This window comes from Methanococcus aeolicus Nankai-3, assembly GCF_000017185.1.
In the GTDB taxonomy this organism is placed as follows: domain Archaea; phylum AGJL01; class Methanococci; order Methanococcales; family Methanococcaceae; genus Methanofervidicoccus; species Methanofervidicoccus aeolicus.
Map to the genome: position 1 here is coordinate 1,038,088 of NC_009635.1, position 57,671 is coordinate 1,095,758.

At 30.2% G+C, this 57,671-nt stretch carries 48 protein-coding genes and 1 tRNA gene (2 of these 49 only partly in view); 32 read left to right on the forward strand and 17 right to left on the reverse strand.

Annotation, left to right across the window (positions count from 1 at the left end; genetic code table 11):
- On the reverse strand, window positions 1-1,082 hold the 5' portion of the coding sequence (ftsZ, locus tag MAEO_RS05100) for a cell division protein FtsZ (protein ID WP_011973722.1). 10 nt of this gene lie to the left of the window's left edge; 1,082 of the gene's 1,092 nt are visible here — the first part of the coding sequence; it begins with the start codon at window positions 1,080-1,082; its stop codon lies beyond the left edge, outside the window.
- 343 nt (window positions 1,083-1,425) lie between these two features.
- Here ftsZ and MAEO_RS05105 point away from each other — a divergent pair, with 343 nt between their 5' ends.
- The 7 genes from MAEO_RS05105 to MAEO_RS05135 all read left to right on the forward strand — a co-directional run bounded on the left by MAEO_RS05105 (window position 1,426) and on the right by MAEO_RS05135 (window position 8,580).
- A complete protein-coding gene (locus MAEO_RS05105; RefSeq protein ID WP_011973723.1) occupies window positions 1,426-2,517 on the forward strand; it encodes a DNA topoisomerase IV subunit A in 1,092 nt (363 codons plus the stop codon).
- A gap of 57 nt (window positions 2,518-2,574) precedes the next feature.
- Window positions 2,575-3,099, forward strand: coding sequence for a tRNA-intron lyase (gene endA / locus MAEO_RS05110; RefSeq protein ID WP_011973724.1), 525 nt, complete (start codon window positions 2,575-2,577; stop codon window positions 3,097-3,099).
- 232 nt (window positions 3,100-3,331) lie between these two features.
- Window positions 3,332-4,369: an L-sulfolactate dehydrogenase gene (gene comC / locus MAEO_RS05115; RefSeq protein ID WP_011973725.1), complete on the forward strand. Its 1,038-nt coding sequence runs from the start codon at window positions 3,332-3,334 to the stop codon at window positions 4,367-4,369.
- Between the two features lie 357 nt (window positions 4,370-4,726).
- On the forward strand, window positions 4,727-5,569 hold the full coding sequence (locus MAEO_RS05120) for a protein translocase subunit SecF (RefSeq protein ID WP_011973726.1): 843 nt from the start codon (window positions 4,727-4,729) through the stop codon (window positions 5,567-5,569).
- 131 nt (window positions 5,570-5,700) lie between these two features.
- Window positions 5,701-6,876: a preprotein translocase subunit SecD gene (locus MAEO_RS05125; RefSeq protein WP_011973727.1), complete on the forward strand. Its 1,176-nt coding sequence runs from the start codon at window positions 5,701-5,703 to the stop codon at window positions 6,874-6,876.
- Window positions 6,877-7,139: 263 nt separating this feature from the next.
- Complete coding sequence (locus MAEO_RS05130; protein ID WP_011973728.1) at window positions 7,140-8,156, forward strand: flippase-like domain-containing protein; 1,017 nt, start codon at window positions 7,140-7,142, stop codon at window positions 8,154-8,156.
- 4 nt (window positions 8,157-8,160) lie between these two features.
- Entirely contained in the window at window positions 8,161-8,580 is a 420-nt protein-coding gene (locus MAEO_RS05135) for a DUF2120 domain-containing protein (RefSeq protein ID WP_011973729.1), read from the forward strand.
- Between the two features lie 25 nt (window positions 8,581-8,605).
- On the opposite strand, the gene hypB is transcribed toward MAEO_RS05135, so the two are convergent.
- Window positions 8,606-9,268 (reverse strand): hydrogenase nickel incorporation protein HypB, encoded by a 663-nt coding sequence (hypB, locus tag MAEO_RS05140; protein WP_011973730.1) that lies wholly within the window; start codon window positions 9,266-9,268, stop codon window positions 8,606-8,608.
- 336 nt (window positions 9,269-9,604) lie between these two features.
- Here hypB and MAEO_RS05145 point away from each other — a divergent pair, with 336 nt between their 5' ends.
- From MAEO_RS05145 to thsA, 3 genes are all read left to right on the forward strand, one after another.
- The gene (locus MAEO_RS05145; RefSeq protein WP_011973731.1) at window positions 9,605-10,195 is read left to right on the forward strand and encodes a site-2 protease family protein; all 591 of its coding nucleotides are present in this window, start codon (window positions 9,605-9,607) and stop codon (window positions 10,193-10,195) included.
- 9 nt (window positions 10,196-10,204) lie between these two features.
- Window positions 10,205-10,960, forward strand: coding sequence for a segregation/condensation protein A (locus MAEO_RS05150; RefSeq protein WP_011973732.1), 756 nt, complete (start codon window positions 10,205-10,207; stop codon window positions 10,958-10,960).
- 490 nt (window positions 10,961-11,450) lie between these two features.
- Complete coding sequence (gene thsA, locus MAEO_RS05155; protein ID WP_011973733.1) at window positions 11,451-13,082, forward strand: thermosome subunit alpha; 1,632 nt, start codon at window positions 11,451-11,453, stop codon at window positions 13,080-13,082.
- A gap of 193 nt (window positions 13,083-13,275) precedes the next feature.
- Here the strand turns inward: thsA and MAEO_RS05160 are convergent, their stop codons facing one another.
- On the reverse strand, window positions 13,276-14,619 hold the full coding sequence (locus MAEO_RS05160) for a prephenate dehydrogenase (protein ID WP_011973734.1): 1,344 nt from the start codon (window positions 14,617-14,619) through the stop codon (window positions 13,276-13,278).
- Between the two features lie 396 nt (window positions 14,620-15,015).
- Between MAEO_RS05160 and MAEO_RS05165 the strand changes: the two genes are divergently transcribed.
- The 5 genes from MAEO_RS05165 (at window position 15,016) to hmdC (ending at window position 19,658) form a co-directional block, all read left to right on the forward strand.
- A tRNA-Cys gene (locus MAEO_RS05165) sits at window positions 15,016-15,089 on the forward strand.
- 209 nt (window positions 15,090-15,298) lie between these two features.
- Window positions 15,299-16,327, forward strand: a complete 1,029-nt coding sequence (gene hmd, locus MAEO_RS05170) for a 5,10-methenyltetrahydromethanopterin hydrogenase (protein WP_011973735.1) — start codon at window positions 15,299-15,301, stop codon at window positions 16,325-16,327.
- Between the two features lie 139 nt (window positions 16,328-16,466).
- A complete protein-coding gene (gene hmdB, locus MAEO_RS05175; RefSeq protein ID WP_011973736.1) occupies window positions 16,467-17,501 on the forward strand; it encodes a 5,10-methenyltetrahydromethanopterin hydrogenase cofactor biosynthesis protein HmdB in 1,035 nt (344 codons plus the stop codon).
- Window positions 17,502-17,512: 11 nt separating this feature from the next.
- Window positions 17,513-18,094 (forward strand): hypothetical protein, encoded by a 582-nt coding sequence (locus MAEO_RS05180; RefSeq protein WP_011973737.1) that lies wholly within the window; start codon window positions 17,513-17,515, stop codon window positions 18,092-18,094.
- Window positions 18,095-18,125: 31 nt separating this feature from the next.
- A complete protein-coding gene (gene hmdC / locus MAEO_RS05185; protein ID WP_011973738.1) occupies window positions 18,126-19,658 on the forward strand; it encodes a 5,10-methenyltetrahydromethanopterin hydrogenase cofactor biosynthesis protein HmdC in 1,533 nt (510 codons plus the stop codon).
- Between the two features lie 16 nt (window positions 19,659-19,674).
- Here the strand turns inward: hmdC and MAEO_RS05190 are convergent, their stop codons facing one another.
- The gene (locus MAEO_RS05190) at window positions 19,675-20,484 is read right to left on the reverse strand and encodes a biotin--[acetyl-CoA-carboxylase] ligase (protein WP_011973739.1); all 810 of its coding nucleotides are present in this window, start codon (window positions 20,482-20,484) and stop codon (window positions 19,675-19,677) included.
- 34 nt (window positions 20,485-20,518) lie between these two features.
- Complete coding sequence (locus MAEO_RS05195; protein WP_011973740.1) at window positions 20,519-21,916, reverse strand: lactaldehyde dehydrogenase; 1,398 nt, start codon at window positions 21,914-21,916, stop codon at window positions 20,519-20,521.
- 220 nt (window positions 21,917-22,136) lie between these two features.
- Here MAEO_RS05195 and MAEO_RS05200 point away from each other — a divergent pair, with 220 nt between their 5' ends.
- Window positions 22,137-22,922, forward strand: coding sequence for an isopentenyl phosphate kinase (locus tag MAEO_RS05200; protein WP_011973741.1), 786 nt, complete (start codon window positions 22,137-22,139; stop codon window positions 22,920-22,922).
- Between the two features lie 39 nt (window positions 22,923-22,961).
- Here MAEO_RS05200 and MAEO_RS05205 read toward each other — a convergent pair whose 3' ends face one another.
- Window positions 22,962-23,450 (reverse strand): multiprotein bridging factor aMBF1, encoded by a 489-nt coding sequence (locus tag MAEO_RS05205; protein WP_011973742.1) that lies wholly within the window; start codon window positions 23,448-23,450, stop codon window positions 22,962-22,964.
- 435 nt (window positions 23,451-23,885) lie between these two features.
- Between MAEO_RS05205 and MAEO_RS05210 the strand changes: the two genes are divergently transcribed.
- The 3 genes from MAEO_RS05210 to MAEO_RS05220 all read left to right on the forward strand — a co-directional run bounded on the left by MAEO_RS05210 (window position 23,886) and on the right by MAEO_RS05220 (window position 28,065).
- Window positions 23,886-25,112 (forward strand): proteasome-activating nucleotidase, encoded by a 1,227-nt coding sequence (locus MAEO_RS05210; protein ID WP_011973743.1) that lies wholly within the window; start codon window positions 23,886-23,888, stop codon window positions 25,110-25,112.
- A gap of 240 nt (window positions 25,113-25,352) precedes the next feature.
- Entirely contained in the window at window positions 25,353-26,567 is a 1,215-nt protein-coding gene (locus tag MAEO_RS05215) for an NAD(P)-binding protein (protein ID WP_011973744.1), read from the forward strand.
- A 250-nt stretch (window positions 26,568-26,817) separates the two neighbouring features.
- Window positions 26,818-28,065: an aconitase X catalytic domain-containing protein gene (locus tag MAEO_RS05220; RefSeq protein ID WP_011973746.1), complete on the forward strand. Its 1,248-nt coding sequence runs from the start codon at window positions 26,818-26,820 to the stop codon at window positions 28,063-28,065.
- A 2-nt stretch (window positions 28,066-28,067) separates the two neighbouring features.
- On the opposite strand, the gene MAEO_RS05225 is transcribed toward MAEO_RS05220, so the two are convergent.
- Window positions 28,068-28,505 carry a UPF0179 family protein gene (locus tag MAEO_RS05225; RefSeq protein ID WP_011973747.1) on the reverse strand — a complete coding sequence of 146 codons (438 nt, stop codon included), beginning with the start codon at window positions 28,503-28,505 and terminating at the stop codon, window positions 28,068-28,070.
- 741 nt (window positions 28,506-29,246) lie between these two features.
- Between MAEO_RS05225 and glmS the strand changes: the two genes are divergently transcribed.
- Window positions 29,247-31,106 carry a glutamine--fructose-6-phosphate transaminase (isomerizing) gene (gene glmS / locus MAEO_RS05230; RefSeq protein ID WP_011973748.1) on the forward strand — a complete coding sequence of 620 codons (1,860 nt, stop codon included), beginning with the start codon at window positions 29,247-29,249 and terminating at the stop codon, window positions 31,104-31,106.
- 20 nt (window positions 31,107-31,126) lie between these two features.
- On the opposite strand, the gene MAEO_RS05235 is transcribed toward glmS, so the two are convergent.
- Window positions 31,127-31,957: a TIM barrel protein gene (locus MAEO_RS05235; protein ID WP_011973749.1), complete on the reverse strand. Its 831-nt coding sequence runs from the start codon at window positions 31,955-31,957 to the stop codon at window positions 31,127-31,129.
- 106 nt (window positions 31,958-32,063) lie between these two features.
- On the opposite strand from MAEO_RS05235, the gene MAEO_RS05240 reads away from it, so the two are divergent.
- Window positions 32,064-32,903, forward strand: coding sequence for a UbiA family prenyltransferase (locus tag MAEO_RS05240; RefSeq protein WP_011973750.1), 840 nt, complete (start codon window positions 32,064-32,066; stop codon window positions 32,901-32,903).
- Between the two features lie 39 nt (window positions 32,904-32,942).
- On the opposite strand, the gene nrdD is transcribed toward MAEO_RS05240, so the two are convergent.
- The 8 genes from nrdD to MAEO_RS05285 form a co-directional block, all read right to left on the reverse strand.
- The gene (gene nrdD / locus MAEO_RS07810) at window positions 32,943-36,620 is read right to left on the reverse strand and encodes an anaerobic ribonucleoside-triphosphate reductase (RefSeq protein WP_011973751.1); all 3,678 of its coding nucleotides are present in this window, start codon (window positions 36,618-36,620) and stop codon (window positions 32,943-32,945) included.
- Between the two features lie 325 nt (window positions 36,621-36,945).
- Window positions 36,946-37,794: a coenzyme F420 hydrogenase subunit beta gene (frhB, locus tag MAEO_RS05255; RefSeq protein WP_011973752.1), complete on the reverse strand. Its 849-nt coding sequence runs from the start codon at window positions 37,792-37,794 to the stop codon at window positions 36,946-36,948.
- Between the two features lie 38 nt (window positions 37,795-37,832).
- A complete protein-coding gene (frhG, locus tag MAEO_RS05260; RefSeq protein ID WP_011973753.1) occupies window positions 37,833-38,516 on the reverse strand; it encodes a coenzyme F420 hydrogenase subunit gamma in 684 nt (227 codons plus the stop codon).
- Between the two features lie 105 nt (window positions 38,517-38,621).
- Window positions 38,622-39,170, reverse strand: a complete 549-nt coding sequence (frhD, locus tag MAEO_RS05265; RefSeq protein WP_011973754.1) for a coenzyme F420-reducing hydrogenase, FrhD protein — start codon at window positions 39,168-39,170, stop codon at window positions 38,622-38,624.
- Between the two features lie 133 nt (window positions 39,171-39,303).
- Window positions 39,304-40,533, reverse strand: coding sequence for a coenzyme F420 hydrogenase subunit alpha (gene frhA / locus MAEO_RS05270; RefSeq protein ID WP_232202515.1), 1,230 nt, complete (start codon window positions 40,531-40,533; stop codon window positions 39,304-39,306).
- A gap of 248 nt (window positions 40,534-40,781) precedes the next feature.
- The gene (gene glyA / locus MAEO_RS05275) at window positions 40,782-42,071 is read right to left on the reverse strand and encodes a bifunctional serine hydroxymethyltransferase/L-allo-threonine aldolase (protein WP_011973756.1); all 1,290 of its coding nucleotides are present in this window, start codon (window positions 42,069-42,071) and stop codon (window positions 40,782-40,784) included.
- A 93-nt stretch (window positions 42,072-42,164) separates the two neighbouring features.
- On the reverse strand, window positions 42,165-43,445 hold the full coding sequence (locus MAEO_RS05280; RefSeq protein WP_011973757.1) for an MBL fold metallo-hydrolase: 1,281 nt from the start codon (window positions 43,443-43,445) through the stop codon (window positions 42,165-42,167).
- A gap of 9 nt (window positions 43,446-43,454) precedes the next feature.
- Window positions 43,455-44,633, reverse strand: coding sequence for an amidohydrolase family protein (locus MAEO_RS05285; protein WP_011973758.1), 1,179 nt, complete (start codon window positions 44,631-44,633; stop codon window positions 43,455-43,457).
- A gap of 197 nt (window positions 44,634-44,830) precedes the next feature.
- Between MAEO_RS05285 and MAEO_RS05290 the strand changes: the two genes are divergently transcribed.
- Window positions 44,831-45,499, forward strand: coding sequence for a thymidylate synthase (locus tag MAEO_RS05290; protein ID WP_011973759.1), 669 nt, complete (start codon window positions 44,831-44,833; stop codon window positions 45,497-45,499).
- A 91-nt stretch (window positions 45,500-45,590) separates the two neighbouring features.
- Complete coding sequence (locus MAEO_RS05295; protein ID WP_011973760.1) at window positions 45,591-47,585, forward strand: pentapeptide repeat-containing protein; 1,995 nt, start codon at window positions 45,591-45,593, stop codon at window positions 47,583-47,585.
- 84 nt (window positions 47,586-47,669) lie between these two features.
- Here the strand turns inward: MAEO_RS05295 and MAEO_RS05300 are convergent, their stop codons facing one another.
- Entirely contained in the window at window positions 47,670-49,247 is a 1,578-nt protein-coding gene (locus MAEO_RS05300; RefSeq protein ID WP_011973761.1) for a carbamoyltransferase C-terminal domain-containing protein, read from the reverse strand.
- A gap of 140 nt (window positions 49,248-49,387) precedes the next feature.
- Between MAEO_RS05300 and serB the strand changes: the two genes are divergently transcribed.
- The 9 genes from serB to sepS form a co-directional block, all read left to right on the forward strand.
- Entirely contained in the window at window positions 49,388-50,020 is a 633-nt protein-coding gene (gene serB / locus MAEO_RS05305; RefSeq protein ID WP_011973762.1) for a phosphoserine phosphatase SerB, read from the forward strand.
- Window positions 50,021-50,093: 73 nt separating this feature from the next.
- The gene (locus MAEO_RS05310) at window positions 50,094-50,723 is read left to right on the forward strand and encodes a coiled-coil domain-containing protein (protein ID WP_011973763.1); all 630 of its coding nucleotides are present in this window, start codon (window positions 50,094-50,096) and stop codon (window positions 50,721-50,723) included.
- A 217-nt stretch (window positions 50,724-50,940) separates the two neighbouring features.
- The gene (locus MAEO_RS05315) at window positions 50,941-51,447 is read left to right on the forward strand and encodes a chorismate--pyruvate lyase family protein (RefSeq protein WP_011973764.1); all 507 of its coding nucleotides are present in this window, start codon (window positions 50,941-50,943) and stop codon (window positions 51,445-51,447) included.
- 222 nt (window positions 51,448-51,669) lie between these two features.
- Window positions 51,670-52,677, forward strand: coding sequence for an AmmeMemoRadiSam system radical SAM enzyme (gene amrS / locus MAEO_RS05320; RefSeq protein WP_011973765.1), 1,008 nt, complete (start codon window positions 51,670-51,672; stop codon window positions 52,675-52,677).
- Window positions 52,678-52,741: 64 nt separating this feature from the next.
- On the forward strand, window positions 52,742-53,932 hold the full coding sequence (locus tag MAEO_RS05325; RefSeq protein ID WP_011973766.1) for an MFS transporter: 1,191 nt from the start codon (window positions 52,742-52,744) through the stop codon (window positions 53,930-53,932).
- Between the two features lie 49 nt (window positions 53,933-53,981).
- The gene (gene taw3 / locus MAEO_RS05330) at window positions 53,982-54,560 is read left to right on the forward strand and encodes a tRNA(Phe) 7-((3-amino-3-carboxypropyl)-4-demethylwyosine(37)-N(4))-methyltransferase Taw3 (RefSeq protein ID WP_011973767.1); all 579 of its coding nucleotides are present in this window, start codon (window positions 53,982-53,984) and stop codon (window positions 54,558-54,560) included.
- A gap of 70 nt (window positions 54,561-54,630) precedes the next feature.
- Entirely contained in the window at window positions 54,631-55,281 is a 651-nt protein-coding gene (gene pssA / locus MAEO_RS05335) for a CDP-diacylglycerol--serine O-phosphatidyltransferase (RefSeq protein ID WP_011973768.1), read from the forward strand.
- Window positions 55,282-55,494: 213 nt separating this feature from the next.
- Window positions 55,495-56,874 (forward strand): P-loop domain-containing protein, encoded by a 1,380-nt coding sequence (locus MAEO_RS05340; RefSeq protein ID WP_011973769.1) that lies wholly within the window; start codon window positions 55,495-55,497, stop codon window positions 56,872-56,874.
- 53 nt (window positions 56,875-56,927) lie between these two features.
- Window positions 56,928-57,671, forward strand: partial view of an O-phosphoserine--tRNA ligase gene (gene sepS / locus MAEO_RS05345; protein ID WP_011973770.1) — the 5' portion only. Its footprint extends 879 nt past the window's final position; only the first 744 of its 1,623 coding nucleotides appear in the window; it begins with the start codon at window positions 56,928-56,930; the stop codon falls past the right edge of the window.

A 57,671-nucleotide genomic window follows, 5' to 3' on the forward strand; every position in this document is an offset into this window, starting at 1 on the left:
GGAATATCAATGTAAAATTTCTTAGCATTTATTGAACTAGTAGGTGCCATACCTGTTGATTTTGTTCCTGTGATTATCAACAATACCCTCAGTGAATTTTCCAAATTTTCATCAATTGTAGTTCCCCATATTATCTTTGCATTTTCATCCAATCTATCTGAAACTGTTGAAACTACTTCTTTTGCTTCTTCAAGACTCATATCCTCAGAACCTGTAATGTGTATTAATGCTCCTGTGGCACCCTCGATATCAACACACAGTAAAGGACTATTTAATGCCATATTAATTGCTTCTCTTGCTCTTTTCTCCGAATCGCTTTCACCGATTCCCATCATTGCTATGCCTCCATTACACATTACAGCCCTTACATCTGCAAAATCGACATGTATATCCCCAACATTTTGAACAAGATCTATCATTCCCTTAACTGAATTTATTAAAATTTCGTCTGCAACCTTAAATGCTGTTCTTAGAGGCATATTTGGAACTATATCTAATAATTTATCATTTGGAATAATTACAATAGTATCTGCTGCGTCTTTTAAAGCATTTAAACCACTTAAAGCATTGTCCATTCTAATTTTTCCTTCCATACCAAATGGCATTGTAACTACTGCAACTGTGAGAGCTCCCATTTTTTTAGAAATTTCTGCAACAACCGGAGCCGAACCTGTTCCCGTTCCCCCTCCAAGTCCGCATGTGATGAATACCATGTCAGAATCTTGAAGTGCCTTCTTAACATCCTCTGCATTTTCTTTTGCAGATTCTTCCCCTTTTAATGGGTCTCCACCAGCGCCCAATCCCCTTGTGAGATTTTTACCTATAAGAACTTTATTGTCTGCTTTGGTTTTTATCAGTTGTTGAGCATCCGTATTAATTGCAACAGTTTTTGCATCCTCATGAACTCCTTCAACAGTTAGTCGGTTTATAGCATTATTTCCAGCTCCACCACAACCTACAACTGTGATTTTAACTTTTGAATCTTTTATTAATTCAAGGAGCTCCTTATCTACATCAGATAAATTTGCATAATCTTCATCAAAAGCTGGTTCTTCTGATACGATATTTTTTAGAAATTTCAAATTATTACCTCCGCAAGATTGATATTAATCAATATTAATTGTAATTTATAGTTGGTGTTATTTTAGTATATAATATTATATATAATTTTACAATGTATCCTGTTCTACTATATATTAATATTTAATATATAAAAAGAACTTTTGTACCCCTATTCTGATTTATATATAATTATATGATATATTTAATAATTACTTTTTTAAACGCACTATAATTATTATATATTATAAGAGATTATACATATAATATTTATTATATTTATTGTGGTATATTTGCTATTTATTTTATATGGCCCCATATTAATATTAATACTATCATAACACATAATTAATCAATGGTGAGAATGTGATTTCTAAAAGAGAATTGGCAAAAGAAAAAATTATAGATGTCTCCAATGCCATGTATAATGATATCCTCGAAGGCAGAAGGCCAAAACTTAAATTTCCAGTTCGAAGTTTGGCTAATGCCAGATTTGATAAAGAAAAGGGAACTTTTGTATTAATTGGAAAAGAAAAGGAAAGGGCTCTAACAGTTAATCAGGCAAAAATATTTGCTCAAACTGTAAAAATGATGGAGTTTTCAAAAGAATTACTTATTACAAACGATTTCTCAACTCTAAGGGAGGCGTATTATGTTTCAAAAAATTGGGGGGAGGCGAGATTTGATGACCAGCAACCTTCAAACAGCGTAATAGAAGATATAGAAGCGTCTTTGAATTTTTTAAGAGAAGAACTTGGATTTATACCCGAGGAAGATGGTGCCTCTGTGGTAGGACCTTTAAAAATAGTGGATAAATCAGAAAAAAACGAAGAATTAAAAATAGATTGTGCGAGATTAGGTAGTGGAGCATACAATATTCCAAATGACATTACTAAATTAGAATTTGAGACAGATGCCGAGTTTATACTTGCAATAGAAACAGCTGGTATGTTTGCGAGACTAAATGCAGAAAAATTCTGGAAAAAACATAATTGTATATTAATATCATTAAAAGGAGTGCCTGCGAGAGCGACAAGACAATTTACAAAAAGATTAAATGAAGAACATAATCTACCTGTTTTAGTATTCACAGATGGGGATCCATATGGATATCTTAACATTTACCGAACACTAAAAGTAGGCAGTGGTAAATCTGTACATTTGGCAGATAAACTTTCAATACCTTCGGCGAGGTTAATAGGAGTAACTCCTCAGGACATTAATGATTATGACCTTCCAACACACCCATTAAAAGACCACGATATTAAAAGATTAAAAGATGGTTTAAAAAATGATGATTTTGTAAAAAGTCACCCAGAATGGCAAAAAGCTATTAATCATATGATAGAATCAAAAGAAAGGGCCGAGCAACAGTCTTTGGCAAAATATGGTTTAAAATATGTTGTTGAAGAATATCTTCCCGCGAAAATAGAAGATAAAAGCACTTGGCTACCTTAATTTATAATTATTTATAGTTAATTAAAAAAACAATAAAATAATTAATATAGTGAAAAAATGGCTAAAAAACCTATAATAGCAAAACTTTCAGAAGATAGGGCACTGATATTTAATAAAGACGGAATTTCCCGATTAAATGCAAAAGGATACGGAGAATTAAATGATAATTTTTTATCAATATCTATTGTTGAAACGATGTATCTCCTATCTAAAAACTGGATAAAAGTTAAATCGACGACAGGGCAATTGTTGTCATTTGAAGAGCTGTATGATTATGCCCATAACATTGACGAAAAAATATGTATTAAATACTTGGTTTATAGGGATTTAAGAAATAGAGGATACACAGTAAAAACAGGATTAAAATATGGTTCTGATTTCAGATTGTATAGTAGAGAAAATATAAATGCTATTCATTCGGAATTCGTAGTTAAAGTTTTTTCAGAGGATAAACCTTGTGCAATATCTGAGCTCACTGGATTTGTTAGGGTGGCTCATTCCGTTAGAAAAAAACTCATAATATCAATAGTGGATGATGATGGAGATATTGTTTATTATAATATGGGATATTTACGATTATAATATTATATTATTACTAACTATTATATTATGAATTAGGGGACAGGAAAGATAAAATACTATAAAATAATATAAAAAAATATATTTTATTATTACTGTAATATTATGTGTTAAGAATTACAATTTTATATTATAATCCTCCGTTATATGATTGGCACCTATAATCTAGTCAATCTTCGGACTTTTGTCATAAATATATTGGTAAAATAAATTTAATACAGTGAGAGGTGAATCAATGAAAATTACAATAGATAATAAAAAGAAATTAATTAAGGACATATTAATGAAGTATGGCATAAATGAAAAAGATGCAGAAACTACGGCGAAGATATATGTTGAAGCTGATTTGAAAGGGTTTTCATCCCATGGTACGGGTAGATTCCCGCAAACTGTCGTAGGTCTTGAAAATGGAAATATAAATCCAAATCCAAATATTTCATTAATAAAAGAAAGTCCAGCAACAGCAACAGTTGATGGGGATATGGGTCTTGGGTATGTAATAGGAGAATATGCTATGAATTTAGCAATTGAAAAGGCAAAAAATATTGGAATAGGTGCAGTAGCTACTGTTAATGCAAATCATTTTGGAATTACCGGATATTATTCAGAAATGGCACTAAACCATGATTTAATAGGGATAGTGATAACCAATACAGAACCAGCCATGGCCCCATTTGGAGGGACTGAAAAAATATTGGGAACAAACCCAATAGCAATAGCAATTAAAGGAAAGAAATATTCGTATTCTCTTGATATGGCTACTGCATCACTTGCAAGAGGAAAACTGCTTGAAGCCGTGAGACTTGGAAAAGAAATTCCAGAGGGGTGCGTAGTAGATAAAGAAGGAAATATAACCACAGACCCTGCTAAGGGATTAGAAGGATGTATATTGCCATTTGGGGGTCCAAAAGGTTATGGACTTGCACTTGCCATTGAAATTCTTTCGGCATTGGGCGGTGCTGAAATGGGAACCAATGTTAAAGGAACTGCCAATCCATTAGATAAATGCACAAAAGGAGACTTTTTCGTAGCCATAAATCCAGAATTTTTTGGAGATAAGGAAGTATTTATGGAAAAAGTAGATGCCCTAATAGAAGAATTGAAAAACTCAAAACCGGCGGAAGGATTTTCCATATTAATCCCCGGAGAAATTGAAAAAATGAACTCTGAAAAAAATAAATCAGGTTTTGAAATTGATACGGTTTTATATAACAAATTAAAAGATATTTGTGATAAAAAAGAGATAGATTTAAATGAATATATGATTAAGTAATATATCTATGTAATTATACCCTGTAATTATACCATATCATGTTTTATATTGTGGTGTGTTCAAAACTATTATTGTAATAAAATACCACAACTAATTACGCATGGCAAATTGGCAGGCATTTTTACATTATCAGAGCGGATCGGAGCTCCCTAAAAATCACAAAGTGATTTTTATTTAAATCCCAAATACTAAACTATTTTGGGCATTGTGATTAAAAAATCTAAGGTTGTTTGAACATAAAATACATTCAATGTCAATTCACCCAAAGAAAAATTTTTTGGATATGCCATAAATTGTATCTCGTAGTATATATTACCATATCATATATTCAGATATATTCGATATTTGTGTGATAAAATGAAGCTAAATTATAAACTAATAGCACTGATACCCATCATATTAACCATAATAGCGGGTGTTTTCACATATACTAATGGATTAAAAGAAAGTATAGATGTTAGTGGCGGAACTGAAATTACAATAATGGCAGACAATATTCAACTTGATGAGTTAAAGGCCACCCTTCCAAAAGATGTTGAAATAAGAACTGCCAAATCCTCTTCGGGGACATTTGTGATAATAACAGCAGGCAAAAATGCCGATATTGGCGAAATAGATAAAAATCTGAGAAATTTTTTCAATGTCAATAATTTAAATGAGCTCCAATATTCCCAAAAACAAATTGGTGCATCATTAAGTTCCCAATTTTGGAGGGATGGTCTAACAGCAGTTGGATTTGCCTTCGCATTTATGGCCATTGTGGTATGGATGACATTTAGAACGCCAATTCCAAGCGCTGCGGTTGTCCTTGCAGCAGTTTCAGACATAATATTGGCAGTAGCAGGAATGAGTTTATTCAATATACCAATATCAACGGCTACTGTGGCGGCTTTATTAATGTTACTTGGTTATAGTGTTGATACAGACATTATGTTAACAACAAAAATATTGAAAAGAAGAAAAGGAACGCTGGACGAAAGAATAAAAGAGTCAATGAGAACGGGAATAACAATGTCTATGACTACCATAATTGCAATGTTTGTACTCTATATGGTTGTAGTATATATTGTCCCAGCCGCAGACATATTGAAAAATATTTCAGCAGTTATATTATTTGGATTAATTGCGGATTTAATGACAACATGGATGACAAATGTTGGAATATTAAGATATTATGTTGAACGAAAAAAGAAAAATTAACTAATTAATTAACTAATTAATTAACTAATTAAATATAATCATATCTGATAATTCGGAGCTCCATAATTGGGTTGTAGGGAGCTCCCACAATAATCAAAAAGCATCGTCGTATCACATTATAAAGGGATATCATGAACCTATTAAAAGATACCAAAACATTAATACTAATAGGATTTATTATCGCATCTGTGCTATTAATCGCATTTAAAGGAGTATCTTATGGTGTTGATTTAAGCGGGGGTTCGATAATAGTTCTAAAAACAGAAAAAGTATTGTCTGAAAGCGAAATGGCTACTACGACAGAAATATTGTCAAGTAGGTTAAATGCCAATGGTTTGAGCGATATATCTGTATATCCTCGTGGAACCAGTGAAATAGTTGTCGAGATTCCAAAAGGCGTAGATTTAGAAAGAATAAAGCAAATATTAACTCAACAGGGAGTATTTTATGCCAAAATAGATGGAAAAATTGCATACACTGGGCAGGATGTAGCTTATGTCCAGGAACCTGGAATGACCGGAAATGGATATGGGGTTAATTTTAAACTTACAAATGATGGGGCCAAAAAATTCGCCGAAGTTGCATATGGAATGGGGGGAACTCCTGTTGAATTATATATGGATGATAAATTAATAAGTAGTCCAGTATTATCCCAGGGTCTTGCAGATGGAAACCTTCACCCCGACCAGGTGATAACGGTGGCAGGAAGTAGCCCTACAAAAGATGACGAAAATGAAGCATGGATGATATATACATCGCTAAAATCTGGTTCGCTCCCCGTTAAAGTTAATATAGAATATATAAGTTCGGTATCTCCAACATTAGGAGAAGAATTTATAAAAGGTTCCATAATAGCAGGATTATTTGCATTCCTTGCAGTTGGTGTAGTTATTGCAGTTAGGTATAAAACGCCCACAATAGTTATTCCAATATTAATCACCTGTATATCTGAGGTATTAATTATTTTAGGATTTGCATCACTTATCGGGTGGAAATTAGACCTTGCGTCTATTGCAGGAATTGTTGCATCAGTTGGGACTGGTGTAGATGACCAAATTGTAATTACTGATGAAACCATTTCAGGAGAAAGCAATAGAATTAAAAGAAGTATGAACAGGGCATTCTTTATTATATTCGCAGCAGCAGGAACCACAATAGCTGCAATGTTACCATTATTCTTTATGAGTATAGGTATGTTAAGAGGTTTTGCCATAACTACAATAGTTGGTGTTTTAATTGGTATATTTATCACAAGACCTGCATTTGCAAGTATGATAAAATATGTAATGAAAAAATATAATTATTAATTAATTATTTCTATTTTTTATTTTTTTTATAATATATTTATTTATATTGATGCCCCATAATAGGGAGCTCCATAAAATAAATTTATATAGTATGTTTAGAAACTATTGAATAAAAGGTTTAAATACTATTTTGGGTTTTATTATTTGCTACAATACATTAATTGATATTTTAAGATACAGTAGGTCAGTAAAGAACCTTCTTTCCGAACATACCATAATTGGAATTTTTAAAAAATACCATAAATTTACTAAATCGGGGAACTATGAGAACAAAGATAAAAAAAATATTAAAAAATATATTGTTGTGGGGGTTAGGTTTTAGCATAATATTTTTAATTATTAATTATATTGGTATTTCGGATGTAATTTCTATATTTTTATCGATTAATATAGCAATATATTTATTTGCTATTATTTTATATTTTATAATGGTATTTACAATCGTAATTCGGTGGAAATATTTACTCAATATGAATAATTATAATGCTTCGCTAAAAAATTTATTTTTATTATCTATGATGGGACAATTTATTAATAATATTACCCCCTCTATGAAGGGGGGCAGTGAGCCATTTAGAGCACATTATTTATCTAAATTAGAAAATATTCCAAAACATATATCCTATTCAAGTGTAGCCATTGAAAGGTTATTGGATACAATTGTATTTCTAATATTATCATTATTTTTAATTGTTTATTTTGTAAGTAATGGAATACAATATGCAAATTTTCTCATATTAATGTGGGGAATTGTTATGGGCATATCATTGCTATTGATATATTTGGCAATGCACAAATCACTGCTTTATAAATGTATCTTAAAAATATTAAAAATAGGCTCAATATTTTCAATATCTTACCATATCGACGAAGAGGGGATAAAAAAATCCATAAAATTATTTCAAGATAACATTAGATTATTTAATAAAAATAAATCAAAAATGGCAATTCCTTTTATATTATCTTTTATGTGGTGGATATTAGATATTATTAGAGTATATATATTATTTATTGCAATAAAAAGTAATATTTCATATATTGGAGTAATTTCAACATATTTGGTATCATTACTTGCTGGAATGGTGCCGACACTACCTGGTGGTTTGGGGGCTTCTGATGCCGTAATGATTGGAATGTATTCTTTATTCGAGATTCCTCAGTCGGAAGCTGCCGCAGGAGCTATATTGGATAGAAGTATATCTTATGGACTTGCCACTATTGTTGGAGCACTATCATTCAAAATAATAAAAGACAAAGCAAAAAAACTAAAAAATAAGTGATAATATGATGATAAATGTAACAACTGGAAGAATAATAAAATCTCTTGAAGCATTTAAAGGTTCAAAACCCATTTATGAAAAAAATGGACTATTAATAGTTAGAAGTGTATGTAGAGATAAAAAATTTGAAGAATTTGATTCAATTAAAGAATATCTTAAAAGTAAGTTGGTAGAAAATAAGTTGGAGCTCCCAGATGATGAAGATATTAACATATTTATTGAAAAAATTGATGAAAAAATTGGAGAAGGTAGCGACATATATCCTGATGCCTTTGGATTTGAAATGTTAAAAAAATCTTTTGAAAATATGGGTTGTGAATGTGATTATATTATTGGAAAAAAAGGAGAATTATTTGTTGGAATATGTTTATGGTATGATAAAGTAGTAAAAAAACCCATATTTGTAGAAGTTATATGTTGCTAAATAGGGATTAATATACATTAATATATTAATATTTCGTTTTAGTTTTCTCTATAAATTCTATTACTTTATCTATTCCTTCATTATTTTTTATAGATGTTAATAATACTCCCATTTCTTTATTTAACTTTTTTGCATCTTCTCGCATCTTTATTGGGTCAGCTCCTACGGCGTCTGCAATATCTATTTTATTTATAATGGTTAAATCTGCTGTTTTAAATATTTCCGGATGTTTTTCTACTGTATCGTCTCCTTCGGTTACGCTAATAACCACTATTCTTTTATGAGTTCCTAAATCAAAATCAGCAGGACATATGAGATTTCCTACATTTTCTATAAATAATATATCGATATTCTCTAAATCTAAATCATTAAAAGCATGTTTAACTAAATGGGCATCTAAATGACATTCTTTTCCTGTATTTAATGGTATCACTTGCACTCCATGTCGTTTTAATCTATCTGCATCATATTTTGCTATTACATCTCCTGCAATACAGGCCACATTATATTTATCCTTTAAATTATCTATTAATTTTTCTATTAAAAGGGTTTTTCCACTACCTGTTGCCCCCATAAAGTCAAATGCAATTATATTATTTTCATTTAATAATTTTCTAATTTTATCTGCTCGTTTTTTATTTACTTTTAATAAATCTTTTCCGATATCTGCCACACTGACAAAATGCATATTATCACCACATTTATATAATAATGAAAAATAATGTATAATCAATGTAAAGTATATAATATGTTCAAAATATATGTTCTCTAATGTCCTAATTATCATACTGATTTGTTATAACGGGATAGAGAATTTGGGGAACAATATGTTATTATGTATAAAGTATATTATAATTATGATATATTGTAAATTATAAATATAGGTATAATGTATTATCAAAATAAAATAATATATTTATTGTATATAAATTATAATTATTAGATAAATTAATAAGGAGTATCGAACTTAATTATAATATTACGAATAATAATTCTTTTAAAAATAATACATTATGGTGTAAATATGATGGATTTATTTAAATTTAATTCTATTGAAATTAGAGATTTGGCAGTTTCAACTTTTGCAATTGCTTTAATATTTGCCTGGAATGGCGGGAGCATAATTCCCATAATAAATATGAATTTTATAATTACATTTATAGTAATACTTATCGCCGTTGGAACTGGTTTTGTATTGCATGAATTGGCACATAGAACAGTAGCCAGACATTTTGGAGCAATAAGCGAATTTAGAGCTTGGTATAATGGATTAGCTATTGCATTGGTATTAAAAATACTTATTGGAACAACATTTATAGCCCCTGGTGCTGTTTATATTTGGAAAGATTATTTAACATCTCGTGAAAATGGATTAATCTCTATTGCTGGACCACTTACAAATGTAGCTTTGGCTATTGTATTTTATATGTTTTATTTAATGCATATTCCGATAATATCGGACATAGGATACCATGGATACTACATAAACATATTTCTTGCTGGATTCAACATGATACCGATACCACCATTTGATGGAAGTAAAATTTTAAGTTGGAATCCAAAAATTTATTTATTAACTACAATTCCATTGGCATATTTGATATTTTTCCATTAAGGGGGTATTATGGAATATAATAACAATACAAATAACAATACAGAACAAAACAATGATAATAACGAAATTTACAAAGATGGGGGTTTTGAGCTCTGGATTAGGATTATTAAGGAAAGTATTGATAAAAAAAATATAGAGCCGTGGAATATCAATATATCCGAAATAGCTGATGAATATATAAAAACTATCAGGGAGCTCCGTCAATTTGATATAAGATTGTCCGCCGATGTGGTGCTTGTTGGTAGTGTGCTATTAAGAATGAAATCACAAATATTATATGGGGAATGTGAAAACACATTCAATGATGACAAAGAAGACCTAGAAATAGAATCCGAAGGTGAAGAATTTGGAGAATATTACGAAGATGACAACAATATCGAAATAAACGAAAATTTAGAAGACAAAAATGATAAAAAGGGGAAAAAAGGGAAAAAGGAAAAAACAATTACATTTAATGATTTAATTAATACATTAAAATCCGAACTTGATAAAGCCAAAAAACCTAAAAAATTCAAAAATAAAACAAAAGGAACTGCTGCTGTGTTTGAACTTATGGAGGACCTTGAAGAGGAAGAAGATATTTCTGATATAATGGAATATCTTTTAAAGGAGCTCCACTGCGGAGAGATTATATTTCAAAAAAAATTCCAAAATCCAAAAGATATTGTAAAGAATTTTTTACCCTCCCTTTATCTTGCAAACGATGGAACCATTGAAATTTATCAGAAAGAATTATTTAAAGAGATTATTTTAAAATGTAAATAACAATATATAGTCAATCTTCGGCCTTTTTCATAAATATGCTATGATGAAAAGCTAAAATCTTATATCATAATAAATTAGGAAATTCATTTACAAAAGCTATGCTTTTGTATAAAATCCTAAAAGGATTTTATTTAATAATTCTCAAAATCGCAAAGCGATTTTTACGACATGCAATAATCAGAGATTATTGAATCCCGGGGGGACCTCAAAATTCCAGAGGAATTTTTACGATATGACGGATAAGGGATGGTTATTGAACTTACTATAATAGAAGTTATGCATCAGAACAGAGCATAAAACTCCATAAAATAATTGTGCAGTTAAATTGCACAACATAATAATATTTATATAGAAGTTCATAAACATATACATACCGTTAGAGTAGAATATATATGAAATCTACTAAAATCCTACTACCTATCCTAATAACATAGATAACTATTTTATAAAAATAAAAAAAATCAACATACAGAAAAAAGGTGATTTAATTATGTCAGGACCTACAAATGTAATGCCAGAACATGTAAAAAGATACATGGGAAGAGATGCTCAAAGAATGAACATATTAGCAGGAAGAATTATTGCGGAAACAGTTAGATCAACATTAGGGCCAAAAGGAATGGACAAAATGTTAGTTGATGATTTAGGGGACATAGTTATCACAAACGACGGTGTAACAATCTTAAAAGAAATGAGTGTTGAACACCCAGCTGCAAAAATGTTAATTGAAGTAGCTAAAACACAGGAGAAGGAAGTAGGTGACGGAACCACATCCGCAGTTATCGTAGCAGGAGAATTATTAAGAAAAGCAGAAGAATTATTAGACCAAAATGTTCATCCAACAATGATAATCAAAGGATACCAGTTAGCACTTGGAAAAGTTCAGAGCATATTAAAAGATATGGCTACAACAGTTGATGTAGAAGATAAAGAATTATTAAAGAAAATTGCCATGACTGCAATTACAGGAAAAGGAGCTGAAAAGGCAAAAGGACATATAGCAGAAATCATTGTAGATGCTGTAACCTCAGTTGTTGATGGAGATGGTAAAATCGACACAGACCTCATAAAAATAGAGAAAAAAGAAGGAATTGCTGTTGAGGAAACATCACTAATTAAAGGAATCTTAATCGACAAAGAAAGAGTAAATCCACAAATGCCTAAAAAAGTTGAAGATGCAAAAATCGCATTATTAAACTGCCCAATTGAAATAAAAAGCACAGAAACAGATGCAAAAATCAGCATAACCGACCCTACGAAAATGATGGAATTCATTGAACAAGAAGAAAAAATGTTAAAAGACATGGTTGAAGAAATAAAAGCATCTGGTGCTAATGTATTAGTATGTCAAAAAGGAATTGATGACTTAGCTCAGCACTACCTAGCAAAAGCTGGAATATTAGCAATTAGAAGAGTTAAAAAATCAGACATTGAAAAATTAACAAAAGCGACAGGAGCTAACATTATTTCAAACATTAAAGATTTAACAGCTGATGATTTAGGGGAAGCTGGCGTTGTAGTAGAAGAAAAAGTTGCCGGAGACAATATGATATTTGTAAAAGAATGCAAACACCCAAAAGCTGTTACAATCTTAGTTAGAGGAACAACAGAGCATGTAGTTGATGAAGTAGCAAGAGCTATTGATGATGCTATTGGAGTTGTTTCATGCACAATCGAAGATGGAAAAATAGTAGCAGGTGGTGGAGCTGTTGAAGTTGAAACTGCTATGAGATTAAGAGAATTCGCTGACTCCGTAAGCGGAAGAGAGCAATTAGCAGTTAAAGGATTTGCTGACGCTTTGGAAGTAATACCAAGAACACTAGCAGAAAATGCTGGATTAGATGCTATTGAAATGTTAGTTAATTTAAGAGCTAAACATGCAACAGAAGGAAGCACAACATTTGGATTAAATGTATTAACCGGAGAAGTTGAAGATATGGCTGCAAATGGAGTAGTTGAACCATTAAGAGTTAAAACACAAGCTATACAATCTGCAACAGAATCCGCTGAAATGTTATTAAGAATTGACGATGTAATTGCTGCTGAAAAATTAGGCGGTGGAGATATGCCTGCTGATATGGGCGGAATGGGAGGAATGGGCGGTATGCCAGGAATGATGTAAATTTGATTTCCTCAATTCTTCCTTTTTTTATTTTTTTAAAATAATATATTTATAAATTTAAATACTATATTATAATAAGTAATGGATAGTGAATAATATATAAATAAGCAATAGATAAATAAATAAAAATAATAGAATAAGTAAAAATAATAGATAATAAATAATAGACATTATCTGTTGTTATCAAAATATATTAATTTAAAATATCTGTATTGTATCGTTTAATTCCTCCAATATTTTCCACAGTTCTTATAAGGGAGCTCCTCAAATTTTCTAAATCTTGTTTTTTAAATGAATATATTCTAAATGTGATACTTTTATATCCTTCCTGTATGGGAGCTCCTTTATAAACATCAATTATTTCAATATTATATTTACTTTTTAATAATTCTAGTATTATATCAATGTCTATATTATCTTTAAATAAAAATGAAATATCATTATAATATTTTTTTAAATTTGCCTCCTTCCATTGTTTTAATTCTTCTTTTGTCATTAAATTGGTATTTGCAATGCTTAATTTTAAATCCTTGCCTTGTTTATCCAATATTATAAAATCATCAACTACATCTTTCACAATTCCAAAATGAACTTTATTGGAGTAGGCATGTTTTAAACCAGCCTCTTTACCAATTGATTTTTTTAGCTTATCTACTTCCCGAGTTATTGCCCCTACGGCTTTATCAGAATAATTCATTCCTTTTATAGTTTCATTTCCAAAGTGTTTTGAGGATTCTTTCATTAGTTTTGCAAATGCTTCTCTGTCGTTGTTTTCAACTATTTCCTTTATTTTTTCGCACTCATTTATAAATGTTTGATGAATATCATTTATTTGTGGATTGTGCATCTGTATATCGGCATACAAATAAGGATTTTGCCCAATAATTCTTGCTATAATATTTATCATTAATTCATATATTGGGGAGGCGTATTTTCGCGATTCTTTTATATCTATATTCAACTCCCTTAATGTCGAACCAAGAACTATATATGAATAATGAGTTAGTCCCTGAACAACGCCCATAATTTTATCATGTTTTTCTGGTGGAATTATAATTACCCGGGCCCCCTCTTCTTCAAAAAAGTTTTTTATTTTAATAAACCAGGGGTTATTTTCATGTTCCTTGGTAGGTGGTGTTAATATAACAACCTGCCTTCTTAAAGATGGCGTAGAAGGTCCAAACATTGGATGGGTGGGCATTATAAATGTATCTTTTTTTGCATATTTTAACATGGCCTTTGTTGGAATTTCTTTTATAGAGGTAATATCCATTAAAACACAATTTTCCCTTACATGGGGTGCCAACTCTTTAATCATCCATTCAGTAATATTTATAGGAACTGCCAAAATTACAATATCTCCTTTTTTTGTGGCTTCAATATTGTCCTGCGTATATATTACCCCCAATTCTTTTTCAACTGCTTCTCCTTTTTCTTTATCTCTACCACTAACTATTACAGAATATCCTTTACTGCTTAAATATTTTGCAAACCATTTCCCTAATCCATCTGTTCCGCCTATTATTGATATTATCATAATATTCCTTTTTTTATTATTTTTTATTATATTGTATAAATAATGATATGATATATTAGATAATTTATTATATATATAGTGAATCGACAGATAAATTAGGCTAATCAAAGATTGGCTAAACCCCGTGTGGGCTTTATTTTCAAAAAACCGTCGGTTTTTTTTCATCCGTCGATGTTCGTAGTATCCGAACATATTGCTAGTATTTTTCTTATATGCTATCCTTGAGGTATGGCGTCCGTCGATTTACTATGGTATGTTTGGGTAGATATGTTCGGAGCTCTTGTAATAATAAAATTCATAAATTCACCAATATTTTATGACACATTACATACTTACCCACCACAAAGTATATATAGTAGAATTACATTGTTAATATGTAATTGTGTAATAGAATATGCCAAGGTAGTCTAGTCCGGCGAGGCAGCGGACTGCAGATCCGCTTCAGAAGGGTTCAAATCCCTTCCTTGGCTTTTTCAAATAATAAAATTGTATAAATCCAAAGGATTTTGAGATATTATTTTTTTATTATAGGTATATATCCGTTAATTTAAATTAATAATATTATTTTATATAATATTGGTATTAATAATTTTTATAGGTATTGCATTAAATGAAATTAAATCGTTAAGTTTTTATATAATATTTATACAAATTAGTATTATAAAAATGAGGTGATATTTTGAAAGTAGCAATATTAGGAGCAGGATGTTATAGGTCCCATGCAGCATGTGGTATTACAAACTTTTCAAGAGCAGCAGAAGTTGCAAATAAAGTAGGAATTCCGGAAATAACAATGACTCATTCAACTATCACGATGGGGGCAGAATTATTACATTTAGTAGATGAAATTGATGAAGTTGTTGTTTCAGACCCATGCTTTGCAGAAGAACCGGGTTTAATTATAATTGACGAATTTGACTGTAAAGAAGTAATGGAAGCTCATTTAGCAGGAAAAGCAGAGGATGTAATGCCAGCTATTAGGGATGCTGTTAAAGCTAAGGCAAAAGATTCGCCAAAACCACCAAAAGGATGTATCCACTTTGTTAATCCAGAAAAAGTTGGATTAAAAGTTACATCAGACGACAGAGAAGCTATTGAAGGAGCCGATATAGTAATTACATGGTTACCAAAAGGAGGAAGCCAGCCAGCAATTATTGAAAAATTCGTAGATGCAATAAAAGAAGGAGCTATTGTAACACATGCATGCACCATTCCAACACCAAAATTCGCAAAAATCTTTAAAGATTTAGGAAGAGAAGATTTAAACATTGTATCATTCCATCCAGGATGTGTTCCTGAAATGAAAGGACAAGTATATTTATCAGAAGGATATGCTAGTGAAGAAGCTGTTGAGAAATTATACAAAATCGCAAAAATATCAAGAGGAACAGCATTTAAAATGCCAGCTAACTTAATTAGTCCTGTATGTGATATGGGTTCAGCTGTTACAGCACCAGTTTATGCTGCAATATTATCATACAGAGATGCAGTTACAAACATTTTAGGAGCTCCTGCTGATTTCGCTCAAATGATGGCAGACGAAGCTATTACTCAAATGTTAGAATTAATGAGAAATGAAGGAATACAAAATATGGAAAACAAATTAAACCCAGGAGCATTAACCGGAACAGCAGACAGTATGTGCTTTGGTCCATTGTCAGAATTACTTCCAGCTTCATTGAAAGTTCTCGAAGAACACAAAAAATAATTAATAAATATTTATAATCCCATATTTTCTTTTTTTTAACATTTTTATGTCATAAGAATAATTTATTTTTAAATTAAATATATTAAATTTATAAACCTCCACAGGCAACCAATATAATATATAATAAATCGGTGATTTAATGGATTTTTCACACATACGGGACAATTTTGAAAATTTAAAAGAAGATACTTCCAAAGAAAACCTAAAAAACGGACTAATATCAAAAGAAGATGCCTTAAAGTTATTTAATATTTCCAAAGGTAATGATTATTTAAATTTATTCAGTATTGCATCAGAAGTAAGGGACTATTTTAAAAAAGAAATAGAAATAATATCTTCAATCCATATCACCAATATATGTTCCGTAAATCCGAAATGTTATTATTGTGGTTTCGCGGCGGGAACTTCAAAGGAAGGATATTATGAGCCATTTAGAACGACAGACGAAGAAATAAAAAATTCCGCAATAGCAATTGAAAAAAGTGGAATTATGAGAGTTAGCTGTTCCTCAGCACATGGATATGGGGGCAAAGAAACATTACGAACTTTGAAAATAGTTAAAGAAAATACAAATTTAGAAGTTTTAGTAAATGCTGGGGCAGATTTTACAGAAAACTGCATAAAAGAATTAAAAAAACATGACATCGATATAATTTGCTGTAATTTAGAAACCATTAATAATAAAGTATTTAAATCAGTTAAACCAGGGGAAGATTTAGAAAATAGAATAAATATCTGTAAATTGGTAAAAAAATATGATATAAATTTATCATCTGGTTTATTGTTAGGAATAGGGGAAAGTTATGAGGATAGGGCAAATCATTTATTGTTTTTAAAGGAGCTCCCTGTGGATGAAATTCCTATAATGGGATTTAATCCATATAAAGATACACCGATGGAAAACCATCCAAAATGTTCGGCGTTGGAACAGGCTAAAACTATTGCCATAAGTAGGTTGATGTTTCCAGATATTAGAATTACATCACCAACCCCAACAATTGGAGCGGAGCTTGTTCAATTTGCACTAATGGGAGGGGCAAGCAACATAGCAACCGTAATACCAGACAACCACCCAATGAATATAAAAGGAGTGGGAAATCCAAAAACGGGCAATTTAAAAGAAGTTGTTAAAATGATTGAAGAGTTAGGACTAACTCCAAAAATAAAAAAATAAATTGGGGCATTATGAAAAATCTAATCGGAATTAACCCAAATCAAAGATTGGTGGCAATAACCAGGATGTATAGGGATATTGCAGAAATAATCGATATAGAGGATTATGATGTAGTTAATCCATACAACAATAAACTAAAAGAACGATATGATTTATTGATTATTTCAAAGGGATATAAGGAAAGAGTGGAAAAATTAAATCCATATCCTATTTTTGAAATAAAATCTGCCACTTTTAACGATTTAATAGATAGTATGGAAAATTTAATTAAATTAAATATCGGAGATAAAAATAAAATAAAAAACTACAATGAAACAATTAATATAGCCCAAAACCGAATTAAATCAATGAAATATAATAATACAATTAAATTAAATAGTAATTCAACATTTATAAAAAAAATTATAATTGATCTAGGTTTAACTCTGTCAGATGATGGAATTACAATAATTCCCGATTATATGGCCAATAAATGCGACATTAATGACAATAAAGATATTGTAATTTTAAAAACCCATAATTATGATTTAAATACATTAGAAAGAATTGAAAACAGATATTTACAAATTATAAATTCCATAAATTCATTATAATATTAAATGTATATATGTTAAAGGTGGTTAGATGCATGACATAATCAAAAGTGCCGTAAATGATTTAGATGCCTGTTTAGAATTAAGAGGACTAATTACCAATAAATTAACAAATAATAAATTAACCGAAGGGGATATAATTTCTGTTGTCGATGCTGTCGGGGAGCTCCCAATAGAAGACATACAAAAAATAGGTAGCAACCTTAGAAAATTCCCATTAGGTTGCGATTTAGTTGAAATAGGAATTGGACCTTGTTCCTCCTCTTTAACGATGCCCCAATTGGTGGAAAATTCTATGCTTTCAGATTATATGGGCTTTCCAATACATATTTGTGCCTATGCTTTGGGAGATATTGCAGAACGGGAAAGCATAACACCATTAGAAGTATTTAAAACCATATCTGAAAGCGTAGAAGTTCCTATTGATTTAGACCATTTTGGAAAATATGGAGCCATGAGATTTCCAAAGGAAATAACTCACTGTGGAGGAGATTGTTATAGAATGGGAGCTCCCTCCGAAGGTTGCCCAAGAGGTAGAATTCATAAAAGATTAATCGATAAAGAAAAAGAATATTCTTATGAATTTAATGACTGGATAAAATTATCCTCCACAGTTTGCATAAATGTTGTGGAAGAACAGGGGGGAGAAGAACATGGAGCTCCACTTGAAGAAATGAAAATTGTGGCAAATGAAGCACATAAACATGGTAAAGGTTTAGAGGGCATATTCCATATTGGAGATGGATATGATGATTTAATCACTGGTTTAAAGTCATGTGTGGATTTGGGGGTTGATGCTTTTGTAGTTGAGGGAGCTCCTTTTAACAGGGCAAAAGATAGATTAAAAACATTTGCAAAAGCAATTGCCGTATCCCGAATACTTGTAAAAGGGGGAGTGGTTGCCACAAATGGAGCTTATGAGGATGAATGTAGAATAGGGCTTAGAAGTGGTTTAAACATGATATTAAGCGGATTCTCTGGAAACCATCACGGCTATATGTGTGGATATTCGCCAGACACAGCAAAGAGAGGAAACTTCGGAGCTCCACGGGTTTTAAGAATTATTAAAGAAGAAATTGAATATAATAAATTGGATACCTGTTTATTAACTAAACCAGTATTAAGAGCATTAACAAAAAGTGCCAAATTTTTAAATTATGGTGGAAATAGTTTAATTTATCCAAATAAAATAGGAGATTTCTTTACTGGCGATGCTCATTGGGTGGCAGTAAATAACAGCAATTTAGCAAACAACCTACACACAAAAACCATTGATGACATTGAAAAAGTAGATAAGATAGGAGCTCTCGGGGGGCGATATGTAGCTTGGGGACTTATTGACGCCTTAAAACCAGAGGAAGTTTATATCTCCGATGCCAATAAATGGGTGGAATATGCCACAATTAAAATATTAAATGATGCAGGAATAAATGCCTATGGAACAGATGGAAACGATAAAAAAGTTATAGAACAGGCAGATAAATCATTTATTACCTCATTTATCCCAGAAATTAACTTAAAAATAAAAAATAGATATAATAAAGATGTTGAAAGTTTGATTTAATTTATATATTTTTTTATTATTTTTTTCTTAAATGAATACAATCCCCAACAGAAATATTTTTAATAACATTATCATCTGTTTTAAGATATAATCCATTAAAATCTATATCCTGCACAATACCGATTATTTCATTGTTTGGAGTAATTATTTTAACTTTTTCCCCAATTGTAGCAGAATATTCTTTATATTTATTTAAAATCTCCTTTTCAGTTAATTCTTTATATTTATTGAAGTTATTAATAAATACATTTAGTATTTCTTGTTTATTAAATTCTTTACCTTCTATTTCTTTTAAAGATGTTGCAATATCCTTTATTTCGGCATCTATTGTATTGTTAATATTTATGCCTATCCCCACAACTACAAAGCCATAATTTAAGTTAATTTCCCCCAATATTCCTGATATTTTTTTATAATCTGTTGAATGGTTATTTTTTACAATAATATCATTTGGAAACTTTATTCCAAAAACCTTCGGTTTTTGTCTTCCAACGATTCCAAAAACCTTCGGTTTTTGTCCTCCCACGGTTCCAAAATCCTTAGTTGAATAATTATTTAATGTATCCACAATAGATAAAGAAGCCATAAAATTAATTTGTTCCACTTTAATATCTTTTATATCTAATAACATGGAGAAATATAGTCCCCCATAGTTAGAATACCATAACCGATTAAGTCGCCCCTTACCTTTTGTTTGAATATCTGAAACTACAACAATATTTCTTTTTCCTTCTTTTCCCAATTCTATACAGTCCATATTTGTGGAAATTGTAGTTTTTAAGTGTATTATTTTAAATTTATTGTTGGATTTATTATTTATCTGCATAATTTTCCTTATTTTATTATTTATTAATATTATTTTATTTAGTATTAACTATAATAGTTTTAATTTCGCTCATTTCGTCAATGGCATATTTTATACCTTCCCTACCTAATCCACTGTGTTTAATTCCTCCAAATGGCATGTTGTCTATTCTAAATGTAGGACTATTGTTTATCAATACTCCCCCATATTCCAAATTGTCTGCAAAATATAATGCTTTATTTATGTCCTGTGTAAATACTCCCGAGTGGAGCCCATAATTTGAATTATTTGCCTGATTTAGTGCCTCATTCATGTCATTTACCCTAATAATTGGTAAAACTGGGGCAAAAATTTCGATATTTGCTAAAATATTATCCGCTGTGATTTCCAATATTGTTGGATATATTATACTATTTTCCCTCTTTCCACCGCATATCAATTTTCCCCCTTGCCCTATTGATTTATTTATTAATTTTTCCACTCTTTCCGCACTATCCAATGATATTAAAGAACTAATATTTGTATCCTCATCTAATGGATTGCCTATTTTTAATTTTTTAACTTTTTCAACTATTTTATTTATAAATTCATCTGCCACTTCCTGCTCTATTAGAACCCGTCCAACAGAAATACAAACCTGACCAGAATTTAAAAATTTACCGCTCATACAAGATTCCACGGCTTTATTTATATTTGCATCTTTTAATATTATCATTGGATTATTTCCCCCCAATTCAAGAGTTATTTTTTTAAATCCTGCCTTTTTTGTAATTGATTCGCCAACTTCTACACTTCCAGTAAATGACAGTTTATTTATTTTATTATTTTTTACGATTTCATCCCCTACAATATGCCCCTCCCCAGTTAATAGGTTAAATACTCCCAACGGTATTTTTTTACTTTTTAAAACTTTTTCAATAATCTTTGTTAATTCAATAGTTATCATCGGAGCTTTTGATGATGGGTGAGCTACTATACTATTTCCCATAGCTATTGCCGGAGCTATTTTATGTGCAAATAGGTTTAATGGAAAATTAAATGGAGTAATTGCACCAACTAATCCAACTGGTTCTCTTTTTGTTATTACCATCCCATCGTCAAAAGGTATAGTTTCCCCCCTTAACTCCCTTGAATAAAATGCTGAAAATTTAAATGTGGTTATTGTTCTATCTACCTCAATAATTGACTGTTTTATTGGCTTTCCTACATCAATAGTTATTAATTTTGCCAATTCTCTTTTATTTTTGGATAATTCTGAAGCTATTTTCATTAATATATTATATCTTATAGTTGGGCTTAGATTTTTCATTGTAGATTTATGTTCCTCGGCTATTTTTATTGCTTCTTTTGTCTCATTTCTACTTAATGATGGTATATACCCTATTATTTCATTATTGTATGGATTTTTTACTTCTATATCTTTTCTATTTATCCATTCTCCATTTATAAACATATATATCACCCCTTTTTGTATCTTGGAACTTTTTGAACATATAAAATATAAATTTAAATAATTTGGTAATATTATTAAGGATAATAATTATAATGACAAAATACCATCAACAATGCTAATAATACCAATAATATAATCAATATTAATAATATATATGCAGTGATTTATTATATTAAGTTTTATAATTAAATTATAAAAAATATTGTATGATGTGATAATAATGTTGGCCATTTTAAAACTTGGAGGGAGCATATTATGCGATAAAAATACTCCTTTTTCAGTAAAAACAGATGATTTAAAAAGAATGTCCTTAGAGATAAAAAAGGCAATTGAATATTATAAAAATAAAGGAGAGATATTAAATTTAATAATCGTTCATGGCGGCGGTTCATTTGGACATCCTGTTGCAAAAAAATACATTAAAACAAATGAAAATGGAGAAAAAGTATTTTTTAACATGGAAAAAGGATTTTGGGATATTCAAAATGCCATGCGAAAATTTAATAATATTGTTATTGAGGAGCTCCATCAACAAGAAGTCCCTGCTGTATCAATTCAACCTTCTTCATTTATATTATTTGATGAGAAGGGGGAGCTCCACTTTGATACCTATGCAATAGAAGGAATGTTAAAAAGAAATTTAATTCCTGTTATACACGGCGATATTGTGTTGAAGGGAGAAAATAACTATAAAATATTTTCCGGGGACCATGCCCTACCATATTTATCAAAAAAATTAAATCCTGATTTAAGCCTACATGCCTCCGATGTAGATGGCGTTTATGATTTGGATAAAAAAACAATAAAAAAAATTAATTCAGATAATATAAACGATGTTTTAAAATGTTTAAAACCATCAAATAAACAGGACATTACAGGGGGGATGTATTTAAAAGTAATGGAATGTTATAATTTAGGCATAAAAACCATAATATTTAATGGTAGTAAAAAAGATAATATATATAAGTCATTAATTGGAGAGGTTAATGGAACTAAAATTAATTAAAAAAATAAAAAATAAAAAGAAATATCGAAAATATTTAAACTATTTTCTTTTAATTTTTATCATATCGCCCAAAGTAAATTCGCTATCATCGGCGCCCCCTTCGTATTCCTCGGAGCTCCCTTCATAAAGTGTTATATTTAATTCTTTTTCTAATCTTTTTACATATTTTTCTTCTGGCTCTAACTCATTTCTCTCAATTTTATGTAGTGTAGATTCCTTTATACCTATCTGTTTTGCAAGTTCTTTTAGTGTCCATCCTCTTTTTTCCCTTGCCTGTTTTATTACGGTTCCGTAATCTTCTACTACCATCTTTAATGTATCAAATAAATCTTTTCTTGGTTTTTTCGGTCTTGATGATGAATATTCAGTACCCCTACCACTTCTTCTGCCTTTTGTATCGGGCATTCTCGAATAATTTTGTATAATTGTCCCAAATTTAGCACAATCGTCGCATACCTGCATCTCTACCCCTTCAATTCTTGAAGTAAGGAGTTTTGTTGTTTCTTTTCCACATAGTTCGCACTGCATAATATCACCATCATTTATATTTTGTTCAAAAAATATGTTATTTAAATGCCCATATTTTTTGTATTTATTATTAAGTTAAAATATTATGTCTATACTATTTTGTAATTTCAAATTTTCCAGAGGAAAATTTATACAATATATAAATTTTTCGTTGTAAAATTTATACGACTGTAAAAATTCTGAAAGAATTTGAGGTATCGTAAAAACTCCTTCGGAATTTTGAGACTGTAAAAAGTTCCCGAACGAGCCATATAACAATATTTATATATAGTTAAATTTCATAATATTATGGTATAAATATATAAGTAGGATATCGTATGTATATGTCCTATATATATTATATATTCTATATTATTCTATGTATATTTTAGATAATAATTTAATTTAAATAAACAATTAGTAGTATTAATTATTTAATATTATAGGGGATATATTATGACAACTCCAACTTATGATGAGGATATAGGAAATAAAAACATAGACACGGACATAGCTGAATTTAAAGAAAAGGCAAAAATTGCAGAACTTGAAAGTACAATATTAAGAATGGATTTAGAAAAAAGGGGATTATTAAAAGCTAATGAAGAATTAAATAAGGAAGTAGAAGTCCTTAGAAGAGAATTAGAAAAATTAAGAGTTCCTCCGCTTATTATTGGGACTGTCACAGATAAAGTTGGAAAAGAAAAGGCAGTAGTTAAAAGCTCCACAGGTCCAAGTTTTTTGGTTAGTATTTCTAAATTCATAGATAGCAATGAAATCGTACCTGGTACAAGAATATGTTTAAACCAGCAAACTCTATCTGTTGTAGAAATATTGCCAAATGAAAAAGATTACAGGGCTTTGGCAATGGAAATCGAGGAAAAACCAGATATTACATTTGATAAGATAGGAGGGCTGGACAAACAAATAAAAGAAGTTAAGGAGGTAGTGGAGCTCCCATTAACCCATCCAGAATTATTTGAAAAAGTAGGTATTGAACCACCTAAGGGAGTATTGCTTTACGGGCCACCTGGAACAGGTAAAACGCTACTTGCAAAAGCCGTAGCAAATGAAACCAATGCATCATTTATAAAACTCGTTGGTTCTGAATTAGTTAAAAAATTTATAGGGGAAGGGGCAAAACTTGTAAAAGATGTATTTAAATTGGCGAGAGAAAACGCACCCACAATAATATTTATTGATGAAATTGATGCCGTAGCAAGTAAAAGAACAGAATCACTCACAGGGGGAGATAGGGAAGTTCAAAGAACACTCATGCAACTTCTTGCAGAGATGGACGGCTTTGAGTCAAAAGGAGATGTAAAAATAATAGGGGCCACAAACAGACCAGACATACTTGATACAGCAATATTGAGACCTGGAAGATTTGACAGAATTATTGAAGTTCCTGCACCCACAGCAGACGGAATAGTAGATATATTAAAAATCCATACAAAAAATATGAATTTAAAAGGCGTAGATTTAGAAAAAGTTGCAGAACATGCCGAAGGTTGTGTTGGTGCTGATTTAAAGGCCGTATGTACCGAAGCTGGTATGCTTGCAATAAGAGATAGAAGAGAATTCGTTACAATGGACGACTTTTTAAGTGCCATTGAAAAGCTAACAGGGGAAAAGGAAGAAGAATATGCATTTAAAGAACATCCTGCTGTAATGTATGGATAAAATATTTATTTAATTATTAATGAATTATATATTTAGGAGCTCCATAATAATCCCCAATATATTTTATTCAAATAAATTATATATTTTTAATATTTTAAAAAATTCATTTTTTTATATTTTTAATATTCTTTATTTTTTTTAATAGTATTATGACATATTTAATTTTATAATAAAACCCATAATTACAATAATGGATAATAATAATACTAATAATAATAAAAATACTTTCTATGTGATATTATGAAAATAGGAATAGTAGGAGCTGGATTAGGCGGATTATTGGCGGGTGCAATTTTATCAAAAAACTACGATATAACAATATATGAAAAATTGCCAATTGTAGGGGGTAGATTTACTAACTTACCATATAAAGGATATCAATTAACTACTGGAGCCCTCCACATGGTGCCACATGGGGCAGACGGTTATTTAGCCCAACTTATTAAAAAAGCAGGTTGTTCCGTAAATATAATTAATTCGGCCGTTGAGGGATATTTTAAAATTAAAGGCAAAGATAGAACATATAAAGAATTATTTGGTATTGTTGGATTTAAAGATAAATTAAAAGCCTTAAAATTAATGGCAGATTTAAAAATGGGAAAATTTGACGATAATGCCTCGTTTGGAGAGTTATTAAAAGATATTCCTTATGCCTACGAGGTTGGAAACTCGTTTACAGGTTGGGCTTTAAGTTTAACTGCGGATGATACACCAATAAGTGAAGTAAAAGAAATTGCGAAACACTATAAAAAATTTGGCGGTCCTGGAATGATTGTTGGAGGATGTAGTTCCATAATTAACGAACTTGTAAAAGTAATAGAAAAAAATAATGGAAAAATTATAACTAATTACAATGTAAAAAACATTACGATAGAAAATAACAAAGGATACATTGACTCAAATGAATTTGATATAGTAATAAGTAATTTATCGCCCACAATTACGGAAAAAATATCAAATGTGGACATAATAAATAATGGCAATAATAATGGAAAAAAACCAATTCCCTCAAAAGGGATTAAAATAGCCATAGGTAGTAAAGAAAAACTAATAAATCATAATACCATAGTATTCACTCCCGAATGCGAAAGGATAAATGGATTTAACTGCCCATCAAATGTGGATAAAAATCTTGCAAAAGAAGGACGAAATTTAATAATGGTGCACGGAATACAAATAACAAACAATGTTAAAAAAGAAATAGATATTATGTTAAATGATATTGAAAATATATATTCTGAAAAAAATATTAACTATGAAATTATACATATTCAATCATATAGGGATGATATGCCTGTAAATCATGCTTCAAATGGAACGGATTTAAATCCTATTGTTAATGATAGGCTGTATCTAGTTGGAGATGGAGTTAAGGGAAAAGGTGGAATTGAAGTTGAAGGCGTTGCGTTAAGTGTGATGAAAGTAATGGACAGTATAAATGATATTAATAAGTAGTGTATATTTATTTAATGTCGGCGGGAGCTCCGTCCATAAGGGCAGAGTAGTTCACCTTAATAATATATATCCCATATAAATATATTAATTAAATATATTGATATAAATATCTTATAGTCAATCTCGGGCTTTTTCGTATAATGCCGTAATTGAAAGCAAATATATTATTATATTACTAAAAATATAGTGAATATACCAATAATTAGGACGGATAAGGACGGCTATTGAACTTACTATAAATGGTGTTATAATGTATCTCACAAAAGATGAAGAAAAAATATATAATGGAGAAATGGGGGAAACTCTTGAAACCTGTATGAATCTCATAGTATCATTGGGGGACATATATGGTGCTGAAAAACTTATTCCAATTACTTCTGCACAAGTTTCGGGAGTATCATATAAAACCATAGGAGATAAAGGGCTGGAATTTTTAAAAGACATGTCAAAACAAGGAGTAAAAGTATCAGTCCATACTACGCTAAATCCTGCTGGAATGGATTTAAATAATTATGAGACATTGGGAATTCCAAAAGAATTTGCAAAAAAACAGCTTGAAATAATAACATGTTTTAGAAAATTGGGCATAGAATTAGGTTGCACCTGCACACCATATTTATGTGGTAATATTCCTATGAAAGGCTCCCATATATCCTGGGCGGAATCCTCTGCTGTATCCTATGCAAATTCAATAATTGGGGCAAAAACAAATAGAGAAGGCGGTCCTTCTGCTCTAGCTAGTGCAATATTGGGAAAAACTCCATATTATGGCTATCATTTAGATGAAAATAGAGTCCCAACACATATTGTAGAAGTGGGAGCTCCACTAAATAACACTGCTGACTTCGGAGCTCTGGGTTCAATTGTTGGAAAAATTGTTAAAAATGGAGTTCCATATTTTAGATTTAATAAAAATGACATAAAAGGAGCTCCCATTAAAACAAGTAAATTAAAAGGATTGGGTGCTTCAATGGCAGCAAGTGGAGGGGTAGCATTATATCATGTTGAAAACATCACACCAGAATCCCAATGGGCTAAAAATTATATTGAGAAAGAGGGGGAAAACTACATTGAAAAAATAATAATTTCAAAAGAGGACATAGAAAATGAATACAATTCATTAAATTCCACAGATGAAGTTGATTTAATATGTGTTGGTTGCCCACATTGTGATTTAGAAGAAATTAAAGAAATTGTTGAATTTATACAAAATAATAATTTGGATAAAAATGACAATAATAAATTTAAATGTGATTTATGGGTTTGCACATCAATATATATCAAATCCATTGTAGATAGAATGGGCTGGACCGAAATAATAGAAAATGCAGGAGGTAAAATAGTAATAGATACCTGTATGGTTGTAGCTCCTATCGAGGACATGGGGTATAAAAACATTGCAACAAATTCTGGTAAAGCTTCCCGATATCTTCCGAGCTTTTGTGGGAGCTCCGTATTATTTGGAAATATACAAGAAATATTAAAAAAAGGAATTTAATATTAATTGATAGTAGATACTGTGGCTTTTATTAGTGAATTTCCTTTTGGACATTTTATTTTTTCATGGAGCTCCATGATTTTATATTTTTCAGGCATTCCTTCGGAATGACATAAATTATAGTATTTACATAATATATTATTGCATTGAATATCGCTGTGGGATAAGGTTAAACCCTCCAGTGCCTTTTTTGATTCAATAAGTATTGTAAAATTATTAGAGGGCTCTACCTCAATAACTTTAACTCCGTCCCCATATGCTATGCATGGATGCTTTGCAGACCTAACACTAACTATCCTATATCTTTTCCCGACTATCAAACCATCATGACATATTTTTTTAAACCTACATTCAGAACATTCCTCCAAAACACCACAATAAATAAATTCATTTCCAGTTTTTGCTATTTTACTTCCAATAAGGGTTATTCGTTTATCCATAATCTCACCAAGGCATAATATATAATAAATATAATAAATATAAATAATAATATTTACAAAATATATTATAAAAAGATATTATATATGTAAGATGTTTGAGAACTTTTGCATTAATAAAATTCCATAACCTACAAAATTATTATAATTAATTATTTTATAGTCAATCTTCGGTCTTTTTCACTAAACATCCTATGAAAAGCTAAATCTATCCATATCGTCAATAATGAAGAAATTCATTTACAAAATCTTCGATTTTGTAAAAAATCTCGAAGAGATTTTAGTTAATAATTAGGCAGATAATGGACAGTTATTGAAGATTAACTATATAGTCAATCTTCGGTCTTTTTCATAAATATGCTACGATTAAAAGCTAAAATCTTATCATATTATAATAAATTAGGAAATTCATTAATAATTCTCAAAACTCCGAAGGAGTTTTTACGACATGCAATAATCAGAGATTATTGAATCCCAGGGGGACCTCAAAATTCCAGAGGAATTTTTACGATAGGACAAACAAGAGACAGTTATTGAACTTACTATAATTCACTAATATTTTATGGTCTATTATGGGCAATTGGTTAAAAAACCTTTGATTGCCAATAATTTCTTTAACATTTAATTTTTCGGATATATTTTATATCTATATATTATGATATAATATATAATAATAAATAAGAAGTAATATTAATAATATTTAATTAATAATATCTAATTAATATAATAAAATATGGTGTAAATATGTGTGGCATAATAGGATATATCGGAAACCAGCAGGCATCACCTATACTTTTAAACGGATTGAAAAGACTAGAATATAGGGGATATGATAGTTGCGGTATTGGAATTATCGATAATACCAATCCAAATGACATAAATATCATAATAAAAAAAAATATTGGTAAAGTTAATGAAGTGTCTGCAAAAGAGGACTTTTCAAATATGAATGGGTATGTGGGAATAAGCCACGATAGGTGGGGCACCCATGGAAAGATAACTAAGGAAAATGCCCACCCCCATACAGATTGTAATAATAATTTATGTGTTGTCCATAATGGAATAATTTCTAACTATGCGGAATTAAAAACCATATTAATGGATAAAGGACATAAATTTAAATCAGAAACCGATACAGAGATAATACCCCACCTAATCGAAGAAGAATTAAAAAAATATGACGGTCCTTCTGAGAACGATTATATATATGCAATAAAAGAGGCTCTTAAAAAAATTGACGGAACTTATGCTATTCTTATATTAAACAAAAACTTTCCGAATATGTTGGTGGGAGTTAAAAATGAGAGCCCACTTATTGTGGGATTAAAGGAAAATGAATATTTTTTAGGGAGTGATATATCTGCATTTTTAGAATGGACAAAAGATATTATTCCATTAGAAGATGGAGATATTGTAATTTTAAAAAAAGATGATAACAATTCAGATGCCAATGGTACCGGCGCTAATTTATCATATAAAATATACAACAACGATATAGATGCCACCAATAAAAGAGAAAAAATAACTATTGAATGGGATATAGAAAGTGCTGAAAAGGGAGGATACGAGCACTTTATGTTAAAGGAAATTATGGAAGAACCTGAAATTATAAAAGATTCCTCCAAAATATCCACTTCTGAGATAAAAGAATTGGCAAAGGAAATGAAAAATTATGATAAAATATATATTGTTGCAATGGGGACTTCATTAAATGCATCAATGGTGGCAGAATATTGGTTTTCAAATCATAATAAATTAATTATACCATGTGATTCCTCGGAATTTTTAGTAAAAGGCATAATAGACGAAAATACGCTTGTTATAGGAATTACTCAAAGTGGGGAAACATATGACACCATAAAAGCCCTAAAATATGCCAAAAAACAGGGGGCAAAAACTGCCACAATTGTAAATGTTCTTGGGAGCTCCGCAACTCGTGAGGCCGATATTACAATTATGATGGGTTCTGGTATTGAAATATCAGTATGTGCCACAAAAACATATATGTCCCAATTAATGATATTATATAGATTATTCATAGAATATGGGTTGGTTATTGGAAAAGATATGAGTAAATACCAGCAAGAAATGGAAAACATACCAAATTACATTAAAGAAGTAATTGGGGAGAAAGAACGGGAAAATATAAAACGAATAGCAAAAAATTTAACTGCGTCGAACTATCTATTTATATCAAAGGGAGTAAATTTGCCTAATTCATTGGAGGGGGCTCTGAAATTTAAAGAGATTACTTACCTACATGCCGAAGGTATGAGTAGCGGGTTTTTAAAACACGGTACAATATCTCTTATTGACGAAAATATGGATACAGTTGTATTAATTCCGCCTACAAAATCGGAATTGTTTAAATCCGTGTTGGCAAATATTGAAGAAATAAAAGCTCGAAATGGAAAAATAATTGGAGTTAGTCCTGTGGAATCTCAAAATATTGAAAATATAATAAAAGTTCCTGATGTGATGGAAGAAGTAAGTCCTTTTGTTTATGCCCCTGCCTGTCAATTGTTGGCATATTATAAAGCTGTTGAAATGGGAAGAGATGTAGATAAACCCAGAGGATTGGCTAAAAGTGTTACGGTCGAATAATTTTAATAAATAATATTATATTAAATTTCTTCATATATTCTTTTTAAAAAGATTGTATCATACTCCATTTTTGGACTTTCACAAATTACAGTCCCTGAAACATTAAAATCTTTTAAAACTTTTAAAACTTCTTTATATTTAAATTCGGAGTTATCCAGTGGTAAATGATTTTTTTCTCCTCCTTTTCCATATTCTATTCCTGATATGTGAGCATGAATATCCTGAATAGCTCTTTTTCCCAATTTATTTTCCACATTTTCCATTATATTATAAAATGAATTATAATCATTTATTTTTCCCAAACTTCGAGCATAAATATGGGAAAAATCTATACATGGCAATATATCCAATTCTTCGGATAAGGATATTAATTCCTCAATACTTCCAAATTGAGTAATTTTTCCCGTTGTTTCTGGCCTAATCATTGCATTTATTTTATTTTCTTCCAAATAATCAATTATTCTTTTAATATTATTTATCATTGTTTTATATACTATTTCTTTATCCATTTTAAGATAATATCCCGGGTGAAATACCACATTTTTATTTTTTGGGCTTATTTTTCCAAATATACTTAATATTTTAGCGGAATCCGTTATTCTTTTTATACTACTTTCAACTTTTTCCTGCTCCTTAGCATTTAAATTTATATAATATGGTGCATGGACACTTAATGTAAGGTTGTTGGAGTGATTTTTTAATTCCTCTGCCTTTTCCTCCTTTATATTAACTCCCCTAACAAATTCTATTTCCATAGCCTTTAACTCAATTTTTTTCAAAAATTCAAATGCTCCCAAAGTTGTTCTTGGTTTAACATTTAATGGTATTCCTGCTGTTCCAAATTTTAACATAAAATCTCCTTTTAAATATGATTTACAATAAATTATAATAAATACTATATGTGTATTATTTATGATATTATCAATATTGGCATAATATATGGTGTGTGGTGCAATTATGAATTTAAAAATAAAATATTATTTAGAATTAATAAGGGTAAAAAACTGTTTAACTGCTTCATTTGGAACTATCATTGGTGGGCTAATAGCTTCAAATTTTAATTTTGGATTAATTGGTTATATATTACTTGCCTCTTTAATTGTATTTTTGGTTTGTGGCTTTGGAAATGCCTTAAATGATATACAAGACATTGAAATTGATAAAATAAACAAGCCAAACCGACCATTACCATCAAATAAAATATCATTAAAAAGTGCAACAATATTTTCTTATTTATTAATGATATCTGGGATTATAATATCATTATTTAATATGATTTGTTTTGCAATTGCTTTAATTAATTCCATTGTATTATATTTGTATGCTAAAAAATACAAACGAAACAAAATAATAGGAAATTTAATTGTAGCATACCTAACTGGCTCTATTTTTATATTTGGTGGTGCATCGGTTGGAAATGTGGAAATTACACTAATATTGTTTCTTTGTGCTTTATTTGCTACATGGAGTAGGGAAATTATAAAAGATTACGAAGACTTAGACGGAGATAAATCCGAAGGAGTTATTTCACTTCCTATAAAATATGGCAAAAACTCTATTTTCGTAGCGATTGGGTTTTTACTTTGTTCTATACTGCTAAGTCCATTGCCTTATATATTGGGTATGTTCGGAGCTCCCTATTTAATGGCCATAATGATATGCAATGTTTTATTTATATTGGCAGTTTTAAAATTATTAAAAAATCCCTCAAAAGAAATTGCAGGGAGCTCCTCAAAATATATTAAAATAATAATGAATTTAGTGCTTTTAAGTTTCGTAATTGGTTCATTGATGTAAAAAAGAATAAAAAATTTTATAATAAATATATAATATTAATTAAATCTTTTTAATATTGCTTTTTCTATCTGCTAACTCCATTCTTTTAGCATCATTCCAATTACTTATATTTTGTAAGTATCCGGTAATTCTACTGTATTTTTGAATATCGAGACTCCCACAATTATTACAATTATCCTTTAATCCTCCCATAGCAACACTACATTTTTCACAAATACTTAAATTTTTAGTGTATGTCCAGAAACCTACATCTCTTGTGGATATTTTTCTTGTTATCTCCATTAGTGCCTCTGGGTCAGCATATGCCTCTGCATTCCAGAAGTGCCCCATATGTCCTCCATTGCATAGTGGGTGGAATACCTCATCAATTGCAACTTTTTCGCCCAGCGTTATGCCTTCATCTACTCTTGGGTGAGAGGAGTTTGTATAGTATGTAGAACCAATGTTGGACAAATCTCCTTTAACTACTGATTCTGTTTCTTTTTTATAGTGTTGGTGGTCTAATCTTGCAAATCGTCCTGCTGTGGATTCTGCTGGTGTTTGAGTGACTGTCCATCTTAAACCTGTTTCTTTTTTAAGGTTGTTTGCATAATTTCTCATGAATTCTATTACCTTTCTACCAAATTCAACAGCTTCTTTTGACTGATGGAGCTCCTCGCCAACATGGAATTGTAGGAGCTCATTTAATCCAACAAATCCAAATGTTTTTGTTGTATTATCATATCTGTAATATTGTTCCTCTTCCTGTTCCCTATCAAATCTTTGAGTCATAAATGGCATTATTCTATCATTCAATATTTTTTGAGTGATATCATGCTTTATATCAAGTGCCTCTTTAATTACGCCCATTTTTTCAGACAATATCTCAAATAATTTATCGTCGTCCCCCCCTGCTTCGTAGGCAATTCTAGGGAGATTAAGAGTATACCATTGCATATTTCCAGTTCTAAGTGTATCTTGTTCAGCATCTCCTGTCCAATCCCCACTTAATCTAGTCCTACAACCCATGGCATTTGTGTTGTTTGCCTGCCATTCTGGATTCATATTTATAAAATAAGGTAATCCCCATTTACTACTTAATTCGTGAAGTTTTATCATAAGATGTTTATTTTCATCTTTAAATGCATTTTCTCTTAATTTTACTATAAAGTTAGGGAATAAAAATGGTTTTCCTACGGCATCGCCCTCCATTACTACATCTATAAGGGCCTCCAATATCATTTTTGCCTCTTCTTCATATTCTCCATAAGTTCCTCTCGTAGTTCCAGCAATTGCAGCAGGTTTATCTTTTAAGTATTTTGGAATTTCTATTTCTAAATTCATACTACTGAATACTGTATTATGGCACAATATTCCTGTTGCAGTAATGAAATTTTCATTATCTTCAACACTTAAATCATAAACATATTCTTCGTAGTCAGTTTCTTTTATTTCTTTTATTTCAAATGGCACGTTCAATTTGAATTTAGTTATTTCATCTCTTAATTCAGGATTCATTTCTTCAATTTTTTCCAAGGTAGTTAGTTTTAATTTCCTATTTGATGATTTCCATGCGTAATCATCGCATGGTTTTTTATCCGCAATATTTCTTAGGTATTCTTTTATTATTCTGTAATCATAACTTAACTGCTCGTAATCTGAACCTTTTATTCTGTCTTTTTTGCATTTTGGAATAATATATTCATCTAATACATCAGTACTGTTTTTCGCTATTTCAATTACATACAATTTATGGTTTCTTTGGGATTCTATGCCTTTAATTTTAACCCGTTCCCCTTCTTCATTAACTTTGTTTATTGAATACATCATGTTTAATCCAGATAGTAAAATATGCAGTTGTCCAAGCAATTGTTCTGATGTTGTATATATCTGAACTCTTCCATCTTTACTGATGTATCCGTCTCCGCTTATAAGACCGCCCAAAAATGCCTGTTTTATTTCTTTGTCCCCTTTCAGTATAAATTCAGGAATGTTTTTATTTGGAGCTCCGCTATTTATACATATTACATTTTTGATGAATTCATACACCCCTTTGTTTGTAAATAAAATATTGTTCTCCTTTTCAATAGTTAGGGTAATGTTTTCGTTAATATTTTTTAAGAACTTCTCTATGAATTTAACGACATCATCATCTGTTGTAGATATTCTTATACTATTGGTACCATAACTTCCTTCTGCAACAAATAATCCTAAAAATTGACATAATTCTTTTGTTATTTCTATATTTTCAGGAATATCGTTTTGTCTGCTGTTGTATTTTGAATCTGACCTTGCATACTCTGTACTGATTAAGTCTCCAATTTTGTACTCAATAGTGTATGGATTATCAAAGTTTCTAATTATGTGGCTCATTTCTTTTGGTTTTACCTGCACAAGTTGTCCATTTTCATTGTAATTGAACAGTGAGTGGTCTTCTGTAATAGATACCGTTGTTCCATCCTTTCCAACGACTTTATAGATTTTATTGTGCGGTTTATGCCTAGATAGTGCATAAACTCTTTTAAATTCTGTCTTACCCGTATTGATATTTACAGATATGGTATATACTTCATCTTTTTCATCTAAATATAATATTTCTGTATCTCCATTAACGGTTATTTTTTCGTTATATTTCTCCATTACTTCATTAATATATTCTCCAATTTTGCAAATTTTTAATTTTTCATTGTCTTTTATGAATATTAGTTCGTCTTTTACTAATGACTGACCTCCACGAGCCACATACATTTGATTCATTTCATAAATAAACATTTGCATGAGCTGTTTTACCCGGTCATAAGGCAATCCTTTCATATACGGTGCCAACCAGATATTAAACTCATCAATAGATTGACCTCCACTCATCTCACATTGTGCAGCACTTAACACTTTTGCGGCATGTTGTATAGCAACTTCGGCATGTTTTGCAGGTTTTGATACACTTGTATGATTTCCAGTTCCGTCAACCTTCAACCCATTTAAAAAGAATTCTCTTAAATCGTGCTGACAGCATACTGGTCTTATTGCGGCATACTCCAAATCATGCAAATGAATATCCCCTCTCATGTGTGCATCTGCAATATGCTTTGGAAATACCTCCAATAAAGCATATTGTTTCATTGTTTCGTCGGCAACCCATTTGTGTATTGATTCTGGATTATGCATAAGGTTTGCATTTTCCCTGCTTCCTTTGTTTATAAGTTTTTTGATGTCATAAACTGGAATTCCCAACCTTGTATGTTTTTGCCGATATTCTTCTAATCCATACTCAATTAATTTTGCATTTACGAGCTCCCTAATCATTGGAGCAGTCAAGTAATTTAAATTAAATTTTTTTACTTCTTTTTCAATGTCATTTCCGATTTTTCGAGCCGTTTCTTTATCAATTCCTGTTTCATTTGTGAGAGCATCTATTATTTTATTTTTATCAAAAGCTTCAAATTCCTTTTTAGAAGTTCTGACCTTTAAAATATTTTTAAATTGATAGTTCTCTGTGTATTTTGTGCCCTTTTTATCGTCTATCTCTTTTAGTATATCATATACTATTTTTTTTATTTGTTCTGTGGATGTATTGTTGTAAATTTTATTACAAACGATATTAACAACTAAATCCACATCTTTATAATCTATATTAGAATTTAAAAGAGATTTTGCCAATTTATTGACATTGAAAGACTCTACATTCCCGTCCTTTTTAACTATTGTTATATTGCATTTGGCTTTATTTGTATGTATCATTTAACCACCAGAAAAGTATTAATCTATAGTATATCATTACCCCGTATATTATTATATCGGTTTGGATATAGTGCAATATCGTATCTTATTTAACGAAATTCGTATATAATTTTGCATAATATTGGCATAGATTTTTAAATTTAATTTTAAAATAGTATGTTTTTAAAATATATAATATTTTTTACTTTGTTAAATCCTATATATGATTTAATTTAAATTTAAATAAGTAAATATTTTATTATATTTAAAAATACTTATAATTTATATTGGGAGCTCCACGAAATATCTCCAAAATAATAAATTAAAAAAGTTAAAAAATAAATAATTAGTAAGGAACTGGAAGTCCAATTTCTTTTCTATGGTCTATTTCTTTTTGGTTTTTGGACTTTTTAATGTTTGCAAGTTTTGCCAATAATTCTAAACCAAATTTACCTTCATTTACTGGTTTGGTTTCTAAATATCCTGATTCTACCATGCCATTAAGGAATTCTTCTCCTTTTTCAGTTCTTGCAAATACTGTACTCCAACCATCAGGGCTACCCACTGAACCTGTTGAAATGTCGGCTAATTCTGCGGTATAATCTGTGCATACATGACATGCTATTTGCTCATATGGGTGAGTATCGGCCAATTTAATTGACTTTGTTTCCCCCCATTTTGTGTATGTCCAGAATTTTCCTTTTCCAATGTCTAATTTAGCCACATCATCCATTTTTACTCCGCAGTGTTCTTCTACTATGGTTTTCATTCCATTGTATGGGAAGTTTTCCATACAGAAAATACCAACTGTTAAGGCAATTTTATCGTTCATATGCCTAAATCCAACTGGATATTTTAAGGATTTTCTTGTAGCTATTATTTGGCATGGCGTTCCAACAACTCCAACCTTTTCACAGCCGTATTCTCTAATTGCTTGTTTTAATACCGATAAATTTGGACAGGTGGTATATTTTGTTCCTGCGGCTTCCAATATTTCTTCAACTGTGGTTGCCACCTTAGGAACGGCCCTAAATTCTTCCCCCACACTTGCCACAACTGCACCATCCAATAGGTTGTTTTCCAATCCATATACAAATGCTGCGGTTACAATACCTCCATCCTGTACTTTTTTAAGCACTGCTTTATCTGCAATTCTTGCAGATATTACTGATTTATAATTTCCAAAAGCATCCATTTAATCACCTCGATTATGCTCTACCATTATCCAATGAATTATTCCAATACCATGACATTTTTAGGAAGTTCTATTCTTGGACATTGGAATCCACAGCACCCGCACTTTATACATACTTCATTTAAAATAAGTGGTCTTCCTTCCACCATTTCAATAGCTCTTGTAGGACATGATGCCGCACAGCAACCACAGCCCATACAAAGCGATTTATTTACTACTTTTTCAATTACATCGCATCCACATGCTTCTGTATTGTTTTTAGCAAATTCTGAAAATGGTGCTAAATATTCCATATCTCCCTCTATTGCTGCAGTAATAAGCCCCACTATAATTTCTGGCGATGGCGGACATCCAGGAATTGCCAAATCACATTTTACAACCTCAGTAATAGGGGAAAATGAACTGTGTATAGGTTTTGACATTTGTCCACCCCTACAAAATCTGGTAATTCCACCTGTTGCCGCACAAGCCCCTAATGCTACAAGTATTTTTGCTTTTTTCCCTACATCCTGAGCTATTTCCATTGCATGGTGGTCATCTAAACAGACACTTCCTTCTACTAATATAATATCGGCTTCAGGAATTTCTCTCGCATCTGCAATAGTTTGTGAATAAACTAAGTCAATTGCCCCCAATACATCCAAAAGTTTTTCGTATGTATCGGTTAGGGATACTAAACACCCACAGCAACTACTCAATTGAACATGAGCTACTGTTACCATGATTACGCCTCCTCTTTGAGTTATAATTGATATATGAGTTATATATGTATTAGATATAATATAGATATAATATATATATAAATAAATATATGATAAATAAAAATTTTAATTTTTATTTTTATTATTTCTAATTTCATTTAATATCCAGTTAACAGCATCATCAACAGCACCCGCAACTTCTTCTGTTAATTCAAGAACTACATCGGGTTCGGAAACATATTTAGCCTGACATCCTACTACTTTTAATTCAATGTCATATTTATCGCATACTTCCCGTAATGCCCTTGATAATGGCCAGTCGTGAATATCTAATTTGGTATGTTCTGGGTCTGGTAAATATTCTTTTTCAAGAATTTTTATTTCTCCGGGATTTAGCCCATAATCGATTATATCAACTACAATGATTTTTTTTGTTTCTGAATTTTCGTCCATCAAAGATAAAACTTGCTGTGGAGCTCCGGCACCTGCATCTACCAAAGATACAAATTCTCGCTCCTCCTCAGTTAATAAATCTTGTAGTTTTTCCAATACATGAACACTAAATCCATCGTCGGCAAATAAAATATTTCCACATGCCAATACCATTATTTCCTTATAATATGATAATGACAAATCTAATTCATTTATTTCATCGGTATTTGGCAATTTATTCACAATATCTCCCAGTAATGATTATTAAATATTAATATATTTTTAATTTACAATAATGAGTATAATAATGTTAAATTATATTATATTTTAATTTGCTTGGGTCTCTTTCGAGTTCCCCTCGCATCTTTTTAATATCTTATATTTTTCTTACTTCAATTAATTCTTTTGTCTGGTCATCTTTTACGATGATGTGCGTAGCACATGAAGCTCATATATCATAGGCACGCATTATGACTTCTGCATATTCGTGCGGGTATTTTTCAATTGCCTTTTCAACTACTGGGAAGTTCCATGTTGAAGCTGCAATAATGTTGTAATTTTTAATTTTTCCGTCTTTTCCAACTTCTGCCATGTGGGTATTTGTAGCTCTTGGAGCTTCATGAACACCAATTCCAGAACCGTCCTTATATTCTGGAACTACTTTTGTGCTTCCATTAATATTTAGTTGGTCAAGTATATCTAATGCCCTGTATGCTGCTCCTAAGTTTTCCATAGCTCTTGCAATGTTTATATCCATTACTCCGCCACCAGCTTTTAAATCTCCAAATTTAACCATTCTTGCTCTTGGACCTCCTTCTACTGGAACTCCTCCATAAAGTGGTATTTGACTTGTTGATGTTTGGGCTACTTCTTTATTTTTATAGTATCTTTGGGCAGGTATTTCTGTAACATCATTCCAACTTATAGCATCCTTATCTCCATATGTTGTATGTGTTGCTAAGTATGGGAAGTCGTGAGCCCCTAAATCAGGTATTCCGATTTCTTCGAGGTATCTCTCGATTAACATAGTATATACATCATACATTTCATAGGCATCTTTTTCATATTGTTTACAAGCATAATATAATTTTGATTTTGCTCTTTCTGAAATATTGGTTCTCATACCACCAATTACTATGTTTGGTGGGTGTATTCCTTCCCCACCTACGACATCTACTATTAACTGCCCTACTTTCCTCATTCTTTGAATAAGGGTAATAGCACTTGTTTTTAATTCAGTTTCCTCTGGTTTTATAAAGTCGTCAGCAGTCAATAGATGATGTAATGGGTGGGAGTGCATTCTGTTTCCTAATCCCACCAATTCTCTTAGTAATTTACCGTCTTCTGGTATTTCGCATCCAATTGCATCTTCAACAGCCTCGCATGATGCTATACCGTGGGTGGTTTGACAAATACCGCAAATTCTCATAACGGCAATAGGTGCAAAACTTGCAGGTTTGCCCTTTAACATTGTCTCAAATCCCCTAACGGGAGTAGTATTTGGGTAATATGCTTTACTTACTGATCCTTCGTCATTCACTTCTAATATTAATTTAGCATGCCCCTCATGTCTTGTGGTAGGGGTAATTCTAATTTCTTCTGGCACAATATTCACCTCCTTATGAATAATATATATTTCAATAGCACAATATAAAATAAATATCTTTTAAATATGTAAATGGGGGACATTAGTTTTTTAAATCACAACAAAAAACAATTAAATATTATTCATTTATTAAATAATAGAAATATAGTATGATAATAGGTATTTAATAAACAAATAGGGGCAATATAAAATATATATGGCTTGGAGCTCCGGGAGCTCCCCATAAATAAAAATAGATAAATAATTAATTAATAGAATTTAAGATATTTAAAAGCATCTCCGCCCTCAAAAGCATAATGTATTTCCGAATAGCTTTTAGCAAATTCTACAATATCTTCTTTAACTTTTTTAATGTCCTCTCCATCAATTGCTATTCTTTTCATAAATTCAGCAATTTCGTCCATTTCGCTTTCCTTCATTCCTAACCGAGTACATTCTTGACTTCCCAATCTTATACCGCTTGGATTATCGGAATTGCTCACATCGTCCCACGGCAATAGGTTTTTATTTAATATTATATTGGCTTCTTCAAACATTGTTGCCAATTCTCTTGCTGAAAACTCAATGCATTCTGATTTTTCTATGTCAAGTATAACTTGGTGGCTTTCTGTAAATCCTTTGTGCTCACACAACACATTACAGCCTCTTTCATATAAAGCCTGTCCAAGTGCCTTAGCATTTTTAACAACTTGTTTAGCATAAGCTTCTCCAAATTCTTTTGTTTCTGCCAGTGCAATAGCAAGACCTGCCTTATGGTGTAAATGATGGTTTGATACAACTCCAGGGAATATTTTATCATCGATTTTCTTAGCATTCTTTTTCTCTGTTAATACCACTCCACCTTGGGTTCCAAATAATGTTTTGTGGGTGCTTCCCATCATATATTCAGCCCCTTCTCTGAGTGGGTCTTGGAATTGTCCTCCCGCAATTAATCCCAATACATGAGCTCCATCATAGGCAATAGTTGCCCCAACTTCATTTGCAGCATCTACGGCATCTTTTACTGGGTGTGGGAATGGGAATAAACTACCACCAAATAATACCAATCTTGGTTTTTCTTCCAAAATTTGTTTAACCATTTTATCTACATCGATGTTCATCTCTTCGGCATCGAATGGGTGAGCTGATGCTCTTAATCCTCTAATACCTGCGGCACTTACTTTCCAGTGGCTTATATGTCCCCCATTTGGAACATCCATAGCCATTAATTTATCGCCCGGTTTTGCCTCTGCGAAAAATACGGCAAGATTTGCCACCACACCACTTGTTGGTTGCACATTTGCATGTTCTGCTTTAAAAATATCTTCCGATAATTCAATACATAAATTTTCAATGTCGTCTATATATTCGCAACCCTGGTATAACCTGTTATTTGGTAATCCTTCTGCATATCTGTGCATAAAGTCAGTAGCACATGCTTCTCTTACTGGAATACTGGTTATATTTTCACTTGCAATTAATTTAATACATTCTCTCATCCAGTTGTGTTGTTTTAGAGCCGTTTCTCTTACAAATTGTTGAACTTCTGATGGATTCATATTTTTCCTCTTTTTTATTATTTATTGTTATGTTAGTTGTTATAATTATTGTTTATTTTAAGTAGTATTTTGTTTTTGTCATATTTCTACTATTTAAAATAAAGGTAATATACTACCCGCCGTTGGAGCGATAGCTGGAATTTTAAAGTTTTTCCAAATTGTCATGGCAAATGATAAAGATTGATATCTTTCACCATGCATTACAAATACTTTTTTAGGTTTTGGTATTTTCTTCATATATCTTATTAATGAATTATAATCACTGTGGGCCGAAAATTCCACTTTTACAACTTCGCCCCTTACTGGAATTTTATTCCTAAATGGAGTTATTTCCTCTGCCCCGTCTTCAAGCTGTCTTCCCAGTGTCTCTTCTGCTTGGAACCCTGTTAATATTATTTTATTTTTTGGACTTTTTAGAAGTTTTAAATATTGTAATATGGGGCCTCCTTGCACCATTCCAGAGGTAGAAATTATAATGCATGGTTCCTTATTATATATTTCACTACTATTTTCTTTATTTACAATGGTGACATCTCCAAATGGATTTATCCTATTTTCAAGGTTGTTTCTTATTTTAGGATTTAACCATTCTGAATGGCTCATATATATTCCTGTGGTATGCACCAAAGAGCCTTCAACATATATGGGAACTCTTTTTAATAATTTACTCCTCATATAATTATGCAATACCGCTATAATCTCCTGAGACCGCCCCACAGCAAAAACTGGAATAATTACCTTGCCTCCTTTTTCTATGGTGGCAGATATTTCATCAATAAGTTGTTTTTCGAGTGCCTTTCTAGATGGTTTTATATCTGTTGGAGCTCCGTAGGTAGATTCAATTATAAGGGTATCAATTTCATCAATATCTGTGTCGGCTGATTTTAGCGTTCTGGTTTCTATTTCGTTGATATCTCCAGTATATAGTAGTTTTTTACCGCCTATGTCCAAATATACAGAGGAGCTCCCCAATATATGCCCAGCATCATACAACCTCATTGTAATATCGCTGGTGATTTTTTTAGGCTCTCTGTAATTTACTGCCTTTATATTATTCATAGCCTTTTGTATATTCTCTTCAGGGTATGTTTTTGATAATTTTGAAATATCTTTCCATAAAATATACATTAAATCAACACTTGGTATTGTGGAATAAATCGGATTTTTAAAATTAAAATAAGGAACCGCTCCACAATGGTCTAAATGAGAATGTGACACCACAACGGCATCAATATCATTTGGATTAATTTTTGGTAATGAATTATCCGATGGATTCATACCACAATCTACAAGTATTTTTGATTTTTTTGTATCAATTTCCACACAGGACATACCAATTTGGTGACATCCTCCGTGAAATCTAACAATAGTCATTATATCCCTTTATTGGTTATTATCGTTATATATTCTATTATTTATTTCAATATTAAAATTATCAATATTTCCCATTTCGCACCGGGTAATAATGGATGCCACAATATTTTTGGAGTATTTTATATTAATTGAATTTGGCCCAATAAATGTAAAATCTGGTTTAAATCCTTCTTTAATCAATCCCACATTATTTAGCCCCAATATTTTGGCATTATTTATTGTAGCAAATTTTAATATTTCTTTTGGCTCAATATGATACAATTTATAAATAAAATCCATTTCTTTAAATATTGAGGGCGAATTAGCCATAAAATTATCCGTCCCAAGTCCAATTAATATGTTTGATTTTAGGAGCTCCACAATATTTGGCAATCCAATATTAAAAGAGGCATTTGCCCTCGGGCAAACCACAACGGGAATATTGTATTCATTTAAAAGATTTATTTCATGAGATTCTGAATGAGTTGCGTGAATTATAAAATTTGGATTTAGATTTAAATCTATTATTCTTTCTATTTCTGTTCTATTATGGTGTTTCTTCGAATATTCCACAGAACCTTTATGCTCATTTGCATGTATTGAAAATAGTTTTGTGGTTTTTTTTCTAATAAATTTTAATTCGTTATCCGAATATTCATTACATCCACTTAACCCTATTCCATTGGAATTTTTTAAAATTTCTTTTATTTCTTGTTTTAATTCTAATTTATCAGTTTTAGTTGGTCTTCCCAATATTATTGGATTTGGCGGTAGTATTTTTCTTGATTGTTCTTGTGGATATAGGAGCTCCTGGTATGATTTTTTAAATAAATCTATACCTTTCAATCCATTTTCCCTAAAATCACAAAAATAATTTATTCCATTGTTGTATAATTCATACATACCATCCAGTATCCCATAGATTATTGTTTTATCATCACAACTATTTAAAAATTTGTGTTTTAATCCATTTGGTGGTTTAACCAATTCATCGAGAGTTTTGTTTATTCCAATATCTTTAATGACATTGTCCCCAATATGAGTATGGGCGTTTATTAGAGGGGGAATTATAATTCCATCATATTTTATGTAGTTTTTAATATTTTCGTTTGTAAATCCTTTTATTATGTTGTCTTCTATTGTTAAAATTCCTTTTTTAAGCTCAAAATTTTCCCCATATAAAAAATTTGATTTAAGATATGTTGCCATAATACCACCATAACTATAATAATATTAATTGTATATTTTATTAAAAATAATATATATAGTAAATCTTCGGACAATTTCACTAAACCCCCATACTAAAATGCAAAATAATATAAAATTAGCAAAAATAAACAATATTATAAAATGCGTTGGGACGGATTAGGGACAGTTTTTGAAGATTAACTATAAAGGTGATAAAAATGTATTGTATCAAGAAACCTTCCGTCAGGGCAAGTTATGAAGAGTTAGTTAAAGAAGTATTGAAAAACGGGGAAGATATGATAACAGAAGATGGGCAAAAATGTAGGGAGATAAGAAACACAGTAATAGAAATTACAAATCCGAAATTAAAAAGTATAAGCCCTAAATACCCCCTTGGAAAAAAGGCAGTAGAGCAATACACCAATAATTTATTGTATGGCTCTGAAAATGTTTTTTCTTATGATTATCATTCTCGGTTATTCAAATATCCAGTAAATAATAAAGAAATAAACCAAATCGATTTTATTGTTGAGAAATTAAAAGAACAGCAAAATTCAAGGCGATGCGTTGCTATTACATGGCAACCCAATATTGATATTGAAGTAAGTAATAAAGACCATGGTTCTGTTCCATGTTTGCAATTTGTTCAATTTCTTATACGAGATAATAAGCTATATCAGACCGTATTATTTAGAAGTAACGATCTGGCAGTCGCTTTTGTAAGTAATGCATTAGGATTGATTGCATTAGGTGAAATGGTAGCGGAAAAAGTCGGCGTTGATTATGGAACATATACACACCACAGCGTTTCAATGCACATCTATATTGACAGGGATAGAGATTATATTGAAAAGTATTTTCCTGAATCTTTAAAATATTTAGAATAATTTTTTATTTTTAGAGGGTGGTATTATAGAAAAAGAAATTATTTTTAATGAGGATTTTTATGATAAATTTATAAAATGCTTGAAAGATAAGATGAAATTTGAATTAGAAAATGCAGTTGTTGAAGGAGATGTCTCTATTGCTGATATTTATAATAAAATAAAAGAAGAAAATGAATCATTATTAAATGAAATTATTGAAGAAAAAGAGAGAAAAATAATTTTAAATATGGATATAGAAATAAATATAGAAAATGTTGAATTTAAAGGCAAATTTAACATGGAAAAATTTCATAATTTCGAAATTAAAAAAAATGTTATACCATCATTTAATAAAGAACTTAGTTTTTATGAAATTACATTTGATAAATTTGTGGGTTTTTATGGAGTATTATTTAATGAATATGCTAATTTTAGTAAAGCCGTATTTGAAGAAGATGTTAATTTTAAGTTCTCTACTTTTAATGGAGAAGCTTATTTTAAAGATACTAAATTTAACAAACAAGATATGACAAATCAGGGAAAAACGGATTTTAATGGGACTACATTTGAAAAGTATGCTACTTTTGAAAACGCCCAATTTGAAGGAAGGGCTGATTTTAATGAAGTCAAATTTAAAGAAAATACTGATTTTAGTGAAGCCATATTTAATGATGAGACACATTTTTACAATGCCAAATTTAACATGGATACAAAAAAAATAGGAACTGCGAATTTCACCCACACTCAATTTAAAAAATATGCTGAGTTTACATCTGCATTATTTAACAAAAAAGTAGGGTTCTATCATAATATATTCGAAGAAGAAATTAATTTCACAGATACTAAATTTAAAGGAAGGGCTGATTTTGGGGGAGTTATATTTAAAGGAAAAGTTGGGTTTAACTACTCCATATTTTTAGATATCGTCGAGTTTAGTGATACTACTTTTGAAGGAGAAGTTGATTTTAAGAAAGCCATATTTAATAAATTGAAATGTTCTGAATCAACTTTTAAATCTCGTGCGTATTTTGAAGATATTTTTTTTAATTTATTATCTTTTGTCAAATGTGGATTTAGGGACACTACATCATTTAAAAAAGAGACATTAACTGATGAAAAAGTTAAAGAATTAAATAAAGAAGAAATAACAGAAATAGAAAATTATGAAAATTTAGCAATATTTAATTTTGTTAGGTTTGATGAATATACTACAATAGATAATTTTCAATTATCAAAAACATCTTTTTTAAGAACAGATGTTAGAAAAGTAATGCTTACAGAATATTTTGAAGATGAAAATTTTAAAGAAATATTATCTCATAAACTTTTAACTAACCGTAATAATAATAAAGGAATATATGAAAAAGCATATAAAATACTCGAAAAACAGTTAAATAACCACATTTCCGTTCTTGCAGAATATAGAAACCTAAGATTATCCATTGAAGATAACATAACTTATGAAGAAGCTTCAAATTTATATAAGATGGAAATGGGGTTAAAAAAAAAGTATTCAAAAAATAATTTTGAAAAAATTGCTATTATACTATATGGCATATTGTCTGACTATGGAGAATCTGTGGAAAAATCTATTTTATGGGGTATTTTTGCGATTACCTCGCTACCAGTAATAGCATTAGCTTGCAAATATTTCAGTATAACCATTGTGGGTTTATATTACTTGGTAAAAGATATTATATTACTATTGATATTAACAGTTATAATCATGGGTTTAATAGCATATGGTGTATTGGCAACTATATCATGGGATTATAATACTACAACCACCAAACTTGGCGAGTTATTTACGAAGTTTAAAACTATAATTGGCCATATATGCGGTGCAATATCATCAATTAACCCAAAATTGTTCCCATATGCAATGTTTTTTTTAGTAGTAGGTATTTTTTACGTTAGCGTCCAATATTATGTATCACTTCTCGATACAATTACTGTATTTTTCCAATTGGGTATTAATACTACAACAGCAGAAACTAATAATCCTGAGCACATTATGAAAAACTGGGAGCTCCCTATAAGAATAATATCATTAATTTTATTGGGTAATCTATATATCGCACTTAGAAGAAGATTGAGCAGAAAATAATTTTTAAACATTGTATTTATTGCAGACTACGGGAGTATTGCAGACCTCGGAGCTCCCCCATAATTCCCCTAAAATATCCCAATATTAAATCTTCATAAATAAATAATTCCCCAACAACAAAGCATCACCAACAGATTTAAAGGACTTTAAAGCATCTTGTTCATTGCAAACAATGGGTTCGCCGTGTAAATTAAAACTTGTATTTAAAACAAATGGGACATTAACAACGCCATTCACATAATCAATGATATTATAGTAGGTTGGATTAAATTCCTTTTTCAGAGTTTGAGCCCTAGTGGTGTCATCATTATGCACCACTCCATCTATTTTATTAATATATTCTTTTTTTACATCAAATAAAGTAGTCATAAACGGATTGTAGTGCGGATTTTTAAAATATTCCTCAACATAATCATATAGCATAGTTGGAGCAAAAGGCATAAAACTATCCCTATTAAGCATTTTATTAATCTTTTTTGCATTTTCCTTTTTAGGTAGTGCCAATATACTTCTATTTCCAAGTGCCCGAGCTCCAAACTCCATTTTATTTCTACAAATACATATAATTTTATTACTTATTAATAAATTGCCTATTGTTTCAGGAATTTCTTTTTCCTCAATGTATTTAATTTTATATTGATTTTCATTTAACTTTATTTTTTCAACAATATTAATTATATTTTCATTTTTTATATCGTATCCTAAATATGTGGTTTTTAAATCTACAAATTTTTTATTAAATAACAATGATGCACCAACAGAAAGCCCCTCGTCCCCCATAAACGGAGGAACAAATAAATTATAATTTTCCATTATTTTTTTATTCAATTGAACATTTTGGGCAACTCCACCGCTAAAAACTATATTTTTTATGCCTGTTTCATTTGAAAACTCATTTATTAGTTTTAAAACTTCGCTTTCCAATGTTTTTTGGGCATATTTTGAAATCAATATTTTACCATTAAACTCATTTATATTGATATTTTCTAAATTAAATATCTTTTTCAGTGCTTTTGTAGCCTCAAATCCCACAACACCCAAATAATTATTAATCGTTTTGATTTTTTTATTGTATTCTATTATTTTTAAATTATTTAAATCAATATTTAGGTTGGTATCATAGGTAGATAAACTCATTACCTTTCCTTCATCCTCCATCGGCTTAAATCCCAATACTTCCGTAATAGAGGCATAAAAATCCCCCATAGAATCAATTAAATCACTTTGTGCTATTGGTTCTATTCCTTTATTACTTCCAATTGATACCGTTGAGGAAAATCCATCTCCCCCCCCATCCATAGTAATAATTAAACATTCCTTATTTTTAAAATTTGATAATTTATACAATGATGCATGGCATAAATGGTGATTAAAATACAGCATAGGAATATTTAATTTATTTTGTATCTCCTTTAATTCTTTTAATCGTTTTCCTTTTCTAAACATGCCCCCTACTGTTATTATTTCTGGTTTTTTGTCTGTGTCCGTGTTTTCTGTGTTATTATTTATGCTGTTGATTATGTAATTTATTGAATTTATGGGAGCTCCCCTTTGATTTTTTTTCCTTGTAAATCTTTCTTCGCCTACGGCATATTTTAAATTATTGGTGTTATCAATTAAACAGGCACTAGAATTATGTCCGTCGGTTAATCCCAAAATCATAAATAATCCTCATTAAATAGGTAATTAAATATATAATATTAATTAGGTTTATATCATATATTTTATTATAAATTATACATTTAACATTAAGCAATATGTAGTGTTGTATGTTATATAATATTATATTATTTGGTGATTTAATGAATAAAAAGAAACTAATATTGTTTGACCTTGATAGTACGCTAATAGAAAATGAAACAATTGACGAATTTGCAAAAATTACAGGGGTGGAAAATGAAGTAAAGGAAATAACAAAAGATGCAATGAATGGAAAGCTAAATTTTGAACAATCCCTTAAAAAAAGAGTGGCACTTATAAAGGGAGCTCCCACCAGCAAAATAAAAGAAGCCGTATCTACATTTAAATTAACAGAAGGAGCAAAAGAGACTATTGAAGAGTTAAAAAATAGAGGGTATATTGTGGGAGTTGTTAGCGGTGGCTTTACTGTGGCAACTGATAAAATTAAAGAAATGCTTGGTTTGGATTATGCCTACTCCAACAATCTCATAGAAAATGATGGAATATTAACAGGAGAAGTTAATGGAGTTATGATGGAGGAACAGGCAAAAGGGAAAATGCTAAAAGAATTGGCAAAAAGGGAAAATATAGATTTAAAAGATACCGTTGTTGTAGGCGATGGAGCAAATGACCTAAGTATGTTTAAAGTGGCAGGTTTTAAAATAGCATTTTGTGCAAAGGATATTTTAAAGAAAAATGCCGATATTTGTATAGAAAAAAGAGATTTAAGAGAAATTTTAAAATATATAGAATAAAATATATATTAGATGGTCCTATAATTAATATGATAATTAGTGCATATAGTAATTAATATAGGGGTGCATATTAATGAAAAATACCAATCTAAAAGACATATTAAATAACATAAATAAAGAAATAAATGAATTGTATGGGGATACAAAAGAATTAAAGGAAGAAAGAAATAATGCAAATGAAAAAGTTAAAATCTATAAAATTAAAAGAGAAGAAATTAATCAACTTGTTAAAGAAAAAATAGAAGAAATAAGGAAATTAAAGGTAAAACGAGCAGAATTAATAAATGAATTTAAAGGATTAATGTTAAATAAAGAATCCATAGTTAAAGAAATAGAAAGAATAGAACAAATAATAGAAACACATCGTCCAACTATTGAAAAAGAAAGGGAACTCATAGGAGAAGTTGAATATTATAGAAAACTTCATGCCAAAAGTGAAGTTGCAGATGAATTGGGTGCTAAAATAAATGAAATATCTGATGAAATATCTGAACTAGTAAAAAAATCCGCAGAGGAACATAGTAAAGTAGTAGATAATGCTAAAATAAGTGCAGATAGCCATCAAAAATTGATAAGGACATATAATAAAATAAACCAATTAAAAGAAGAAGCTAATAAGATATACAATAAAATAAAGGGAGAGGTAAAAGAAGAAGGGGAGAAAGAGGAGAATGAAAAAGAAACTAATGAAGAGGAAAAATAATAAAATAATAAATGAATTAATATATTAAAAATACAATCCATAGTAAATCGACGAACATTCTTCACTAACATTGTATGTAAAAGGCGACTTATCTTCTATTAATTCCAAATTAACGATTAATTCGTCCTTAATTATTTGGGACGATTAAGGAACATATAATGTCGATTCACTATAATCAAAGATTAGCTAATTTATATAAAGATTTTTGCGTGTAAATATGAAAACCCCCCCTTATGTAAAAATATCGGAGCTCCAACAAAAATATAATTTAAAAAATGAAGAAAAAATATTTTTAGGAACTGATGGGAGCATTACCAATTTATTAGAGATATTATTTAACGATAAAGTAATTGTAAAGACCATTAGCCAAATGACCATTGAGGATACATATTATAGAACTGTTATTTTGAAAATTAAAAACATTCCTATGATATATGCCACTTCAAAGATACCACTTAAAAATATAAAAAACAATGAATTGAGAGAAAATATATCAAAAGACCTACTATCTGCGGACATACCAATAGGCAAAATTCTAAAAATGCATAATTTAGAAACACGGCGAGAAATTAAAAATATAACCTATGATAGCATTGATAAAAATGTCCAACAATACCTTGAAACTACTAAAACGGAGCTCCCCCAAAGAACATACAACATAATTTATAAAAATAATATATTAATGGAATTAACTGAAATATTTAATGTTGGGGAACATTTGTAGTTATGTTGGGGAGCTTTTTACATCATGTCCCCATATTCTTAATATTTTATATCTTATTATTAAATATATTAAGATATGATAAAACATTACAGAACATACTTTTCAAACGGACCATATAATATATTTGAAATTTTTGAATATGTTCATTATATTGCCTGATTAATTAAATTATTTTTTTAGAATATTATTTATTATAATATATAAAAAAAGTGGGGGGATAATATGTCCAAAAAAGCACTATTTTATGAAAAAATGGCAGATAATAAAGTTAGGTGTAATATTTGTCATAGGCATTGTGTAATATTAGATAAAAAAAGGGGATTCTGTAAAGGTCGAGAAAATAACAATGGGGAACTATATGCTGTAAATTATGGAAAGGTTTGTTCAATGGCAATTGACCCAATTGAAAAAAAACCATTATTCAATTTTCATCCAAATTCATCGGTATTTTCAGTAGCAACAGGAGGTTGTAATTTTAGATGTCTTCACTGTCAAAATTGGCAGATTAGCCAGTATGCTCCCGATGACATACCATATAATGAGTTATATCCAGAAGATATTGTAAATATGGCAGTTAAATATAATTGCGATGGAATAGCATATACATACACAGAACCAACAATTTTTTATGAATTAATGAATGATACTTCAAATATTGCAAAAGAAAAAGCCCTATTTAACACCATGATAACAAATGGATATATTGAAAAAGAACCTTTAAAAAACTTAAAAATAGATGCAATGAATATAGATATTAAAGGAAATGAGAAATTTTATAAAGAAGTATGTTTTGCAAAATTGGAGCCTGTATTGGAGACCTGCATTAATGCAAAAAAATTAGGTATTCATTGTGAAATTACAAATTTAATTATTCCAACATATAATGATGCCATTGAGGACATTAGGTTAATTATAGAATTTGTAAAAGATAAACTTGGAAAAGAAACTCCGCTTCATTTTACAGGATTTTATCCAGATTATAAACTTACAAATGTGCCACCCACTCCTGCGGAGCCTCTTATAAATGCCCAAAAAATGGCAATTGAAGAGGGGCTAAAATATGTATATGTTGGCAATGTTCCGGGCTGTGATGAAAATACCTACTGTCCAAATTGTGGGGAGCTCCTTATTAAAAGAAGAGGATTTTCAGTGATTGAAAATAATTTGGATGTGGTAGGGAGCTCCTGTAAATGTCCAAAATGTCGTGAAAAAATAGATATTATAATATAAAATTAATATATGAATATTATTAATTTTATTATAATTTTATTTTTATATTTTAATCGGTGCATATATGAACAACCCCAAAAAACCCAAAAAAGAATATTTTGGAATTGATAAAGATGTTTTATTACTTACCACAGTTAGTTTTATAAATGATTTAAGTAGTGAAATGATTATGCCAATTCTTCCATTATTTATAACTTCATTGGGGGGTTCAAGTGTAGTTGTTGGTCTAATAGGGGGATTAAAAGATAGTATATCAAGTATTTTAAAGGTAATATCTGGATATTATTCTGATAAAACAGGCAGGAGAAAAGTTTTTGTTTTTGCAGGTTATTTAACCTCATCCATTTTTAAATTATTACTTTCATTTTCAACTACTTGGTTTGGAGTTTTATTTTTTTCGGCATTTGAAAGGGTTGGAAAAGGTGTAAGAACAGCCCCACGAGATGCCATTATATCAGATTTAATGGCCGAAAAAAGAGGAATGGGATTTGGAATTCAACGGGCAGGAGATACATTTGGGGCAATACTTGGGTCTGTGGGCGTACTCATACTTTTCTGGTACTTATATTATGATTTTAGGGAAATTATATTAATATCGGCGTCCCTTTCATTTTTAGCACTGGTTCCTCTTTATTTTCTTAAAGAGAAAAAAAAGATTAAAAGGCAAAATTTATCGCTAAAAATAGGTTTAAAAAATTTATCAACTCCATTAAAACTATTTATATTGATATCTGGTATATTTACATTGGCCAATTTTAGTTATATGTTTTATATCCTAAAAGCCCAGACAATTTTTACTGGTCGGTTGGCTATCGGAGCTCCCATAATATTATATATTTTGTTTAATATATTTTATGGCATATTTGCTCTTCCTTTTGGAGTTCTTTCGGATAAAATAGGGAGAAAAAAAGTTATTATTTTTGGATACCTCATATATGCCATAACTGCCTTTGGATTTGCATTATTTAATTCTTTAAATTATTTCATAATATTATTTGCACTATATGGAATATCCTATGCCATAATTGAAGGAAACCAGAGAGCTTATGTATCCGATTTATCATCAGAATATATAAGGGGAACTGCATTGGGAACATTTCATACCATTGTTGGTTTAATGGCATTGCCTTCAAGTTTAATAGCTGGGTATTTATGGAGTATCGACCCCAACATACCTTTTATATATGGGGGAATTGTGGCATTAATTTCAAGCATGTTATTTATAATATTTGCAATAAAGTTTAAGTTAAGTTAATTAAGTGATAAAATATACAGATATAGAAAATACCAATTAATGTGAAAATATGTTTAAAGAAGATAAAAAAAGAACGCTAAATAAATTAAATGAGGCCATAAAAAATAATTTTGTGGATAAAGGCGTAATGTACATAGTAGATAAAATTAACGAAAAAGAGAATTACTATACAACAAGTAGCTGTATTGGTAGATGCGGAATAATGGAATTTCCAAAAAATAAAACTCCAAAAATATTCTCAAAATGGCTTGGAAAATGGCATCATTATGCCACCAATGAGGAACTATTTGATGCCATGGCAAATAAATCGGAGGAATTTAAAAATATAATATTTATTATGAACTCCCCCATATTACATATAGCTTCAAAAGATATGGAATGTGCCAAAAAACTACTTGAATGTGCATACCACAACGGATTAAAGGCGTCGTCTATAAAATCAATAAATAAAAGGAGAATTATTGTAGAAATAATGACTACCAATAAAGTAGATGCCCCAATTGGAATTGATGGAAAAATTGTTGTAGATGATGAATATTTAAAAGTACTATTGAAAATAGGAAATGAAAAACTTAAATTATCCAGAGACGGAATATATAGATTTTATGAAAAATTGGATACCATATAATTAATATACCCAAACAAATAATAAAAAATATAAAATATAATAAAATATATAGGAGCTCCAAGATGATAAAATGTTTAAAATTCGTAAAATTATAACTATATCCGATTATGTAACGGCAATAAATATTATTTTAGGACTATGTGCAATAATATTTCATGATTTTAGATTTATATATGCTTCAATAGTATTTGATGCATTAGATGGATTCGTAGCAAGAAAAACAAACACGGTTTCAGATTTTGGTGCTGAATTGGATAGTATTTGTGATGTGGTTAGTTTTGGGGTAGCTCCTGCCTATTTACTGTATTATTATTTCAATAGTCCATTTGTGTTGGTTGCCTCATTAATTTTCCTTGTGTGTGGAGCTTTTAGGTTGGCGAGATTTGGTGTGCTTGATGTTAAATACTTTATAGGACTTCCAATTCCTGCGGGAGCTTTAATTTTGGCCATTATTTGTGAATTTTTCATAAATTATAATAATTATATTGTAAATTATGGCATTTCTGAAAATATAATTAATATTGTTGTATCAATTTTAGGTGTGATTTTCGGAGTTCTAATGATAAGTGATATTAGCTATCCCAAATATCCAAACAAAATAATGATGGGAATTTTTGGGGTATCTTTAATATTAAGTATGTTTGGAATATTTGAACCACTTGGAATTTGTGCTGTTTGTTATGTAATTTATGGATTGTTTAAAAATGAAAATGTTCAATAACAAAAAGGCAGATTATAGTTAATCTTCAAAAACCGTCCCTTGTTTGTCTCAGATAGTCCAAAGATTGACTATATTCAACATAGCATAACACAAAAACAGTATAATGTATGGGGGTGCATATGTCCATATAATAATGATTGAGGCATATGTGAACATCCAATATTATACACATATAAAATACCATAACTACCAGATACTCTCGTAGGCGATATTATGTATTATAATAACAATAATAATAACAATAATAATAACAATAATTCATTAATCAGCGAGATAATAAAAAACATAACAACACCACATTTAAATAGAAAACTCCTCACAAATTTCAATAAAAACAAATTATATTATACGGCCAAACAGGCAGACAATAATATAAAAGTTGTTCTACCATTTATTTTTAAAAGAGATGATTTGTTGGATTTAAATAAAAATGGGTTAGAAGGAAGTACTGCGAGAATTATAGAACTTATTAAAGAAGAAATAAAAAGAAAAAAATTTCCAGAATTATCGGGAAATGGCGGAAAGCGATATATGGAGCTGTTTGAGCCCATTACCGTAGTAAATAGTGATTTAAATATCGGTTGTAATTTATGGAGGGCTGATGCCTATAATTTCATAAGCGATGATAATATTTATTTATCGTTAAAAATGATTTATGGGGATGGAGCTCCCAAAACAATTGCCAGAAATATTGATGAATTAACATATAAATTAGATGATTTTATACAAAAAATACCATATAAAATACTTGAAAAAGAAAATATAAACACCATAAATCAGAAAGATTTAAGAAGCAAATTAAAAGATTTGGGGCTTGTGTCTTTTGTAGGAGACAGTTCAAAACCTGCGAGAGAATATACAAATGTAAGAAGACATTACAGAATTGCAGGACCGAAAAAAGGAATAAATGTGGCTTTTGAAACTCCAAAAGAATTAACGCCAATTGCCGTGGAGTTATATGATGGCAACATTATTACGGGACTCGGAATAAAAGAAAGGGAAATATATATTATCACTGGGAGAAATGCCCAGGGAAAAACAACTCTTTTAGAGGCCATTGATAGTGGAAGAGACGACCATTTAATAGGCGATGGAAGGGAATATATTATTACCACAAAAAACATATCTAAGGCTACAACAGGATGCATGCAAATGTATGGGCAAGATATAAGTCTATTTTTTGAAAAATTGCCAAAAGGAATAAAAGGCACACCCAAAGAGGTCCATGGAACTGCATCAGGTTCTATGACCATGGCATATCAAATTCAGAAGGCACTATCCACTGGCGTAGATTTAATATTAATTGATGAAGATAATTCAGCTGTAAATTTACTTGTAAGTGGTTTGCTTTCAAGCTGGTTTGAAGGAGTTAAACCACTTTCGGAAATTATAATGAATGAAAGAGAAAAATTAAATTCTGCATTTATAATTATAACTAGTAGTTTGGATTTACTTACGGCTTCAGGAGATAGGGGGATTTATTTGGAAAATCACGAAGCAAAATATTTGAATATAGATAAATTTAAAGAAGAGTTGAGCAATTATTATTTAACGCTTGGTAAAGATATTCGTCTTAATAGAAATAAAAAATAAAAGTTTTATAAGATTAAATAAAATAAAAATACTGAAAAAAAGGAATGATATAAATGTTTGATACAAAAAAAGTTTTAGAATTGGCAAATAAAGATTTTGAAAAAGCTTGGATAACTACAAAGGATTTAATAAAAGATGCCCCAATAAATAAAAAATACCCAAGAATAAAACCATCATTTGGAAAAACAAATCCAGTAATGGATACAATTGAACAGCTTAGGCAGGCATATTTAAGGATGGGATTTGAAGAATATATAAATCCTGTAATTGTAGATGAAAAGGACATATACAAACAATTTGGACCAGAAGCTATGGCTGTATTGGATAGATGTTTTTATTTAGCTGGATTGCCAAGACCAGACATAGGGCTAAGTAATGATAAAATTGAACAGATTGAAAAATTAGGCATAAAAATAGACAGCAACGAAAAAAAGGAGAATTTAAGGAAAACACTTCATTTATACAAAAAGGGAGTGTTGGAAGGAGACGATTTAGTATATGAAATAGCAAATAGTTTAGGATTATCCAATGAAATGGGATTAAAAATATTGGAAGAAGTATTTCCCGAATTTAAAAACTTAAAGGCCGAATCATTACCTTTAACTCTTAGAAGTCATATGACATCTGGCTGGTTTATAACAATATCTGAAATGATGGGAAAAAAACCACTCCCCTATGCCCTGTTTTCAATTGATAGATGTTTTAGAAGGGAGCAAAAAGAGGATAAAAGCCATTTAATGACATATCATTCTGCTTCCTGTGTCCTGGTGGGAGAAGATATTACTCTTGATGATGGA

Excerpts from the sequence above, each read along its gene's own strand:
- endA (WP_011973724.1), top strand. The coding sequence starts at position 2,575 with ATGGCTAAAAAACCTATAATAGCAAAACTTTCAGAAGATAGGGCACTG.
- MAEO_RS05150 (WP_011973732.1), top strand. The coding sequence starts at position 10,205 with ATGGAATATAATAACAATACAAATAACAATACAGAACAAAACAATGAT.
- glyA (WP_011973756.1), bottom strand. The coding sequence starts at position 42,071 with ATGAATCCATCAGAAGTTCAACAATTTGTAAGAGAAACGGCTCTAAAA.
- MAEO_RS05210 (WP_011973743.1), top strand. The coding sequence starts at position 23,886 with ATGACAACTCCAACTTATGATGAGGATATAGGAAATAAAAACATAGAC.
- MAEO_RS05285 (WP_011973758.1), bottom strand. The coding sequence starts at position 44,633 with ATGGCAACATATCTTAAATCAAATTTTTTATATGGGGAAAATTTTGAG.
- MAEO_RS05125 (WP_011973727.1), top strand. The coding sequence starts at position 5,701 with ATGAACCTATTAAAAGATACCAAAACATTAATACTAATAGGATTTATT.
- MAEO_RS05235 (WP_011973749.1), bottom strand. The coding sequence starts at position 31,957 with ATGTTAAAATTTGGAACAGCAGGAATACCATTAAATGTTAAACCAAGA.
- MAEO_RS05280 (WP_011973757.1), bottom strand. The coding sequence starts at position 43,445 with ATGACTATTGTTAGATTTCACGGAGGATGTCACCAAATTGGTATGTCC.
- MAEO_RS05190 (WP_011973739.1), bottom strand. The coding sequence starts at position 20,484 with ATGCAGATAAATAATAAATCCAACAATAAATTTAAAATAATACACTTA.
- MAEO_RS05340 (WP_011973769.1), top strand. The coding sequence starts at position 55,495 with ATGTATTATAATAACAATAATAATAACAATAATAATAACAATAATTCA.
- MAEO_RS05120 (WP_011973726.1), top strand. The coding sequence starts at position 4,727 with ATGAAGCTAAATTATAAACTAATAGCACTGATACCCATCATATTAACC.
- MAEO_RS05300 (WP_011973761.1), bottom strand. The coding sequence starts at position 49,247 with ATGATTTTGGGATTAACCGACGGACATAATTCTAGTGCCTGTTTAATT.
- MAEO_RS05290 (WP_011973759.1), top strand. The coding sequence starts at position 44,831 with ATGTATTGTATCAAGAAACCTTCCGTCAGGGCAAGTTATGAAGAGTTA.
- MAEO_RS05135 (WP_011973729.1), top strand. The coding sequence starts at position 8,161 with ATGATGATAAATGTAACAACTGGAAGAATAATAAAATCTCTTGAAGCA.
- serB (WP_011973762.1), top strand. The coding sequence starts at position 49,388 with ATGAATAAAAAGAAACTAATATTGTTTGACCTTGATAGTACGCTAATA.
- nrdD (WP_011973751.1), bottom strand. The coding sequence starts at position 36,620 with ATGATACATACAAATAAAGCCAAATGCAATATAACAATAGTTAAAAAG.
- pssA (WP_011973768.1), top strand. The coding sequence starts at position 54,631 with ATGTTTAAAATTCGTAAAATTATAACTATATCCGATTATGTAACGGCA.
- hmdC (WP_011973738.1), top strand. The coding sequence starts at position 18,126 with ATGCATGACATAATCAAAAGTGCCGTAAATGATTTAGATGCCTGTTTA.
- MAEO_RS05145 (WP_011973731.1), top strand. The coding sequence starts at position 9,605 with ATGATGGATTTATTTAAATTTAATTCTATTGAAATTAGAGATTTGGCA.
- MAEO_RS05295 (WP_011973760.1), top strand. The coding sequence starts at position 45,591 with ATGAAATTTGAATTAGAAAATGCAGTTGTTGAAGGAGATGTCTCTATT.
- frhG (WP_011973753.1), bottom strand. The coding sequence starts at position 38,516 with ATGGTAACAGTAGCTCATGTTCAATTGAGTAGTTGCTGTGGGTGTTTA.
- MAEO_RS05130 (WP_011973728.1), top strand. The coding sequence starts at position 7,140 with ATGAGAACAAAGATAAAAAAAATATTAAAAAATATATTGTTGTGGGGG.
- MAEO_RS05195 (WP_011973740.1), bottom strand. The coding sequence starts at position 21,916 with ATGTTTATAAATGGAGAATGGATAAATAGAAAAGATATAGAAGTAAAA.
- MAEO_RS05215 (WP_011973744.1), top strand. The coding sequence starts at position 25,353 with ATGAAAATAGGAATAGTAGGAGCTGGATTAGGCGGATTATTGGCGGGT.
- amrS (WP_011973765.1), top strand. The coding sequence starts at position 51,670 with ATGTCCAAAAAAGCACTATTTTATGAAAAAATGGCAGATAATAAAGTT.
- MAEO_RS05240 (WP_011973750.1), top strand. The coding sequence starts at position 32,064 with ATGAATTTAAAAATAAAATATTATTTAGAATTAATAAGGGTAAAAAAC.
- glmS (WP_011973748.1), top strand. The coding sequence starts at position 29,247 with ATGTGTGGCATAATAGGATATATCGGAAACCAGCAGGCATCACCTATA.
- MAEO_RS05310 (WP_011973763.1), top strand. The coding sequence starts at position 50,094 with ATGAAAAATACCAATCTAAAAGACATATTAAATAACATAAATAAAGAA.
- frhB (WP_011973752.1), bottom strand. The coding sequence starts at position 37,794 with ATGGATGCTTTTGGAAATTATAAATCAGTAATATCTGCAAGAATTGCA.
- hmdB (WP_011973736.1), top strand. The coding sequence starts at position 16,467 with ATGGATTTTTCACACATACGGGACAATTTTGAAAATTTAAAAGAAGAT.
- MAEO_RS05220 (WP_011973746.1), top strand. The coding sequence starts at position 26,818 with ATGTATCTCACAAAAGATGAAGAAAAAATATATAATGGAGAAATGGGG.
- MAEO_RS05160 (WP_011973734.1), bottom strand. The coding sequence starts at position 14,619 with ATGATAATATCAATAATAGGCGGAACAGATGGATTAGGGAAATGGTTT.
- MAEO_RS05205 (WP_011973742.1), bottom strand. The coding sequence starts at position 23,450 with ATGCAGTGCGAACTATGTGGAAAAGAAACAACAAAACTCCTTACTTCA.
- MAEO_RS05180 (WP_011973737.1), top strand. The coding sequence starts at position 17,513 with ATGAAAAATCTAATCGGAATTAACCCAAATCAAAGATTGGTGGCAATA.
- MAEO_RS05325 (WP_011973766.1), top strand. The coding sequence starts at position 52,742 with ATGAACAACCCCAAAAAACCCAAAAAAGAATATTTTGGAATTGATAAA.
- comC (WP_011973725.1), top strand. The coding sequence starts at position 3,332 with ATGAAAATTACAATAGATAATAAAAAGAAATTAATTAAGGACATATTA.
- taw3 (WP_011973767.1), top strand. The coding sequence starts at position 53,982 with ATGTTTAAAGAAGATAAAAAAAGAACGCTAAATAAATTAAATGAGGCC.
- MAEO_RS05200 (WP_011973741.1), top strand. The coding sequence starts at position 22,137 with ATGTTGGCCATTTTAAAACTTGGAGGGAGCATATTATGCGATAAAAAT.
- hypB (WP_011973730.1), bottom strand. The coding sequence starts at position 9,268 with ATGCATTTTGTCAGTGTGGCAGATATCGGAAAAGATTTATTAAAAGTA.
- MAEO_RS05315 (WP_011973764.1), top strand. The coding sequence starts at position 50,941 with ATGAAAACCCCCCCTTATGTAAAAATATCGGAGCTCCAACAAAAATAT.
- MAEO_RS05225 (WP_011973747.1), bottom strand. The coding sequence starts at position 28,505 with ATGGATAAACGAATAACCCTTATTGGAAGTAAAATAGCAAAAACTGGA.
- thsA (WP_011973733.1), top strand. The coding sequence starts at position 11,451 with ATGTCAGGACCTACAAATGTAATGCCAGAACATGTAAAAAGATACATG.